This is a genomic window from Nocardia sp. NPDC023852, from assembly GCF_040639505.1.
Taxonomy (GTDB): Bacteria; Actinomycetota; Actinomycetes; order Mycobacteriales; family Mycobacteriaceae; genus Nocardia.
Genome location: NZ_JBFAAB010000033.1, coordinates 1 through 56452 on the forward strand (window position 1 = coordinate 1; position 56452 = coordinate 56452).

The window sequence follows — 56452 nt, forward strand, 5'->3', positions numbered from 1 at the left end:
ATCCAACCCGGCCACCCACGCAGCCAGATCCTCATCCACCGACACAACGAAAAAGGCTACCCCGCAACATCACGAAGTGCAGCTGGAGTACTAAGATCACACTCCGATGTGGCTGTCAAGCTTCCCCTCGACGGTACGGTCGCGAAAGTGGAGTCGCAGAGGCTGAACGAGTGTCCGCTGCACGGGACGGGTGTGCGCCCTGAGTATCTGGTCGGTCGGCGTCTGGAACGTGTGATGGCGTCGTGGCACTCGCAGGGCGCGAAAGATCCCTCCGGGCCGCTGGATGTGTGGCTGATCGACAGCGACGGAGACTCGACTCGCGTCACAACTGGTTCGGACTGGTGCCTGGTTGTCGAGGCGTCGGCTCCCTTTGAGGGCTACGACATGGCGGAGTGCGGCCGAGTCGAGGTCGCGTCGGTCGTCAGTGAGACACCATTTGCTGAGCATATCGGCGAGACTGTGACCGCGGTGCGGGAGGAAGAGGAGACGGCCACCGGACGGATCGCGCTGGAGGTCACGTTCGATTCCGGTGGTGTCCGATGCGAGAGCTGGTCGGGAGAACTCCGCCTGTCTGCTACCTGATCAGGCTCGACACGAGCAGGTAGGCCCCCTATGCCAGTGCCACCCGCAGTCCTCAGACCCATCTCGGCGTAGCTACGTGTGATGTCGCGGATCGTGAATGTGGTTGTGAATGGGCCGTTTCGGGCTGCCGCCTGCACAGAAGATGATCGATTGCACGACGGTGCCGATGTGTGGGCGGAATGTGTCGCGGGGTGCGACGACCCATCGTCGGTATCCGGTGTTCTCGTCGCCGGGGGAGGGCAGGACTACTTCGCCGCCGTCGGGCACGATCGTCGCGGCTGCGCGTAGTAATGCGGTGAAGGTGTCGCAGTCGGCGGCGAGTGTGTCGGTGTCGTCGGGGTGGGCGAGGATGGTCCAGCGGTGAGACCCGTGTGCGACGACGGGACCGAGTAAGAACTGCTCGGCGAGGTGGTCGTGGATCATTCGGCCGAGCCACTCGGGAACGGTGACCGCCGCGAGGTCACCGGCGCGCATGGTGATGCGTCGGGTATCGGCGTGCACGAAGCACGGCAGTCCGCAAACCCGTCGATAGTGCAAGCAACGGATAAGTGTGGGGTCGGCGTCATGAGTATTCACGGGCGGCCCGTGGCGGTGGATGGGCAGGGCCCGGCAGCGAGTCGATGTCGAAAGGCGAGGTCAGGTTGTGGTTCAGCCGGCATAGGTGTTGTGACCGTTCGGGATCGGTGATGTGAGGGGTGGACGCCGGATCGCGGGCGGTGCGCGGCGGATCGCGGGCGGATGGCGGGCGGATCGCGGGCGGATCGCGATTGAGGCGGCATGGGCGCTGGATACCGCTGCCCGGCATCGTGGTGGTCGAGGGGCGTGTCAGTCCCACAGCCGTGCGCAGGGCAGAAGCGGGAACTCGTCGCGGATGTCGTCGTCGACGGTCACGATGAGTTTCGGGAAGCATTGGGCCAGTCGGTATGCCACGCTCGCGACTTGCTCGGCGCCGGCCTGGTAGTCCAGGCGCAGTTCGCCGGATTCGATGCGGATGTGGTGCAGACGGCGCGGATTCGGTGGTTCGAGCCGGGACATCGAGCTTCACTGTGGCTTGCTCGTACTCGGCACCATCCGTCCGCTGTCGATCAAGACCTGCCGTGCTGCCGCCTTGCGGGGACAGTGTTTCGCACCGCAAGCCACATGGATCCGCATCACCTCGTGGGCTTGATCGACGGTGAACGGGAGGGTCGGCGCCTGGTGGGCGGCGGCGTCGCACAGGGCGATGAGTTGGTACACGGCGAGGGAATTCATGGGTACGTGCGCCTGTCTGTTTCGAGCACCGGTTGGTTGGCGGTGCCCGGCACCGGGGGCTGTCGCCACCGGCTCGCCACTCTGGCGGGCCGGTGCGCCGCAGAGGGGTTGCGGCGTCGGCCCGGTGCCGGGCACCCGCGACCGAACGTAAATCCCGCAAAAGGCTCGGTGAGCGCACAGATTTCGGATTCCGTTTTCGCTATACGAAAGGACGTATATTCTGCCGAGGCAATCGTTTTCGGGTGGATGCTCAGGGGAATCAGCCAACAATCGGGGGGCGCTGCACATGTCCATGACGACCGGCGAGGTCATTCGGCGGCTCAGGAAATCCATCGGAATGACCCAGACCGAGCTGGGCGCGCTCCTCAACTTCTCTCAGCCGGCGGTCTCGGGCCTGGAGCGCGGCGGCCCCGCGTCCCATGATGTTCGCGTCCTGCGGCTCGTAGCGCGTGCACTTCAGGTTCCGCTTGCCATACTGGTAGTGGAGTCGGACCAGGAGGCAGATGTGGACCGTCGCAACTTCTTCAGAGCAGGGGCATTAGGGAGTGCGGGGGCCGCCATGATGTCGCCGACCGTATCGGCTCGAGCCGCGTCGGCATCCAGCGTGAAAGTCGGCGCGAGCGATGTGGCCGCCATCAGCGAGAGCGTGAACCAAATCCACGAACTCGACTTGGTGGTCGGCGGCGACCGATTGTGTCGGGTGGCCGCTAACCAAGTCCGCTATGTCGAGCAGCTCCTCGACCACGGGACTTACACCGAGGAAGTCGGACGGGCGCTCACCAGCGCTGCTGCCGAGATGATGACTGCCGCAGGGTGGGTCCACTACGACGCGGGCCGTCTCGACGATGCTCGGCGGTTTTACGCGGACGCAGCAAACGCCGCCAACGCGGCAGGTGACGGACTTGCGGCGGCTCATGCCTTGGGAAATGCCAGCTGCCTCATGGTCAGCGGTCCCGGCGAAGACAAAACCGGGAATCCTCTGGCCGTGCAATATGCGCAGGCCGCATCGCGCGCATCGCTTCGTGGCGGCGGCCCGAAGCTGCGCGCATTGATGGCGATCCGCGAAGCTGAAGCCCACGGAGCGCGTGGCGACAAGACGGCGATGACGGCTGCGATCAGCCGGGCATATCGCGCATATGAATCCACTCGGGGACATGATCCGGACTGGGTGTACCTGACCGAGGCTGAATTCGTCGGTGGTATTGGCTGGGCACAGCTGCAGCTCGGCGAGCACACCGCAGCGACCATCCACTTGCAAACCGCAATCGACAGCTCGTCGGCATGGCCCCGGGAGCGTGCCGCGTTCCAAATCTGTCTTGCTCATAACCTCGTCAATGCCGGTGACATCGCCCGCGGGTGCTCGCTGCTCGCCGACAACTTCGACACCATGTCCAGCCTCGCCTCCACGCGTCTGCACCAGCGAATTGACGCGATTGCCAACTCCGTTCGTACGCATGCCGCGGTACCTGAGGTGCGTGAGTTCTTGGGGAGGCGTGCCGCGCGGGTGTAGTGCCGTGTGCAGCACACCGGCTCGACGGACTCCGGTCCGGCCGATCGCGTACGCCCAGCGGACGCCTTGCGGTCGATCAGTAGCTGCCATCCGCGTTCCGACAGCGGAACGGACAAGAATCTGCGGCGAGGGAAAGCGGGCCATAGCTGCGCTTCCACAGAGTCGGTAGCGCAGCAGCTGCGCAGCCCCGCGACGCGACACTATCGACGATCGAGCCTCGATCAACCCTACGCCGAGGTGATTGCCAGCCCCGACATGGCATCCTCACCAAAGGTTCAATCAGCTCGAGAACCTTCGAATCTTCCACCGGAACAGGGATGTTCCGAACGGTCGTGGCCGAGCACATTGATAAGCGTCGCCGATCACAGCCACGCACGAACGAGGTCTTCTGGACCCCAATGCCTTGCGAGTGGAAGACTTTCGGCAATACCGGATCGAGAAACGGCTACCAGGGGGGTGCTGTGATCGGCGCCGGGCACCGCGAGTAGGGACCGGGCCAGTGCGTCGTAGTCGTGGCGGTCGAAGGGTCGGTCTTCGAGCCACTTGACGGAACCGACGAAATGTATCGCGCTGGCCACGGGTTCGCGGTCGACACCGATCAGGTCGATTTCGGGATTGTTCTGCCGGTTCCACCATCCGCCGACCGCTTCGATTTCGGGCCATCGATCGTTGGACAGCAGGCGAAGTAGGGATTCCCGGACCAACGGTTCGATAGCACGTCCGCGCCAGCTGTGCCACGACCGTTCGATGCGGGCCAGCGCGAGATCGCCGCGACCGCGTTCGATGAGCGGAATGCCGCGCTGCAGGAAGGCCAGCCAGAACCGGAGATAGGAGTCGGCGATTCGGTAGCGCTTGTTCTTGGTGTCGGGTTTCGTGGAAAGCGGTAGATCGCTGGCGATGATTCGCTTGTCTCGCAACATGTTCAGCAGCGGATTGAGGGTCCCCGCGGGGAGCGCGTTCGCGCCACCGGCTTGTGCGGCGATGGTGCTGAAGGTCCGTTCTCCGCTGCCGACGGCTTCGAGGACGGCGCGCGCTCGCATGCCCGCCGGAAACTCGCCGAGGAGCGATAGTTCGCCTGCGACCAGCAGTGAAGCGAGCGGGTTCTCCGCTGCGTCGCGAAGGAAGTCCGTCCGGCTCATTCCCGGGCGCCACGACTGGACGATCTCCGGGAAACCACCAGTGATCAGCAGCGCATCGATGCTGGCGGCGGCGCTGAGGCCGGTCATGGATTGCACATCGGCCAGATGCAGCGGTTCGACGGTCATTTTCGTAGCGCGCCCGTAGAACGGTCGATCGCGCGATCCGAGGGCCTCCATGACCGAGATATCGCTGCCGACCAGCAATAGAAGGACCGGTTTGGCCGAGAGGTAGCGATCCCATACCGTCTGCAACGCGCCTTCGAACTCCGGATCCTGTTCGACCAGCCACGGCACCTCGTCGATGACCGCGATGCATGGCTTGTCATCCGGCACGGCGATCGCGAGAGATCGCAGGGCTTGATTCCAGTCGCCGGCCTGAAACCCACTGATCAGGTCTCCGCCTCCGAGGCTGGACTGAGCGATCGTGGCGGTGAATTCCTCCCGCTCAGCGATTGGATTGCGGCCGCGGGTCGCCTGGAAGACGACATAGCCGCGGTCCGACCGATCGCAGAACTCCTGGACGAGCCGCGATTTTCCGACGCGTCGGCGACCGGTCACGATGACCGCACGCCCGCAGGTGCTGCCGGTGGCGTCGATCACCGAGCTCAGCTGACGACCGAGCAGGTCCAGGTCGGTGGCTCGTCCGGTGAATTCCATGCGGACTCCTAAGGTAAGGCATTAACTTACTAAGTTGCAATCTTAGTTCGCTAGAAGCTGTGCGAGCTGAATCGGAAGAGGTGGCGCCAGAGAGAGGTGTGGCCGGCGCGACCCCTCTGCAATCGCGTCGCCCCCTGCGGTTCCCACGAATATCGCATTCATGGGAACCGATCCGGACGCTGTCGCGTCAGTGATGGGTAGGTCGATGACTGCAAGCGGTGACGCGGATCGGGTCTGCGCAGCGGCGTGCTCATCGGCTCGGTCGGCCTAGGAGAGTCACGAACGAAGGAGTGTTGATGGCGGGATTCGATCCGAGCCGTGCGGTGGAGGACTTCGCGCAGATGGCAGCTGATTTCGAGCGTCAGGCGAACCGGTTTCAGGACTTGCAGGGCCGGATGACGGCGCTCGCGGCCACCGAGTCGAGCAGCGGTGGGCGGGTCAGTGTCACCGTCGACGGCAATGGCGTACCCACCGCCATCAACCTGTCGGCGAGCACGCGGGGAATGGATCCTGGGGTGGTCTCCGCGGAGATCATGTCCTGTCTGCGGAGGGCGCAGGCCAAGCTGCGCGCGCAGGTGACCGAGATGGTGCAGGACACGGTGGGCGACGATGCGGCAGGCGCGGCGATCATCGAGCGATTCGCCAAGCAGTTTCCGGATCCCGAGCCGACCGAGACCACGCCGCAGGAGTACTCTGCGCCGCCGCCCTCGTATGCTCCGCCGCCGGTGCCGCCCGCGCAATCCTCGCCGCAGCCTGGCCCCGCCTCGTCTGCGTCGGGTGGGTCGACCCCGACGGCGCGCAGCCGTAAACCCAACCGCGATCAGATCGTCACCCCGGATGAGCCGGATCCCGACGAGGAGTACTACCGGAAGTCGTGGCTGGTGTAATCGTGACCAATCCTGAAGCGTTCTCGGTGGATCCCGAGGAAGTGCGCGATCATGCCGCGAAAGTGCAAGAGCTTATGAAGAGTTTGACCTTGTCGCTCGAGGCGGCCACCTACCTGGGTGCCGCGGACGACGGTTACGGGGAGATACCGCGTCCGTGGGTGAAGCTGGTATTGGACGACAATCACCGCAACACCATCGACGTGATCCGCAAGCTGGCCGAGGACGTGGCGGTGTTGCCGGACAAACTGCGCACTGTCGCAACGACATTCGAAGACAAGGACGGCTCCTTCGGTAAGTCGCTGACCGAGCTGCTGCAGACCATCGGCGACGCACAGAAAGGTCCGAAGTGAGCACGGGGATCGGTAACTGGCTCAACGAGAACACTCCTGGTTTCGACGACCGGCCCAAGCCGAAGAACAACCCGCTGATTGCCGAGCACACCGACTACCGCGAAGAGTACTTCCAGGAGGACGTCTTCTTCCTGTCGAACGTCGGTCTCGCAAAGGACAACGAGACAGGTGTCCCCGGGGTTGTCAAAGGCACCATTGCTGGTGATGCCTGGGAGACATACTCGAACCTGCGGAAGGGCGACACGCTCAATGCGATTACCGGTGGCATCGCCCTCGGTGTGACCTTGAAGGATGTGCCCGGGGACCCGTTCGGATTCGTGGGAGATCAGATCGCAGGGTGGATGCTCACCCACGCCGAGTACTACCGCAAGATACTCGACGGACTCGCCGGAAACGGCGAGATGGTCAAGGGTTACTCCGATACCTGGATGAATATCTCCAAAGCCCTGACCGACATGAGCGGCACGTGGAAAACGGGGCTCGAGCGAGACATAGCGACATGGACCGGTAGCGCGGGAGACTCCTACCGGAATCGGGCTGCGGAGCTGACCGACAAGGTTCTCGCAGCGGGCGGTGTGGCCGCTAGCCTCGGCGCCACCATGAAGACCGCATCGGAGATCGTCGCGGTCTACCGCAAGCTTGTGCAGGACATCCTGACCAGCCTCGCCGGTGCGCTGATCGGATACACCTTCGAATTGACAGTGACAGCTCTTGCCGCGACTCCGCATGTCATCTATTCGGTGCTGGCGAGATTTGCCCGTGACGGCTTGAAAATCTCGATGCTGCTGCGCGATATGGCAGACGCCTTCACGGACTTGAACACGCTCACCGGGGCGGTTACCGCCGTTATTTCCGCCCTGCTCGGCCCGGAAGAACAACAGCCCGCGTAGCGCGTGCTTCGGCGTATGACTGTTCGCGGCCATGTCTCGCGAACAGTCATCGCAGACTCGCGCAAACAGCCTTCACAGACTCGAAGGGAAAACCGATCGTGGATAAACAGCATGTGCCGGGGCAATATCCCGGGGCGCCCGGAGGCATCCCTTTCGCGCTGTCGCAGCCCGGCCCGGGAGGCGTCGGCGCTCCAACCCCGCAGCCTTATGTGCCGCCTGGTGGCCTGACGCCCAACACCTTTCAGCCGAACCTGTACGGATCGTCGGCGTCCCCTTCGGGCGAAGCGGCCGCCTCCTATGTAACGCCGCAGCCGAATACCGTAGGCCCACACGGGTTTTTGCTGAAATATGGCACCGCAAACGACCCAGTGGACGCCTACCATCCGGAGCCGGGGGAGACGGGGATCGTCATCGACGCCTCGTACTACCGATGGTGGATGGCTGTGTACTTGTACGCGACAACTAAGCCGCGAATCTTCGTAGACGGCATCGAAGTACCAGATGTCTCCTGGGGCACGACCCAGGTCCCTGTAGCCCCCGGCTTACACCACATAGAGGTCTGCACGGGGAAGACCCGCTGGTTCTTCCGGAACTTCATGAGTGGCTGGGCGTTCGACATCGGATTCGCCGACACTGTTGTTCCGGTAACTGACGGGCGCCGAACACCCGTCTATTATCGGCCCCCTGCGCTGCGCATGTGGCCAGGTGCGATCGGCCCGAAACCACCGCGATGGCCAGGCTTGAACTGGATGCGGTTCACCTGGCTCATCAGCGCCGCGCTTGTCGGCTTCTTCGGGCTGATGGCGTTCACTGCGGTGCAGAAGATCCTCAACTGATCAGCGGCACTCGACTCGGCGGCGTCAGCTGCCGAAACGGGCGAGGACGGAGCTGGCTTCTTGCGACGCCGTTCCCTCCTCCGCCAAATGCGCCATTTCTGGGGCGATTTCGCGGCCGTGGTGGGCCATCGCCTGGGCGTACAACCGGCCCGCACGGTAGGAGGAGCGGACCAGCGGCCCGGCCATCACCCCCGCGAAACCGATCTCCTCGGCCATCTTCGAGTGCTCCACGAACTCCTCCGGCTTCACCCAGCGGTCGACCGGATGGTGGCGGGGAGAGGGCCGCAGGTATTGGGTGATGGTGAGGATGTCGCAGCCTGCTTCGTGCAGGTCGCGCATGGCCTGGGTGACTTCCTCCGGAGTCTCGCCCATGCCGAGGATCAGGTTGGACTTGGTCACCAACCCGCCCTCGCGAGCCGCGCTCAGAACCGCCAGAGAGCGCTCGTACCGGAACGCGGGCCGGATGCGCTTGAAGATGCGAGGCACGGTCTCGAGGTTGTGGGCCAGCACTTCTGGGCGCGTGGAGAACACCTCGGCCAGCTGGTCGGGGTCGGCGTTGAAGTCTGGGATGAGGAGTTCGACACCTGTATTCGGGTTCAAAGCCTTGATGGCACGGACGGTTTCGGCGTAGAGCCAGGCGCCGCCATCTTCCAGATCGTCGCGGGCCACGCCGGTGATGGTGGAGTAGCGCAAGCCCATGGCCTGGACGCTCTCGGCGACTCGGCGCGGTTCGTCGCGGTCGAGTGCGGCGGGTTTGCCGGTGTCGATCTGGCAGAAGTCGCATCGGCGGGTGCATTGTTCGCCGCCGATGAGAAAGGTGGCCTCGCGGTCTTCCCAGCATTCGAAGATGTTGGGGCAGCCTGCTTCTTCGCACACCGTGTGCAGGCCTTCGCGTTTCACCAGGCCCTTGAGTTCGGAGTACTCGGGACCCATGGTGGCGCGGGTACGAATCCACTTGGGCTTCCGCTCGATCGGGGTCTCCGCGTTGCGGACTTCGATGCGCAGAAGTTTGCGGCCGTTCGCTGCACGAGCCTCGGGCCCGGAGGCGGTAGCTTCCATAGCCGCGGAGGGCCGCGAGGGTGTCGCAGCAGGTTCGGCCGCAGCGGCGTTGTGTGGTGTCGGGGTGTCGACTGAGGTCACTTCAGCGACCTTACGCCGTCGTGGTCGGCTGCTGCGGGGCAGTCTTCCCCGGTGTGACACGGGCGATAGTGCGATCGGTTACCGGGAGTTCGCCGTCGAGGGCGCGGATGACCGCGTCGATCACCAACGGCTTCATCTCGGCGACGGTCACCTCGCAGTCGAGTTCGCGGGTCAGTGTGGTGACGCCCGCGTCGCGGATACCGCAGGGGACGATGGCCTGGAAGCCGTCCATCGCCGAGTTGCAGTTGAACGAGAGGCCGTGCAGGGCTACGCCGCGCTGTACACGCACACCGATGGCGGCGATCTTGCGTTCGGCGTACAGCTCGGTCGCGGGCAACCAGACGCCGGAGCGGCCCTCGACCCGGCCGCAGGTGAGGCCGAGGCCGGTGCAGACGGTGATCAGCGCCTCCTCGAGGCGGCGCACGTAGTTCACTACATCGACCGGCTCGGCCAGACGCACGATCGGGTAGCCGACGAGCTGGCCGGGGCCGTGCCAAGTGATCTTGCCGCCGCGGTCGACCTCGACAACGGGGCTGCCGTCGATCGGCAGATCGTCGGCCTCGGTCCGGCGGCCCGCCGTGTACACCGAGGGGTGTTCGAGGAGCAGCAGATGATCGGATCCGTTGCCCTCGGCCCGCTCCGTGGCGATGGTGCGCTGCAGGTCCCAGGCGGTGTGGTAGTCGATGAGTCCGAGATCCTCGACCACGATCGGGGTCGAATCGAATCGGGCGGACCGGGTGGTGCGCGTGTCGTTCACAGCCATGACGGTACGCCCAGGAGGATGTCCGATTCCAGCACCTCGATGTGGGAAGCGCCACAAGGTGATCAGATTTGCCGGAGAAGAGCTGGGTTGATTCGGAGGTTGGTCACCCGCTCGGCGCGATGAACAATATGAACGCGGCGACGGTGCTGCCATGGGGAGGGCGGCGGCATCGTCATCGCGGTCGCATCGGGTTGTGAAATGCGCTCGAAGGGTGCGGTCGCGGAGCGGTGCGGCGCAATTCGTCGCACTCGTGTCGAGGGATGCCGGACAGCTCAGTCGACGTCGACCGGCCGCATGAGCGTCAATTCCGCCCCCCGCCCAGACCCCGGCAGACTCCGAAGCTGTCCTGCGACAGGATGGACCCGGGATTGCTCGATTCGATGGCCTCACCATGGTGTGCACAGTGCCTGTGTGACGAGCGGCGAGCAGTGCGACGCCCCCTCATCGGGGTCGCATCAAGAGGGATGACCGGCAGCGGCTCGGTCGACGTCCACCGGCAGCGTCAGCTGCATGAGCGTCAAATCCATCCACCGCCCGAACTTGCGGCCGACCTGGGGCAGCACACCGACGGTGCGGAATCCGAAGCGCTCGTGCAACAGGATCGACCCGGCATTGCTGGATTCGATCGCGGCGATCATCGCGTGCACGGTCCCGCCGCGCCGCGCGCGCTCGACGAGCTCGGTGAGCAGGGCGCTGGCGATACCTCGGCGGTGGAACCGCTCATCGACGTAAACCGAATTCTCCACGGTGAAGCGGTACCCCGACTTGGTGCGCCACGGGCCATAGCTCGCGTAACCCGCCAGCTCGCCGTCGACCTCGGCGACCAGCACGGGCAGCCCCGCCCCGGTGCGAGCACGGAACCACGTGGCGCGCTCGTCCAGGCCGACCTGCTCGGTGTCCCAGATCGCGGTGGAGGCGGCGATGTTCGCGTTGTGGATGATGAGGATCGCAGGCAGGTCGGTGGGACTCGCATCGCGGATGACGGTGGCGGGTCTGGTGTCGAGTCGGTCGGTCATCGGGCTGCTCCGGGGCCGGGGCGCCCCACCGCGGCCGCGAGCGCTGCGCCGATGGTGGGGTGCCGGAACTGGTAGCCAGCCTCCTCGAGGGCCGTGGGAATCGCTCTCGGGCCGTGCAGGATTGCCTCCTGCGCGAACTCGCCGATCAGCGTACGCAGCACGAACGCGGGCACCGCGAACGGAGTGGGACGGTGCAGTGCCCGCCCGAGCGCGCGGTTGAACTCGGCGTTGGTGACCGGTGCGGGGCCGACCACGTTGACCGGCCCGGACATCGCGTCATCGCCGAGCGCGAAGACGATCGCGCCGATCTCGTCGGCCATCGAGATCCACGGTGTGTACTGGCGACCGCTGCCGATCCGCCCGCCGAGACCGAGCGCGTACAGCGGTCGCAGCATGCTGAGCAGACCGCCGGTGCGGGACAGCACGACGGCGCTGCGCAGCAGGACGGTGCGAACACCTGCGCTGGTGGCGGGCTCGGTCGCGGCTTCCCAATCCCGGCACAGGGTGGCGAGGAAGCCCGTACCAGCGGAGGCGGTTTCGTCTACCACGCGATGTCCGGTGTCGCCGCCGTAGTAGTGCACGCCGCTGGCGTTCAGCAGTACCGGAACACCGGCGGCGACGACCGCGTTCGCCAGCACGTCGGTGGGGGTGATCCTGCTGTCGCGCAGTTCTTGTTTGAAACTGCCGGTCCAGCGGCGGCTTCCTACGTTCGCGCCGCACAGGTTGACCACCGCGTCGGCGCCGCGCAGCGCTCGCTCGTTCAGGTCGGCGCGGGCCGGGTCCCAGGCGAATTCGTCCGGGCCCGCGGCCTTTCTGCGCACCAGTCGGGCGACGTCGTGCCCGTCGCGGCGCAGAGCCGCGACGAGCGCTGTCCCGATCAGCCCGGACGAGCCGGCGATCACGACCTTCATACGTGCCGGAGCTTCCTTACAGGCCGAGGTCGGCCTCGAACGCCGCTTCCTCGAGCCGATGCCGGATCGTGGTCAGGAAGCGACCGGCGTCGGCGCCGTCGATCAGGCGGTGGTCGTAGGTGAGCGGCAGGTAGCACATCGAGCGGACGCCGATGGACTCGTTGCCGGTCTCGTCGGTCACGACGACCGGCCGCTTGACGATCGCACCTGTGCCGAGCATGGCCGCCTGCGGCGGAACCAGGATCGGGGTGTCGAACAGCGCGCCCTGGCTGCCGATGTTGGTGATGGTGAAGGTGCCGCCGGCCAGCTCATCGGGCTTGAGTCCGCCGGTGCGGGCACGGTTCGCGATATCGGCGATGGCGCGCGCCAGGCCCGCCAGCGACAGGTCGCTCGCGTTGTGGATCACCGGGGACAGCAGGCCCTGGTCGGTGTCGACGGCGATGCCGAGGTGCACCGACGCGTGGTAGGTGATCTCCTTGCTGGACTCGTCGTAGCTGGCGTTGACGTTCGGGTGCACGCCGAGCGCCTCGACAACGGCCTTGGCGAAGAACGGCAGGAACGTCAGGTTGACGCCCTCGCGGTTCTTGAACGACGCCTTGGCCTGGCTACGCAGCGCGGCGACCTTGGTGACATCGGCCTCGTGCACCTGGGTCAGCTGCGCGGTGGTCTGCAGCGACTCACGTGTCTTGGTCGCGGTGATCTGGCGAATGCGGTTCGCCTTCTGCACGGTGCCGCGCAGGTGAGCCAGCTGCGGGCGCGCCGCGGCGGGGGCCGATGGAGTCTTGGCCGCAGCCGGGGCGGGCGCGGCCGGAGCCGGTGCCTTCTTGGCCTCCGCGGCGGCGAGCACATCCTGCTTGCGGATCCGGCCGCCGACACCGGAACCGGTGATCGTGGCCAGGTCGACGTTGTTCTCCTCGGCCAACTTGCGGACCAGCGGGGTGACGTACGGGGTTGCGCCGTTGTCGGACGCTGGGGCAGGTGCCGGAGCCGGAGCAGGTGCCGGAGCGGCGGCAGCCGGGGCGGGCGCCGGCGCCGGAGCCGGAGTGGGCGCCGGAGCCGGAGCGGGCGCCGGAGCCGGAGCGGGCGCAGGAGCCGGAGCGGGCGCAGGTGCGGCGGCCGCGGGAGCACCGCTGCCGATCACACCGAGCTGGGCACCGACCGGGACGACATCGTCTTCCTGCGCGGTGATCTCCAGCAGGGTGCCCGCGACGGGGGAGGGGATCTCGGTGTCGACCTTGTCGGTCGACACCTCGAGCAGCGGCTCGTCGATGGCGATTTCATCACCGACCGCCTTCAGCCAGCGGGTGACGGTGCCCTCGGTGACCGACTCGCCGAGTTCCGGCATCTTGACCGGGGTGCCATCACCGGACGACGCGGGTGCGGCCTGGGCGGCGGGGGCCGGCTCCTGGGCGGCAGGGGCGGGCTGGGGTTCCGGGGCAGGCGCCTCCTGCGCGGGGGCGGGGGCCGCGGCCTCCGGAGCGGGAGCGGACGAAGCCGCCTCACCGGGCTCACTGATGACGCCGAGTTCACCGCCGACCTCGACCACATCGTCTTCCTGGGCGACGATCTTCGACAGCACGCCCGCCGTGGGGGACGGGATTTCGGTGTCGACCTTGTCGGTGGAGACCTCGAGCAGCGGCTCGTCGACCTCGACCGTGTCTCCTTCCTGCTTCAGCCACCTGGTCACCGTTCCCTCGGTGACGCTCTCACCAAGAGCGGGCATCTGGACGGAGAAGGCCATGTCCGTTGACTCCTCTGACTGCTCGACGGGTTCTACAACAGCTTGATCTCACTGCGGACGCCCGTCGCGGGTCGCGTCGTGCATCCGACAGCCACCGATCATTGTGGCGGCACCGGAGATCTGTGTGGTTCTTGTACCGCGGTCCATCCTTGCATTCGTCCGCGAGCTGCGTAGCGGAGGGCAGCCAACTGTACGGAGCTGGCACTATGGGATGACCGGCGGTGAACATTCTCCGGTGCTGGAAAGGAGGTCGGCGGCGTTGGGTTTGCTGGATCGTTTCCGACGCGGCGCGGCCAGGGGCGGCGCCGCTCTACGTGCGGGTTCGGTAAGCGGCGAGGACGCTCGCTATCTGGCCGAGTGGGTGCGCACCCACGTGGGGGTCGAAGGCTACGTCGAGCCGAAGACCACGGTGACCGATGTCACAGTTGTGCTTGTTGCCGCTGATGGTGAATGGACGCGCCGGATCGTCGGCGAACGCGGAGCCCGTCGGCTTGCCGGAGATTTGCGTATCCCCGTTTATGACGTGCGCAAGACCGGGTATCCGCAGCGGATGCGCGACTACGACGCCCGCAAGCGCGTGCAGCGGCGGCGGGCGTTGGAAGAGGAATTGCGCGAAATGTAGGGGCGTCGTCCGAGGGACGACGCCCCTGGCGCTCACTCGGCGGCGATGCTCTCGATCACCGTGATGAGGGTGCGGACCGGCACGCCCGTGCCGCCCTTGCCGATGTAGCCGAACGGGCCGCCGGTGTTGTAGGCCGGACCCGCGACGTCGAGGTGGGCCCACTGCACGCCCTCCGGGACGAATTCCTTGAGGAACAAGGCCGCCGAGAGCATGCCGCCCCAGCGGTGTGGCGCGACGTTGGCCAGGTCGGCGATCTTGGAGTTCAGATCGGCGCGTAGCTCGCTGGGAAGCGGCATCGCCCACCCGTTCTCGCCGACGTCGCGAGAGATGCGGGCGACCCGGTCACGGAAATTGTCGGTGCCCATCACGCCGGGGGTGCGGGTGCCGAGTGCGACCATCTGCGCGCCGGTCAGCGTGGCCACGTCGATGAGATAGTCGGGGTCGTCCTCGCTCGCGCGGACGATCGCGTCGGCCAGGATCAGGCGGCCCTCGGCGTCGGTGTTGAGTACCTCGACGGTGGTGCCGCCGTATTGGGTAAGCACGTCCCCGGGGCGCTGCGCGGTGGCCGAGGGCATGTTCTCGGCCATCGGAACCGTCGCGGTGACGGTGACCGGCAGGCTCAGTCGCGCGGCGAGCAGTGTGGTGGCGATCACGGCGGCCGCACCGGCCATGTCGGAGGTCATGTTCTCCATGTTCGCCGCGGGCTTGATGGAGATGCCGCCGGTGTCGAAGGTGATGCCCTTGCCGACCAACGCGACCTTCTTCGGCCCGCCCACATAGCTGATCCGGATCAGGCGCGGCGGGCGCGAGGAACCCTTGCCGACGCCGAGCACACCGCCGTAACCGCGTGCTTCCAGGGCCTTTTCGTCGAGCACCTCGACGGTGAGACCCGCGGCCTCGGCGAGTTTCTCCGCTTGGGATGCGAACTCGGCGGGGAACAGGTGGCTCGGCGGTGTGTTCACGAAATCGCGCGCGGTGGCGACGGCTTCGGCCGTCAGCTGAGCGCGGAAGAACACCTCCTCGCCGAAGCCAGGCTCGGGCACGAGGAACTCGACGCGGGCCACCGGGCGTTCGTCCGGTTTGGGCGCGGACTTGTCCGACCTGAACGGCGTGAACGAGTAGCCGCCCAGGTAGAAGCCCTCCGTGGCGGCGCCGAGATCCAGGCCCGACAGCGTGGTCACCACCAGTTCGGTACCCGACAGTGCGCGGGCGGCTACCCCTGCCGAGCGGCGGATCTGCTCGGCGTCGGCCTTGTCGGCGGCGCCGAGCCCCACGGCGAGCACGCTGGATACCCCGTCCAGTCCGGCCGGGGCCGGAACCCGGGTCAGCTCTTCGGCCTTGCCCTTCGCGCCGACCGCGCCGAGCTGGTCGAGCAACTCCGCGCGAACCTCGGCGGTGAGCACGTCGCCGAACAGGTCCTCGGGCACGATGGCGGGACCGTCCTCCGACGATGTCAACCCGATGACGAGCACATCGGTGTCCGCGCCGATGGTCTCGGTGCGTGCCAGTTCCGGTCCGAGCGAGCGATCTGCAACAGCGGTCATGGGCACAGGCTATTCGGTCGGTTCGAGGTGCCGCACCGCGACGCCGTCCAGCAAGAGTTCCACGCCGGCGTCGAGGAGGCCATCGAAGTCGAGTTCGAGGCCGGTCGGGTCGGCGGTGAAGAAACGGTGCAGGGCCGGGCGGGTCGCCGGGTCGAGCAGCTCGGTCAGATCGTGGCGCAGCGCGTCCGAGTCCGCGGGGGATTGCGGATTGCCGAGGCGGTCGGTGCCTTCAGAACTCCACAGCAGCGCGAGACCCTGGACCAGGCCGGATAGCGACAGGTAGATCGCGAACGCGTTCTGCCTGGTGAGGTGGGGGTGGTCCAGGGCGGAGAAGTTGCGTTCGAGGATGTCCAGCAACGCGGGGCCGAGGGGAGGGCGAGTACGGGCCAAGAGCGGCAACATCCACGGGTGCCTGCGGTAGAGACGCCACTCCTCGCCTGCCTCGTGTCTCAGCCGCGCCCGCCAGCCGGAGCAGTGGGGCGGCGGCGGTGGAATTTCGTCGAGCACCAGCTCGGCCATGCTCGCCAGCAATGCTTCCCGGTCGGGGAAGTGGCGGTAGAGGCCGGCCGTCGCGACGCCGAGCACGCTGGCGAGGCGGCGCATGGTCAGGCCATCGATGCCATCGCGGTCGACCAGATCGACGGCGGCGCGGGTGATGGCGACTCTGGTGAGCCGCGTCGGCCGCGTGGTGCGGCGAGTCGATGGTGCGTCGTCGCGGCGGGCGCGGTAGGCGCGCGCTTGGCAGGACCGCGAGCAGTACTTGCGTTTGCGGCCGCGTGTGGGTTGGGCGAGCTCGTTCCGGCACATCTCGCACGTCATCGGACACTCCTATTTCGACACACGAATAGGTGTGACGAAATACTAGCAAGTATGTTGTGGCATCCCTAGATTGACAATCACACACGCTGTTCACATCGAAAGGGTTTGCGGATGCAGCTCACTGCTCGGCAGGCGAGTGCTCAGGACCGTGACGCACTCATCGAGGCGTTCTGCGCGGCCAGCGTGGACGAGGTCGTGACGGCGTGGGTGCTGGAGGGGCAACCCGACGCGGGCTTCCGGACCGCGTTCGTGCCGGGCCTGGTCGACCGCGCACTGCGGGACGACGAGATCTGGGTCGCGGGGGCGGATGAGGGCCTGTGGTCCGTGTCGATCTGGCAACGCGTCACCTCGGTGGAGCGGTTCGTCGCGGAGGCCGTCGAGGCCCGGACACTGGCCGAGAAGGCGCCCGCCGTGCGCCCGCTGCGCCGCGCGGCGTTCGTCACCGAACTGCTCGCCCGCGAACACCCGCGTGAATTCCCGCACCATTATCTGCAAGTGATCGTCACGATGCCGGAGCATCGCGGCAAAGGCGCAGGTGCCGCGATCCTCACACACCGGCTGCGAGACGCCTCCGAAACGGGTATCCCGGTCTTCCTCGAAGCGAGCACCGAACGATCCGCCCGCCTGTACGCCCGCTCAGGCTTCACCCGGACCGGAGCAACCCACACACTCCCGGAAAAAGGCCCGACCCTCATCCCCATGTGGTTCCACCCCGCCGAGTGGCACCAGGACCAAGACGACGGCCGCGTGGTCCCGGATAGGCTCGGCGGGTGACCGATCTACTGCGAGGACCAATTCACGCCGTGCATGTCGAGTTGGGCGCGACGTTCGCGCCCTTCGGGGGGTGGGAGATGCCCGTGTCCTACGCGGGAACGGTGGCCGAGCACCAAGCGGTTCGCTCCACGGTCGGGTTGTTCGACGTCAGCCACCTCGGGAAGGCGACAGTGCGTGGGACGGGGGCGGCGGCGTTCGTGAACTCCGCGCTCACCAACGATCTCGGCCGGATCAGGCCCGGCAAGGCGCAGTACACGCTGTGCTGCGCGCCGGATGGGGGAGTGATCGACGACCTGATCGCCTACTACGTGAGCGACGAGGAGATCTTTCTCGTGCCGAACGCTGCCAACACCGCGGCGGTCATCGCGGAGTTGGGCAAGGTCGCGCCCGAGGGTGTCACTGTGACGGATGAGCACCGCGACTACGCCGTATTCGCGGTGCAGGGTGCCCGCTCCATTGAGGTGCTGACCGCACTCGGCCTGCCCACCGAACTGGAATACATGGCATACGCCGACGCTGAATGGGACGGCCACCCGGTCCGGGTGTGCCGCACCGGCTACACCGGCGAACACGGCTACGAACTGCTGCCACCCTGGGACGACGCCGAACCGCTGTTCCGCGCCTTGGTCGAGCAGGTGCGCGCGGCCGATGGCCAGGTCGCCGGTCTGGGCGCCCGTGACACGCTGCGCACCGAAATGGGGTACCCGTTGCACGGGCACGAACTGTCGCTGGAGATTTCGCCGGTGCAGGCCCGCTGCGGTTGGGCGGTCGGCTGGAAGAAGCCGGAGTTCTGGGGCAAAGCGGCACTCGAACAGGAGAAGTCGGCCGGTCCGCGCCGCCTCCTGCTGGGACTCGAAGCCCTCGATCGTGGCGTACTCCGCCAGGGACAGACGGTACTGCGCGACGGCAAGCCGGTCGGTGAAACCACCTCTGGCACGTTCTCGCCCACACTGAAAGCCGGTATCGCGCTGGCCTTGCTCGATACCGAGGCGGACATCGAGCCCGGAGTCGAGGTAGAGGTCGACGTGCGCGGGCGCCGTTTGCGTTGCAAGGTGATCCGCCCGCCGTTCGTGCAGACGAGCACCAAATAGCCGCGGGGCAGTGCCGTGTGGTGCGCGGGAGGCCACCGGCGACGGGGTCGGACCACGGGCGTAACCGGAAAATCGCTCCCGGATAGGATCATCGGCATGACCATTGCCGCACAGTTCACCCGCGTCCCGCATCCCGCGCCCGTTCCGGCGCAGCGGCGACAAGAGGTACTGACGGCGCCCGGGTTCGGACGGTTCTTCACCGACCATATGGTGTCGATCGACTACACCGACGGTGCGTGGACCAACGCGCGGGTGGAGCCGTACGGCCCGCTGCCCCTGGACCCGGCGACGATGGTGTTCCATTACGGCCAGGCGATTTTCGAGGGTCTGAAGGCCTACCGCCAGAGTGATGGCAGCGTCTCCTGCTTCCGCATCGACGCGAACGCCGCGCGTTTCCGCAAGTCGGCCCGCCGTATGGCGATGGCGGAGCTGCCGGAGGAACTGTTCATCGAGTCGGTGCGCCAACTGCTCGACGTGGACCGGGGCTGGGTGCCCGCGGCGGGCGGCGAGGAATCGCTGTACCTGCGGCCGTTCATGTTCGCGACCGAGGCCGGGTTGGGTGTGAAGCCCGCCGCGTCGTACAAGTACCTGCTGCTGGGTTCCCCGGCGGGTGCGTACTTCCCCCGTGGCGTGAAGCCGGTGCGGGTCTGGCTGTCCACCGACTACGTGCGGGCGGCGCCCGGAGGCACCGGCGAGGCCAAGGTCGCGGGTAACTACGCTGCGTCTTTGCTCGCCCAGGCCGAAGCCTCGGCGCAGGGATGCGATCAGGTCGTGTGGCTGGACGCGTGCGAGCGCCGCTACGTCGAGGAGATGGGCACCAACAACCTGTTCTTCGTCTTCGGCTCCGGCTCCGAGGCACGGCTGGTGACCCCGGAGCTGTCCGGCTCCTTGCTGCCGGGAATCACGCGGGACTCGTTGCTGACCCTTGCCGCCGATTCCGGCTTCCCCGTCGAGCAGCGCAAGCTCTCGGTGGAGGAGTGGCGTAAGAGCGCCGAGTCCGGTGAACTCACCGAGGTTTTCGCGTGTGGCACCGCCGCGGTGATCACGCCGGTCGGCTGGGTCCGTTCCGCCGAGAGCGAGTTCACGATCGGCGGCGGCGAGCCCGGTGAGGTCACGATGGCCCTGCGCGACACGCTTACCGGCATCCAGCGCGGCACCTTCGCCGATATCCACGGGTGGATGCGCGGGATGTGACTCAGCCCGGCATGAGCATGTGCCACTGGTCGAGGGTCTGCGGGCGCATGACGTAGTTGTCGGCCCGGACAGTGGACAGCGCGGCGTTCGGTTCCTCCGAGTACCAGTGACCCGGGTAGACCACCAGGTCGTCGGCGAGTCCCGCGAGGTAGCGCAAGCTGCGGAACATTTCGTCCGAGTCGCCTCCGGGGAAATCGGTGCGCCCGCAACCGTCGACGAACAGGGTGTCGCCCGCGAGCAGACGGTTGTCGAACAGGAAGCATTGGCTACCTGGAGTGTGTCCTGGTGTGTGTAACAGCTCGATGTCGAAAGCGCCGACGGTGACCTTGTCACCGTGCTCGTGACCGGTCAGCTCGCTCTCGGCGATGCCGGTGACGTTGGCGACCCACGGTAGCTCCGTGGCGTTGACATGCACTGGAACACTTGTCTTTTCGAGTAACTCGCGCACGCCCCGGAGGGTGAAGCCGAGCATGGTGCCGCCCACATGGTCGGGGTGGTGGTGGGTCGCGAGGACCCCGGCCAGCCGCAGACCGTCTCCTTCGGCGATATCCACCAGGTCGCCCGCCGCGTACGCCGGATCGACCACCACACACTCGCCCGTCTCCCGATCGCCGATGAGGTACGCGAAGTTGCGCATCTGCGTCGCGATCGGATCGCCCACGGCGTAGTCGCGTCCCGACAGCAGTTGGCGAAAATACAGACGCTCAGAAGACATAGTGCTCACCATATTGCCCGCCCCAGCCGATTCGCGCGGTACGGCCGGAAAATTTCCGGTGCGTCGGCTAGACGGCGAGGGACAGCACTGCCGCGGCGACGGCCACCGACGTTTCCAGGGCGGCACCGAGGAGGTCGCCGGAGAGTCCGCCCAAGCGGCGGACGCAGTGATGCACGAGGATCATCGAGGCGGCGAGGGCGAGAAGGATGGCGAGGGGGCCCAGCCAGGGGCGGCCGGGGACGGCCAGCACTGCCAGGGCGACGGAGGCGACGAACCAGAACGCGGCTGTGAGTGTCGATTGGGTGCCCGCGACGAGGACACCGAAGCTGGTGCCGGGCGCGGCGGCGATGCCCCGGCAGGCGATGACTACGACCACACGGCCGGTCGTTACCGCGAGGGCCACCGCGAACCACCGGCCCGAGTCGGCGAGAGCCGAGAACGAGAATGCTTGTATCCCCACGGCGAACACGATCCCCGCGACGCCGAACGGCCCCGCGCCGCCGCTCTTCATGATCTGCCTGGCCCGCTCGGGTGGCCCGTAGCTGCCGAGTCCGTCCATGGTGTCGGCGAGACCGTCCAGATGCATGCCCCGTGTGGTCAACGCCAGCGCGCCGACCACCAGCAGACCGGCTAGCGGAGCAGTCGCACCGTCCCAGGTCAGCAGCCACAGCAGCCCCGCGGCCCCCGCCCCGAGCAGCACACCGACGACCGGCGCCGCCGCGATCGCCCGCCCCACCATCGCCCGATCGACGTCATCCGGCCCAGGCACGGGCAGCACGGTCAGCCACGAGATCGCCAGTAATACTCCGGTCATGCCGAACAACCTCCTCTGAAGCCCGCGGCCTCGCGCCTGCCACGGAAGACCCGCTTCCGGATCGGCGATTGTGCGTCAGGGCGCGGGGATGCCGCGTTGGTCTGGCTGAGTGGCCAGCAGGTCGAGTGAGTGGTGACCCGGCGCGACCAGGTGTGGAGGCGGTCAGGCGTGGTTGCCGAGGAAGCGTGGCCGGCGGTGACGGTGTCCCGCGACGGTGTTCCAGCGGGCCGAGAACGGTTCACTTGCGCAGGTCCAGGGTGGTGCTTGCCGGTTCGGTGGCGGCGTCGGCGGTGCTGACACGGGCGTCGGCGAAGGTGGACATCTCGGCGAGGATCGCGACTGCCGAACGCAGGACGGGGAGGGCGGTGAGGGCGCCGGAACCTTCGCCGAGGCGCAGGTTCAAATCGAGTACGGGGTCGAGCCGCAGATGTTTCAGTGCGAGGGCGTGGGCCGGTTCGGTCGAGCGGTGACCCGCCAGCCACCAGGCGCTGGCGCCTGCTGCGAGGTCTTCGGCGACCATCGCCGCGGCCGTGACGACCACGCCGTCGAGAATGACCGGGGTGCGCCGGGCAGCGGCCTGGGCGAGGAAGGCGGCCATCGCGGCGAAATCGGCGCCCGCGGCGATACGGAGGAGTTCGACCGGGTCCTTCACGACCGGACGGGCACGGCGCATCGCGTCGCGGACAGCGGCGACCTTACGAGCCCAGCCCGCGTCGTCGACGCCCGTGCCGCGCCCGACGGCGGCGACGGGTTCGGTGTCGGTGAGGGTAGCGACGAGCACGGTGGCGGGGGTGGTGTTGCCGATGCCCATGTCACCCGCGATCAGAAGGTCGGCACCCGCGTCGATCTCCTCGTCGGCGATGGCACGGCCCGCGGCGAGCGCCGCTTGGATCTCCTCGGCGGTGAGCGCGTCCTCGCGGTCGATCGCGCCGCTGGAACGGCGTACCTTGTGCTTCGACACCTGCGGGTCGGTGTCGGCGTCAACGGAGATGTCCGCGACCCGGACCGTCGCTCCTGCCACCGCCGCGAGGGTATTCACCGCGGCGCCGCCACCGAGAAAGTTCGCGACCATCTGCGCGGTCACCTCGGTCGGATACGCCGAAACCCCGTGCCGTGCGACGCCGTGGTCGCCGGCGAACACCACGACCCGGGCGCGCTCGAACTGCTTCGGGGGGCAGGCGGCCTGGCACGCCGCCACCCAGTTGCCGAGTTCCTCCAACCGGCCGAGCGCCCCACCGGGTTTGGTCAGCTGCGCTTGCCGCTGCTCGGCCGCCACCCGAAACTGTGTGTCCGGGGGCGCTACCGGTCCAAATCCGTGAGTCACTGTCGAGCCTTTCGGTCGTGGCGGTTCCCGCCGACTACGCCGCCCAATCTTGCCATTCTTCGACTCCCCGTTGGCCCTTCACCGGTGCGTCCACACACCTGCCGCGGGAGCGGCGCTACTTCAAGCGCAGGGGTATGCCCGCGACGACGAAGTACGCCTCGTCGCAGACTTGGGCCAGGCGCTGGTTGAGAGCGCCGATCTCGTCGCGGAACAGACGGCCCGAGCGGGTCGCCGGGATAACGCCCATGCCGACCTCCGGGGTCACGATCACGAGGTGGTAGGGGTAGGCGGCGACGGCCGCGACCAGGGCGTCGGTGTCGGCGGAGATCGTGCCGCGCGGGGCGTCCCACGCCTCGCGTGCATCGATGCGGGTGGTGAGCCACGTGCCGATGTCGTCGATGAGCGTGCTGCCCGGCGGGTTCGATGGCAACGTCGGTTCGGTGAGAACCGTTGCCGGGTCGGCGCTTTCGACGGTCGACCAGCTTTCGGGTCGGCGGCTGCGGTGCTTGGCTATCCGCTCCGCGAAATCCAGGTCCGCCGGATCGGGCACCGCGGTGGCGAGATAGCGGACCGGACCGCCCGCCTTGGCGGCGAGCTCCTCCGCAAATGCCGACTTGCCGGATCGCGCGCCGCCAAGAACAAGTGTGCGATGCGCGGATGCGGACGAGGAACTGTGCGGCACGGGTGCACCGTATCAATCGGCGCAGCCGAGCCATCCGTCCCCGATTCGTCGACCGTCGCTCGCGCCGCCTACGACCCAACGGCCATCCCGCACCGCAACGACTACACCGACGTCTCCTGGCCCACGTTCGGGTTACCGCCGAAGCGGCGGCGATATTCGGTGGGGGCGATGCCGACGAGGCGTTGGAAGTGGTGGCGTAGGAGGGCCCCGGAGCCGAAGCCGGAGCGGGTGGCGATGCGTTCCAGGCCGAGATCGGTTTCCTCGAGGAGTTGCTTTGCCAGCAGTACGCGCTGATTGGTGAGCCACTTCACCGGGGTGGTTCCGGTTTCGGCCGTGAAGCGGCGGGCGAAGGTCCGGGTGGACATGGTGGAACGGGTGGCAAGTTCCTCGATGGTGTGTGGCAGATCGAGGTGTTCGTTCATCCACGCCAGGGTCGGGATGAGGCTGTCGGAGGTACAGGTGGCGACCGGGCGTTCGATGAACTGACGCTGCCCGCCGTCGCGCTGGGGCGGCACCACCATGCGCCGCGCGATCGCGTTGGCGACGCTACTGCCGAGTTCCCGCCGCACCAGATGCAGGCAGGCGTCGATGCCCGCGGCGGTGCCCGCGCTGGTGATCAGGTTGCCTTCGTCGACGAACAGGACGTCGGGATCGACCGTGGCCTCGGGGTACTCGGCGGCGAGTTTCTCGACGTAACGCCAATGCGTGGTGCATTTTCGCCCGTTGAGCAGCCCGGCCGCACCGGCCAGGAAGGCTCCGGAGCAGACGGTGAGCACGGTCGCGCCGGCCGCTGCCGCGTCACGGACCGCGCCGACAACCCGTGGATCGAATCCTGTGCCAGTCGCGGCAGCCGGGATCGCGACCAGGTCGGCCGCCGCCAGCTCCACGAGCCCGTATTCCGGTGTGACGGTGATCCCGGGACTGGTCGAGTGAAGCGGGGTGCCCGGCTCTGCTCCGCAGACCCGGAAGTCGAAGCCGGGCAGTCCGTCGGCGGTCCGGTCGAGGCCGAAAACCTCACAGATGACCCCGAACTCGAACATGGCCATTCGTTCGGACAGCACCACGGCGACCTTCGACAGCATGCGGGCAGTCTACTGGCTGAATTTTTGCGAACAATGTCAGCACAGCCACTATCGGCGGCAAATGACCGGGCGCAAAATTACTGCCATGGTTATTTTTCTTGTTTCCCTTGCCGCCATCGTGGCCTTCGCGACGCTGGTCGGGTACGGCACCGGCCGGGCAGGCTCATCCGATGTCGTCGACCGCGACGCCCAACGTCTGCAGGCGGAACTGGTCGCCATGCTCGGTCGTGACGCCCACCACCGCTGACAGCGAGACCGAACGACAACGGCAGCCGCACCCGCGGGCCACCGACACGCAGCGCCGCAGGCGCTGTGAATCAGACGCTGTCGCCGGGCCCGACCCGCGGTTTCGGGGCGCGCATCTTGCGGATCTGGGAGGCGCGGACGAAGGCGTACCAGCCGAGCCGGTATCCGGTATCGGTGCTGTCCGGGAAACGCTCCCTGACCCGGTTGTTCACGATCCGGCCGAGCAGAACGCCCTCCGCGATCATGAACGCCATCATCACCAGCATGGCCAGCGTCACGATGGTCTGCAGCGCGGGCGCGACGAACATCGACAGGATCAGCACCAGCGCCATCGGCATGAACAGGCCGACCAGGTTGCGACGGGCGTCCACGATGTCGCGGACGAACGCTCGCACCGGCCCCTGGTCGCGCGGCAGCAGGTATTTGTCTTCGCCCGCGAGCATGCGCGCCCGCCGATCCTGGGCGGCCGCGCGCCGTTCGGCCGACGCCGCCTTGCGGTCCTGTCTGCTGCCGCGGGTGGCCTTGCGACGGGCGCGGGCCTCTTTCGCGGTGAGTGGAGCGGGGGCTACGGGGCCGCGGCGCTTGCCCTGTGCATCACGGCGTTTGGGGGTGGGGCGGCCCTTGCCCGCGGTGGCTGGGACCGCCGCCCGGGTGGAACCCGCGGCCGAGCCGCCATCCACGACCGCCGTCGATTCGGCGGTGGTGTCGGTGGTGCTGGACTCGCCACGACGGAACAATTTCACAGCGACCAGGCTATTCGATCGACAATGCGACAGGAAACGCGGTCCGATTCGCCGGGAGTGCGCGCAGTCACGGAGGTCGCCTGCCGCGGCGAGCCGGGTGGTGGCAAGATGGGGGAATAGCAGCCTACCGAGTGGTGTTGACCGACACGACCCGTGCGCTGCCACGGGTTGACCAAGGGTTCCTCGAGGAGAGTTCATGACTGTGCAGAACGAGACCGCCACCACCCATGGTGTGACTCTGACCGACGCCGCTGCCGCGAAGGCGAAGGCGCTGCTGGATCAGGAGGGTCGCGACGACTTGGCGCTGCGGATCGCGGTGCAGCCGGGCGGTTGTGCCGGCCTGCGCTACCAGCTGTTCTTCGACGACCGCTCGCTGGACGGAGACCTGATCGTCGATTTCGGTGGCGTGACGCTGGCCGTCGACCGGATGAGCGCTCCGTACGTGCAGGGCGCCTCGATCGACTTCGTCGACACCATCGAGAAGCAGGGTTTCACCATCGACAACCCGAACGCCACCGGCTCCTGCGCCTGCGGCGACTCCTTCAACTGAGCTCCTCGCCCAGCCGTGCGATGAGCAAGTCCGAACGAAACGACTTTCGAACGGAACGCTGATTTCGCGACGACGGATCTCGCAAGGGCATGGGTAACTCGCCGCGAACGCCCAGAGCCGAAGCGGCAACCAAACGCAGGACCTGAACGCAAAATCCTGTGTCACCCGACTAGTACGGCCTGAAGACCCGGAGAGGCGGAATCGGCTACGGTGAGACCGGGACTCGCGTCCCGGTCCAGACCGCCTGCCGCCTACTTTTGAAGGGCTCAGCCACGTGTCCATCGCCGTTTCCGCGTCCATTGCGACCGACCATCTCATGCGTTTTCCCGGACGGTTCGCCGACGTACTGCTGGCAGATCAGCTCGACCACGTGTCGCTGAGCTTCCTTGTCGATGATCTGCAGATCCGCCGCGGAGGCGTCGGTGGAAACATCGTCTACGCCATGGGCTTGCTGAATCGCACACCCCTGCTGGTGGGCGCCGTCGGCGCCGATTTCGCCGAATACCGCGCCTGGCTGGAATCGCACGGTGTCGACTGCTCCGGCGTCCTGGTCTCCGAGCGGGCGCACACCGCCCGTTTCGTCTGCACCACCGACGACGACATGGCTCAGCTCGCGTCGTTCTACCCCGGTGCGATGAGTGAGGCGCGCGACGTTTCCATCGCTCAGCTCGCCGAGACGCGGGAGCTCGGCCTCGTCCTGATCGGCGCGAACGATCCCGAGGCGATGCTGCGGCACACCGCCGAGTGCCGCGAACTCGGCATCCCGTTCGCCGCCGACCCCTCCCAGCAGCTGGCCCGCCTCGATGGCGACCAGTCCGTGCAGCTGATCGACGGTGCCGCGTACCTTTTCACGAACAAGTACGAGTGGGCGCTGCTGTTGCAGAAGACCGGCCTGAGCGAGGAAGAGGTCGCGAAGAAGGTCGGTATTCGCGTCACCACGCTCGGCGCGGACGGTGTGCGGATCGTCGACCGCGACGGCACAGAGGTGACCGTCGGCGTGGTTCCCGAGACCGAGAAGGTGGAACCGACCGGTGTCGGTGACGCGTTCCGCGCGGGCTTCCTCACCGGCCACACGGCCGGGCTGAGCTTGGAGCGTTCCGCCCAGCTCGGCTCGCTGATCGCGGTGCTCGTGCTGGAGACCATGGGCACTCAGGAGTGGAAGCTGAACAAGGAAATCGCGCTCGAGCGCCTGACCGCCGCCTACGGCCCCGACGCCGCAGCGGACATCAAACCCCTGCTCTGATCCCTCTCTCCGGGCTTTCAGGCCGTACTGGTCGGGTGGCGGGGGATTCGCGTTCAGGTCCTGCGTCTGGTGCCGCTCCGGTTTTGGGCGTGCCCGGTGAGTTACCCATGTGCTCACGAAATCACTTGCGCTGGGAGTCCTGGGGTTACCCGCTGATGGCGGCGGGTCGCCCCAGGGCTCGAGCGCGCAGCATGACCTGACGTGATTCAGGTCACCTGACTGCTACGGTCTCGCCACGCAACTACTGATTTCGCATGAACATCCGCGCCTCCTGAATTCGCATGAAGACACGCGGACAACTGATTTCACACGAACATGGGTAACTCCCCGGGCACGCCCAAAGCTGAAGCGGCACCCACCGCAGGACCTGAACACAACTTCCCCGCCCCCCGACCAGTTCGGCCTGAAGACCCGGAGAGGCGGAACAGGCAGCTAGAGCGAAACCGGGTACATCGGCTCCTGGATCTCCGGCTTGATCCGGTCCTCGACGAAGATGCCGTGCCACACCATGAAGACCAGCAGCGTCCACAGCCTGCGGCTGTGATCGGAGAGCCCGGCCCGGTGCGCGACGAGCATGTCGCTGATCGCGCTCTTGTGCAACAGGTGGTCGGTCTGCGACTCGGCGACCTGCTGCTGCGCCCAGTCGTAGAGCTCGGTGCCACGCAGCCAGTGCCGTAGCGGTACCGGGAACCCGAGCTTTGCGCGATGCAGCACGTGCGGGGGCACGATCCCCTCCAGCGCCCGGCGCAGCGCGTACTTGGTGGTTTCCCTGGTGATCTTCTGGTCGAACGGCAGCCCCTCGGCTACCTTCAGCACCTCGGCGTCCAGGAAAGGCACGCGCAGTTCGAGCGAGTTGGCCATGGTCATCTTGTCCGCTTTGACGAGGATGTCGCCGCGCAGCCAGGTGAACAGGTCCAGGTGTTGCATGCGCGTCACCGGATCCCAGCCGCGCGACTGGGCGTACAGCGGAGCGGTGACGTCCTGGTGGGTCCACTCGGGCCGGAATTCGCGCAGCACCGCACGCAATTGGGCGTCGTTGAAGCTGCGTGCGTTGCCGTAGTAGCGCTCCTCCAGGGTGAGCGAGCCGCGGTGTAGCAGGCTTTTGCCTCTGGTGCCCTCCGGAATGCGGTCGGAGAGCTTGCCCGCCAGCTTGCGCAGCCCGCCGGGGAGCATCTCGAACGGCTTCAGCGACAACGGTTCCCGGTAGATGGTGTACCCGCCGAACAGCTCGTCCGCGCCTTCGCCGGAGAGCACTACCTTGACGTGCTTGCGGGCCTCCTTGGCCACGAAGTACAGCGGGACCAGCGCTGGGTCGGCCACCGGATCGTCGAGGTACCAGACAATTTCGGGAATCGCCGCCGCGAACTCGGCGGGGGAGACCACCTTGACGACGTGGCGGGCGCCGATCGCCGCCGCGCTTTCGGCTGCCACGTCGACCTCGGAGTAGCCCTCGCGCTCGAATCCTGTGGTGAAGGTGATCAGCTTCGGGTTGTGCCGCATGGCCAGCGCGGCGACCGCTGTGGAGTCGATGCCGCCGGACAGGAACGAGCCGACCGTGACGTCCGCGCGCATGTGCTTGGCCACGGAATCCTCGAGCGCCTCGGCGATCTCGCGGTAGCGCGCCTCGGCCGAGCCGGGGGCGAAGGGGCGCACCCGGAACTCGGGGCTGAAGTACCGGGTGATCGTCGGCGCCTGTCCCAGCCGCACGGTGGCATAGCTGCCCGATTCGAGTCTGCGCACGTCCTTGTGCAGCGTCTCGGGCTCCGGCACATACTGCAGCACCGTGTAGTGCTCCAGCGCCCGCGGGTCGAGCGCGTCGCTCAGCTGCAGCGCGGGCAGCAGTTGCAGCAGGCTCTTCTTCTCGCTGCCGAACGCGGTGCCGCCCGGCCCACTGGCCAGGAATAGCGGTTTGATGCCGAACGGGTCGCGGGCGAGGAACAGTTCCTCGGTCTCGGTGTCCCAGATCGCGAACGCGAACATGCCGCGCAGCCGCCGCACGGCCTCGGGACCCCAGTAGTGGAACGCCGCGACGATCGCCTCGCTGTCGCCTTCGGTCTGGAAGATCTTGCCGTCCGGAAACTCGTCGGCGTGCGCGGCGGCGATCTCCGTGCGCAGCTCCAGGTAGTTGTAGATCTCGCCGTTGAAGGTCAGCGCGTAGCGCTCAGGATTCTCCGGCGGGCCCCAGCGTAGCGGCTGGTGTGAGTGTTCGATATCGATGATCGACAGGCGGTTGAAGCCGACGATCAGGTGATCGTCGTGCCAGGTGCCGCGCTCGTCCGGGCCCCGGTGGCGCACGCAGTGCAAGGCTTCGTAGACCTGCTCCACCGTGCCAGGTGCTGCCTCGTCAGATGTCAGGAATCCGAGCAGTCCACACACGGCGTCGGCAACCTCGTTTCTCGCAGTCGGTGTACGCGCTCACGGAGCGGAGCGCGGGGACGAAATCTCGTGTCCGAGTATGCCGCACACACCGGATCCGCGCGTCGCGCACACGGCGTCCCGGGCGGATGCGCTGCTGACGGATATCCCGGCGTGATCGGCGAGGTGTCGAATCCGACCCGACGACGAGGTACCCGTTCGTTTGGTCTACGCTGCGTAGTACTCAGGTCTCTCTCAGGCGACCCGTGCGCGGACGTGCCGGCCCCGAGGGCGTCCTGAAGCATGCTTAGGACGCATCGTCAGGGCCGATCGCAGCCCTGACGATGCACTGTCGAAATGTGTGGCGACCAGGAAGGCGTGAGCGTGGCGCACAAGGCGAGCGAAGAGATCGGGGCACGACCCGCCCGGGGTCGGCAGGGCCGCATCCTTCGGCGGGCCGGGCTGGCGGTGTCCTTGGGGGTCACCGCGTTGCTCGTCTCGGGCTGCTCGATCGACAATGTCTGGCTGCGGTTCGGCTGGCCCTCGGGCGTCACGCCCCAGGCCGCCCGGATGCGGGAGCTGTGGACCTGGTCGGTCATCGCGGCGCTGGTGATGGGCGTGCTGGTCTGGGGCCTGACCTTCTGGACCGTCACCTTTCACCGCAAGAAGGCGGACTCGCCGGAATTCCCGCGGCAGACCGGCTACAACGTGCCGCTGGAGCTGACATACACGGCGATCCCGTTCGTCATCATCGCGGTGCTGTTCTACTTCACCGTGGTCGTGCAGAACTACGTGCACGAGAAGGTGGCCGATCCCGACGTCACCGTTGACGTGACCGCTTTCCAGTGGAACTGGAAGTTCGGGTACCGGGAGGTCGACTTCAAGGACGGCTACAAGTTCGACGGCATCGACACCACGCGCGAGACGTCGAACCAGGAGCAGCTCGAGGAGTACAAGGAGCGGACCGAGGACGGTCACCCGCAGCCGGGCCCGGTGCACGGCAAGCCGGCGAACGATATCCTGTCCTACCTGCACTACGACAAGGTCGAGACGATCGGCTCCAGTTCCGAGATTCCGGTCCTGGTGCTGCCGACCAACAAGGTCATCGAGTTCCAGCTCGCCGCGGCGGACGTGGTCCACGCCTTCTGGGTGCCGGAGTTCCTGTTCAAGCGCGATGTGATGCCGAATCCGAAGGAAAACCACTCCGACAACGTCTTCCAGATCACCAAGATCGAGAAGGAGGGCGCGTTCGTCGGCCGCTGTGCCGAGATGTGCGGCACCTTCCACTCGATGATGAACTTCGAGGTTCGGGCGGTCTCGCCGGAGAAGTTCACCAAATACCTGGACGCGCGCAAGGCGGGTAAGACCAACGCAGAGGCGCTCGAGTCCATCGGTGAGTCTCCCGTCGCCACCACTACCACGCCGTTCAACACCAAGCGGGACACCAAGAGCGCGGCCGCGGCCGAGGGCAAGTGAGGAACTGATCTGACATGAAGATCGAAGCGCGGATTTTCGAACTGCTCACGGTGTTCTTCATCATCGTGGCGGTGGTCTACGGGTTCTTCACCGGCCAGTCGCGCACCGGCGTCGAGTGGGCGGGCACCACCGCAACCGTCCTCACCGCGGGTCTGTCGCTGATCATCGGCACCTACTTCCGCTTCGTCGCACGGCGTCTCGACCTGCGCCCGGAGGACTACGAGGACGCCGAGATCGTGGACGGCGCGGGCGACCTCGGCTTCTTCTCGCCCGGCAGCTTCTGGCCCATCACCCTGGCAGGCGCCGGTGCGGTGACCGCCCTCGGCCTGGCGTTCTTCCAGTTCTGGTTGATCGGCATCGGTGTTGTCTGCATCCTGGCCGCCGCCGGGGGCCTGGTCTTCGAGTACTACCTCGGCCCAGAGAAGCACTGAGCTGTTCCGCCTCTCCGGGTATTGAGGCCGTACCAGTTGGGTTCGTGACGACGGGCCCCGAGTCGAACGACTCGGGGCCCGTTTCAGTTTCCAGAATGTTGTCGATTGCGCATCGCCACGTAGAGGTGGCGAGTCTTTCCAACACCCCTTTGCGGCTGGCGGCCGCGCGGTCGATGCGTCAGTGACGATGTCGCTGCTGGCGCGGTCGTCAGTACTGGTCGGTGTGAACGCCGACGGTGGGTTACCGCTCTGACGGGACCACGTCGGCATCACTGCTGTTTTCGAGCGATGCGAGATCGAGCGTTGCCGGTTCGCGGCGCGGCTGGCGTCGCGTCGCGACGATGCTTTTCGATGCCGGTTCCGATCGTCGGCTATTGGTCGGTGGTGAACGGCTAGTGCCGCGGCTGGACATGCCGACGCAACCACTCCAGCCCAACTCCCGGTTCCGAGCGAAGCGAGACCGAGCATTGTCCGCCGCAAATTTAATCAGCCTCGTAGCGCAGCGCGTTCTCCGAGCGGCAGATATCGTCGATGCTGGAAACGATGTCGCGCAGCAGTTCCGAGGGCACCGCGGCAGGCCGCAACCGGCAGGTGAACGTGATCAGTCCGTGTTCTTCGCAGGAGAGGCCGCGCGCGGCCGATTCCGAGCGCAAGTAGTGTGAGCGCACGCCGTAGGTCATCGCCGAGATCACGGTGAAGCAGCCGGTGCGCTCACGGTGTCCCGCGAACAGATCGTGTAGGCGGTAGAACACCGACGTATAGCTCGACAGCGGCGCGAAAACGCCCACCCGGTAGGCCGGTCCACGCTCCGACGAGCTGAGCGCTGTATCGGCCAAATATTCGGCGTCGCGCAGGGTCTGCACCTTCGGCGCGAACAGCACCGCGCCCGCGGCGGCGTTGCGGACCGGCATGCCCGCCTTGCCGCCCGCGGCGGAGGCGATGACGCCCAGCGATTTCCGGGCCCGGGACCCGACCTCACGCCGGGCTCGCAGTGATCTGGTGGGCGCGGTGGGGTGCAAGCTCGACCATTGGCCGAAGCGGACGGTGCCCAGCTGTACGTGGCCGGTGCCGACCGGGCGCGCCACCTTCAGCGGGGCGGTGTCGACCCAGCGGCCGACCTGCAGCGCGGCTGTGCCCGGCCGCGCGATCGCGGCGTAGGCGTGCTCGACGAACGAGTCGAAGTCGAGGAATCGGTCGGCGTTGGTGGTCAGCCAGGTGTGGTCCTTGTCGATGTCGATCGCGTCCAGGGTGAGCGCGGTGATGATGCCCGCGCGCCCTCCCGCGCCGAGGATGCGCTGGAACCGCTCGGTGTGGTGACTGCGGCCGCAGGTGCCGATGCGGCCGTCGTTGTCCACGTACTCCAGATCGACGATCTGGTCGATGAACAGGCCGTATCTGTGCGAGGCCGCGCTGACTCCGCCGACCGAGGCGAAACCGCCCGCGGTGATGTCGCGGTGGTCGCCGACGATCGGCAGGCCGAGCCCGTGCGCGCCCAGCCTCCGGTCGATGTCCGACAGTTTGGCGCCCGCCTGCACCCGCACAGTGCGTCGGCCCAGGTTGATATCCAGCACCTGGTCCATCCGGCGCAGCGAGACCACGGTCGGCTGGGCGGGCAGCGTGAGGCCCTCGTCGATCAGCTCGCCGCCGCGCACCATCAATTGTTCCGCTCGCCCGCGTGAATCCCGAACCGTGCGAACGACATCGGCGGTATCACGGGGAAGGAATTCCTCGGCGTTGGAGACAATCTGCGGCGTGCTCATGGCACGAAAGCTAACCACAGCGCGGCCCGCGACGCTCACCCGAATCCCGGTGCTACCGGGACGCGGGCGCAAGGCGCTTGCTGAACAGCACGGATCCGCTCGCGTCGCACAGGTCGACGGTCAGTTCCCTTGACTTCCCGTCGATCCGTACCTCGCCGAAATGTTGGAAGGCATCCAGCGGCGAGCTGTTCTGCATCGGCGGCGCGTGCACGTACACCGCTTCTGGGCCGAATGTGCCGTCCAGCGGATTCGGGCCGAACGCGCCCGCGTTCAGCGGACCGGAGACGAACTCCCAGAACTCGTCGAAGTCGGTGAACGCCGCTCGGTCCGGCGAATAGCGGTGGGCCGCCGTGTAGTGCACGTCCGCGGTGAGCCACACCACATTGGCGACCTTGTGCGCCGCGAGCGACGAGAGCACTTGGGCGATCTCGCTTTCGCGGCCCGAGGGTGCGCCGGGGTCGCCGTTGGCGGGGCCTTCGTACGCGACGGTGTTCGGCTGTTCACCGTCCTGGACGACCAGGCCGAGCGGCAGGTCGTTGGCGATGATCTTCCAGGTGGCTCGGGACTCGCGCAGGCCGTCGATCAGCCATTTCGTCTGCGCCGCACCCAAAATGCGACCGTTCGGTCCTTTGTCGGTGTTGTTGGTGTCCTTGTAAGTGCGCATGTCCAGCACGAAGATGTCCAGCAGCGGACCGTAGGAGATCTTGCGGTGCAGACGACCGTCCATCGCTTCCGCGGGATCCAGCGGCATCCACTCGTGGAATGCCTGCCAGGACCGGGCGGCCAGGGTATCCATGCTGCGCTCGGCATAGCCCTTGGACTCGGGGACCAAGCCGCCGGGGTACCAGTTGTTCACGGTCTCGTGGTCGTCCCACTGCACGACCTGAGCGACCGCGCTGTTGAAGCGGCGGTAGTGCTCGTCGGTCAGGTTGTAGGCGTAGTTGCCGCGGAACTGGTCCAGGGTCTGCGCGACAGCGCTTTTCGCCTCACTCACGACATTGCGCCAGATCCGGCCGTCGGGCAGGGTGACCGACTCCTTCAGTGGGCCATCGGCGTAAATCGAGTCGCCGGAGTGCAGGAACAGGTGCGGGTCGCGGGCGGCCATGGTGGCGAAGATCCGCATGCCGCCCAGGTCCGGGTTGATGCCGTAGCCCTGGCCGACGACATCGCCGGACCACTGCAGCATGAGGTCCGAGGTGGCGGTCGGCACGGTGCGAAAGACGCCGGTGACGGGTTCGGAGATGGCGCCGTCGTCGCCCTCCAGCGTCACCCGGTAGTGCACCTGCTTTCCGGCGGGCAGGCCATTGACCCGCACCCGGCCTGTGCCGTCGGAATCCGGGGTGAGCAGCGGCCCGGTGAAACGCTCGGCGTTGGTGAACGATTCCGTGGCGGCGGTCTCCACGATCAGCTTCGCCGGACGGTCGGCGCGCGCCCAGATCAGGGCGCCGTCGCTGCGCGGGTCGCCTACCGCGACGCCGTGCGTGAGCACTGGGCGCTGCCGAATGAGGCCCGGACTGTGGCCGGACGAGCAGGCGGACAGTGCCGGAGCCGTCACGAGGCCGAGGGCGGAGGCCCGTAGCAGGGTGCGCCGGGCGATGTCGAAGTCCCAACCAGTCATGTGACAACTTTGAACGAGCTACTTCAACGCAATATGAACAGGTCCGGTCCGCCCGGCCGATGTCCCGCAGCCCGAGGTCGAGTGGTGCACCATCGTGCGGCTTTTCGTGGTCTGCCGCAGCCAGGTGTCATTCGCTGGGAGGTCGACTTGGAACCGGACGTCATAATGGGAAACGCCGCCCGAGAGGTGGAATCGAGATCAGCTCGCGGCGGTGTCCGGGATACGCGCGGCCTCGGGGCGGCTGCCGCTCGGCACGCCCTTCTTCAGGCTTGCGGCATAGACGTCGACGTACTCTTGACCGCCGAGCTGCATCAGCTCGTACATGACTTCGTCGGTGACAGCGCGTTCCACGAAGCGGTTGCCGCCCATGCCCTCGTAGCGGGAGAAGTCTATGGGCGCACCGAACTTGACGGTCACCTTGCGACGGCGCCAGCGGAACGGTCCGGGCGGGCTGACCTCGTCGGTGCCGATGACAGCGACCGGGATCACCGGGACACCCGTCTCCAGAGCGAGGCGAGCCATCCCGGTCTTGCCTTTGTACAGGCGACCGTCGGGAGACCGGGTGCCCTCCGGGTAGAGACCGACCAGGCGGCCCTCGTCGAGCAGCTTGCGGGCCGCGTTGAGCGCGTCCTCGGCGGCATCGGCGCAGCTACGGTCGATCGGGTACTGGCCAGAGGCGCTGAAGAAGAACTTCTGGAGCCGGCCTTTGATGCCCGGCGTGCGGAAGTACTCGGCCTTTGCCAGGTAGTTGATCCGCCGTGGGCTCACCAGCGGTGCGAACAGCCAGTCGGCGAAGGAGAGGTGATTGCCCGCCATGATTGCCGGCCCGTCCGCCGGAATGTTCTCTACACCCTCGACCGTAGGTCGGTTGTAGAGATGAATGAATGGTCCCAGCAGCACGAACTTCAGCAGCCAGTAGAACATGACGTCCTTCCCCCGGGACCGGGATAGTAGCGGGCACCTATGTCGAGTGCCGACTTTACCGCTGGTGTCAGATCACATCCAACCGCTGCGGCGAATCTCACCACACTTCCGCGGAGACGCCGAGGAATAGCTATGGCCGGCGTGTCGCCGCAGGCGATCAAGGCCTGTCAATGACTGGTTCGCGCCACCCGCGAGGATTTCCGGCTGCCCGCGGGCAACGCCGCCCTGGCCAGGTCGGCGGCGCCGATCATGCTTGCCGCCTCGCCCAGCTGCGTGGTCCGGATCCGGGCCAGCGGCCGATGTCCCGCGCCGGTGACCGCACGCGCGTACTCCTCTCGCGCCTCGTCCAGGAACAGCGGCGCCGAACTGCCGACACCGCCGGCGATGACCACGAGATCCGGATCGAAGATGTCGCTGACGAAGGCGAGCCCCAGCCCGAGCCATCGCGCGAAGTCGGCCATCACCCGCAGCGCGAGCGGGTCGCCGTCCTGCGCGGCACCCGCGACCCGCCGTCCGGTCAACGAGCCAGGATCGCGCATCACGTCCCTGGCCAGCACCGAGCGCACTTGATCGGTGGCCAGCATCTCGATCGCGGTGTCGGCCAGAGCCGTTCCGCTGCAGTATCGCTCCCAGCATCCGCGTTTGCCGCATGGGCAGGCCCGGCCCTGGGGGACGACCTGCAGATGGCCGAGCTCCGGTGCGACGCCGTGCGTGCCCCGGTACAGCTGACCGTCGATGAGCAGGGCGGCGCCGATGCCGGTGCCGATCGCGATGAGCACCACATTCTGCCCACCCGCCGCGGCGCCGAACCGGTACTCGGCCCACATGGCGGCGTTGGCATCGTGCTCCAAGATCACGGGCAGCTCGAGACGCTCGGTGAGTTGCTGCGCGACCGGGGCGTCCTGCCAGGGCAGGTGCGGAGCGAATCGGACGGACGAGCGTTCGCCGTTGATGAACCCGGCGACGGCCAGCCCCACCGCGCCGATCGGGTGTTTTCGGCCCAGTTCGCGGACGGCGCGGTCGAGCGCATCCTCCAGCGCCCGCGCGGAATGCGGCGTCGGCGCCTGGACAGTGTCGAGCACCTCGCCGCCACCATCGATCACGGAGGCGCGAATGTTGGTGCCTCCTACGTCGATTCCGACGGTCAGCGATCGCGCACCGGTCATATGGCGTGTCATGCCTTGGTCGTCACGGGGATGTCGACGTAACGGGAACGGGCGGGGCCGTCCGCGTCCGCGCGCGTGCCGTGCCGGTGCTGCGCACCGGTTTCCGGGTCGGCGTCGGTTGGCATCACCGGTTCGACCGGTACTCCGGCCAGCGCCTCGCGCAGCACGGTGACGATCGCGGTGCCGTGCTCGGCGACCGCCGCGAGCACCTCGTGATGCTCGCCGCGCACCAGCGCGGCGGCCGCGCACACCGGGCACCAACTGCAACTCGACCATTCGACCTGTCCGTCGGCGGCGCGCCGCAGCACCGGCTCGACCCGCTCCAGCAACGCCTCGGCCAGCAGCTTCAGTTCCTCCACGAATTCGGCGATGCCTTCCGGCGAGGTCGCGTCGCCCTCCGGCGAGTGTGCGTCACCGGTCATGTCCGTGACCTTCGGAAGCGTGCGACCAGACCTGAGGGTCTGGCCGGAACCGGACCACCAGATATCCGCCGTCCAGCTCCGCGCCGTCGACCGCGCACCGCCGCAACACCGGCGCCAGGCGCATCCGACGGCGGACACCGTCCGCTCCCACGATCAAATCGTCCTCCACTCGGCCAAGGCGCAGTGTCGCGGCGTCGACCACCGGCAGGTGCATGCGCAGGGCGTATACCGACTGCAACCCGGCGCCCGATTCCCAACGAACCACCGGTTCGCCGGCACCCACGTCGACCTCCGTTTGATTGTCGCTCAGCATAAGCGCTGGGTCGCCGAGGTTTCTCATCGAGTCCACCCCGTACGACAGCGCGGCCAGCGAACTCAGCCCGATCGGCTCCGGCCCGGTGTGCTGTGCGATCACTACCGGGATACCCAGCATCTTGCGCCGCAATTCGGCGATCACGTCCAGTTGTTCGCGGCATCGGTTCAGGTACCAGTGCACCGCAGGATTTTCGGCCTCGACCGGACCCGCGGGTGGCGCGACGTCGGGGAGCACCTTGTTCACCACCACGGCGTCCAGCCGCAGGCCGAGCAGCGCCGCGGCCGAACGCACCCGCTCGGACTCGGCCACCGCGACCCGCTCGGCGACCGTGATCAGCCGCGCCCCGGTGCGCCGATGGTCGGCAATCAGATCGCGAACCTCCTTGACCGCCTTGACAATTCGTTCGACCGTGGCCACGAGCACGGCGCGGCGCAAATCGGTGCTGATCGCGCTCATCGCCCGCGCGTGTGGCGGCCAGATCCGCTCGACATAGCCCAATAGGGTGTCCGGCGCGGTGATGATGCGCAGCATGTCCGCCGACGGCGGGCAGTCGACGACGATCAGATCCCAGTCGCGCTCCGCGGCGAACTCGGCGATCTCGACCAGCATCAGCAGTTCCTGCACACCAGGCAGCCCGGTGAGCTCAGCTGGGTCCAGCGCGGCGATATCGATGCCGTGATCGTGCCCGTGACCGGTCGAGATCAACCGCACCACCTCGCGGAACCGGTCCTCGAGCAACGCGAGTGAATCCACCTCGATTACGTCCAGACCGGGCAGCACGGTCGCGACGCCGGCCACCGTGCCCGGATCGTGCGGGAAGCGGAATCCGAGCGCGTCGCCCAGCGAATGCGCCTGATCGAGCGAGGCGACCAGCACGCGGCGGCCCGACCTGGCCTCGGACATGGCGGTGGCACACGCCAACGTGGTCTTGCCGACCCCACCCTTGCCGATGAACAGCTCGACGCGGGTCTCCCGCGCGGTCAGCCTTCGACCCGTTTCTTCAGTTCCTTCAGCGCGGTGTCGGTGATCACCTTCTCGGCCTTGCGCTTGAACATGCCGATCATCGGGATGTTCAGATCGACGGTCAGCGTGTAGACGACTTCCGTGCCGCCGTCAGGCTGATCGATCAGCTCGTAGGTGCCGTTCTGTGCTTTCTGCAGCTCACCGCTGAGCAATGTCCAGCTGACCGCCTTCTGGTCGGCCCGCCAGACATAGGACAGGACATAACTGTCCTTGACCACCCCGGCGTCCAGCACGAACCGCGCGGTCTTGGCCCGGCCGTCCGGCCCCTTCTCCAGCACCTCGACGGATTTCGCCGCCGATACCCACTCGGGGTAGGACTCCAGGTCGGCGATGACGGACATCACCTGCTGCGACGGGGCCTCGATGATGATCGACCTCTGGGTCCTGTCGGCCATGCGGACAGCGATTCCTTTCAGCGTCGGTGCTAGGGGCATCAAGAGACCTGCGCGGGTGGGACACCCACCGGACGGCCTGCCTCCAGCCGGGACTTCAGTTCGAACGACATCGTCTTGCCCGCGACCCGCCGCGCCCGGTTGGCCGCGGCGAGCTTGCCCGCGGGCAGTGCGGGCTCCGGCTCGGCGTGCAGGAAGTAATGCAGGATCACCCCGTCCAGCGAGGGCTCCAGCCACACCTCCATGGTTCCGGTCAGCGCGCCGGTCAGCGCCCAGCGGATTCCCTTGTCGCCCCGGTCTTCCCGGACCTCCAAGGTCAGATCCGGCCACCAGCGGCGCCAATTGTTCGGCCCCGCCAGCAGCTCGGCGACGGCGGCTCCCGGCGCCGCGACGAAAGTCTGATCTGCGACCTGGATACTGCTCACTCCGCTGAGCGTAATGGATCCGACGCGGATCACCGCAGCAGCTGTCGCAGGCGCGCGCCCAGGCTGTCCCAGCGCCACTGCTGCTCGACGAACGCGCGACCCGCGACGCCCATCCGGGCAGCGGCATCCCGATCGGAGAGGATTTCCACCAGCGCGTCGGCGATCTGCTGCACCGAGCGGCCGTCCACCACACGACCGGTCTTACCCTCGATGACGGTTTCCGGCGCACCGCCGGAATTGCCCGCCACCACCGGAACACCAGATGCGGACGCCTCCAGGTAGACGATGCCCAGACCCTCGACGTCCAGACCCGCGCCCCTGGTCCGGCACGGCATCGCGAACACATCGGCCACTGTGTGATGCGCGGCCAATTCGCCGGACGGAACTCGGCCGGTGAACACCACGTCGTCGGTGACGCCCGCTGCGACCGCCAGCGTGCGCAGCTTCTCCTCGAAGGGACCACCGCCCGCGATCACCAGCACCGCGCCCTTCACCCGCTCACGGATATCGCGCATCGCGAGAATCAGCGCGTCCTGCCCCTTACGGGGAACCAGCCGGGACAGGCACAGGATCGTCGGGCGGTCGTCCAGGCCGTAACGGTCGCGCAGTTCCGCGCGCGCCGCCGGGTCCGGACGGAACACCTCGGAGTCCACGCCGGGCGGCAGATACTCCAGCGCCGCATTCGGCCCGAACGCGGAGGCGAACCGTCTACGGGTGTAGCGACTGATGTAAGTGACAACGTCGGTGTGCTCACCGATAGCTCGCAAGGCCTGCCTCGCACCGGGCAGCATCGACCAGCCGACCTCATGGCCATGTGTGCTGGCGACGATGCGCTCGGCCCCTGCGCGGCGCAGCGCAGGCGACATCAGCGCGAGCGGCGCCGCAGCGCCGAACCACACCGTGTCGCACTGCTCGCTGCGTAGTAGACGCGCGGCGCGGCGAAGCACGAGCGGAGTCGGCAGCATCAGCGTGGTGGGGTGGCGGACCACCTGGAACTTTTGCTTGGCATCGAACTTCAGATGACTGTCGCCGCGCCAGCGCGGGGCGTAGACCACCAGGTCGTCGGGCGGCAACTCCCCGGCCAACGCCTGCAGGTAGGACTGGATACCGCCCGGCCGTGGCGGGAAATCATTGGTAACCAGGAGAGTTCGGGCCATGCGCAACAAAATACTGTGTTTGTTTTGCCGCGCCTGCGGCGCGGCGTGTTCGCGGCCCCCTGATGGCTCGCGTCCGACAGGCAATGCCCGGTCTCGCTGCGCTCGGAATCGGGGGTTGGGCCGATGTGACCGCGTTGGGTGGGGACAGCAGCACCGGGTGTTTGCGGCTGCTGCAGCGGATAGTGGACGAGCGGCCGCTGCTGGCGACTTCGTCGCGGACGCGGTGGCCGCTCGGACGCGAGCCGGGCCGCGAACGGGGGAATGCCAGGTCTCGCAATCACCCACTCAACCGCCACACGCAGCGAATTTTCCTCACCCACGGCGCAGCAGAGCTCCTGGCGGCTGTGTCGCGCTTCGGCCGCTTGGACGCAAGGCCTCAGGTCGGCGGGTCAGTTGTTCCGGCGTGAAGCCAGGAGCGCCAGTCGGTGATGAAGTCGGCGCGGGTGGTGCCGAGAACTTCGCGCAGGATGCGGTCTTCGGCGGTGGTGTCCTGCTTGGCCGCGGCGATTCGGTGGTAGAGCTGTACCAGGTGGGGCTGATCGTACTTTTCGGCGACGAAGGCGCAGACGGACCAGGCCTTTTCATAGGCGAAGGCGGCGTAGGGGCCGGAGAATTCGGCGTCGGCCGGGAGGTCCTGCGGAAGATCGCCGGCGCTGGCGTGCGCGGTGAGGGTGGGAGCGACCTCGGCGAAGCGATGACCCCGGCCGTGGTAGGCGGTGTAGTCGGCGAATCCCTCCAGCATCCACAGAGGTGCGCCGTCGACGGTCTGAGCGCGGGCCGCGACGTGGGTGAGTTCATGGCGCAACAGGGTCGTGAGACCTTCAGAATCCAGGCGTCGGCCCGTGTCGGGGCCGAAGACGACCCGTTGGCCGGTGGGTCGGGTACCCGGCGTGACCGGGTCGGCGACCGACACAGCGGCGACCTCAGAGGACAAGAGGCTGCCCGCGCGAACCAGGGCGGCGAATTCCGAGGGGGAGGATGCGACAACCACCAGCGCGGATTGTGCCCAGTCCGGGCCCCATACGTCGGTAACCGCGGTGGTGGCGCCGGCGAGTTCGCGCTCCAGGATGTCGATTTCGATCCGCTGGGCAGGATGGCCGACAACCAGGGACTGCTGTCCGTCGCCGGTCGGCACCGGGAGGGCGACAACCGGTCCGAACGGTTCGACGATGCGGCGCACTTCGGCCAGCCGCGGATCAGCGGCCGCGACCTGCCCCACGGTGTCGGTCGTGGCCGGATGCGCCGCCCGCAGCTTCGGCAGCGACGAGTTCGGCAGCATGAGCAGCGCGACGCAGACCACGGTCAGCAGCACCACCATCCCGACGGTGAGACAGAATTCGAATCGCCGCCGCGCCGACCACCAGTCGCGCAGCCGCCGCATGCCACTCACGACTCGCTGTGTGGTGCGTCGCGTCGACTGCCCGGCTCAATGAGAACTGCGCCTCGCTGACGCTCGGCTCCGTCGTGACCGAGCGATGCTCGGCTGTGCCCACGGTTCACTCGCTGACGCTCGCTCACGACTGCGCCTCGCTGACGCTCGGCTCCGTCGTGACCGAGCGATGCTCGGCTGTGCCCACGGTTCACTCGCTGACGCTCGCTCACGGCATCTAGTATCGCCGAGCCGAATGGAATGGTGTCGAGCTCATTGGCGCTACGGCGACCGGGACGCCGAAGGTGGAGGCGTGCAGCATGAGGCCGTTGCCCGCGTAGATGCCGACGTGCGAGATGTCGGAGTAGAAGAATACGACGTCGCCGGGCTGCAGATCCTTCTCGGCGACAGGTGTGCCAAAGGCAGCCTGCTGGGAGCTGGTGCGCGGCACGTTCTTTCCGACTTGTTTGAACGCCCATTGGACGAGGCCGGAGCAGTCGAACTGGCTCGGGCCGGTGGCGCCCCAGACATAGGGGTCGCCGACACGGGTGAGCCCGGCGGCCAGCGCGCTGGTGCCACTGCCGGGGACGAGGCCCTGCAACAACGTGTCGCGGTCGAAACCGGGGGGGAACGGCGAGCCGGCCAGTGCCGACTTGTCCTTGGTGGACAGCGCGCCCCACGCCTGCACCACCTGGGCGATGGCGCCGCCCAGGTCGCTGCGCTTGCGTTCCAGATCGACGCGCACCGCGTCGGCCTTCTCGGCGGCCGCGTGGGCGGCGTCGGCGGCGGAACGGGCGGTCGTTTCGGCCGCGTGGGCGGCGTCGGTGGCTTTCTTGTAATGGTCGAGCTGCTCGGAGGTTTGCGCGGACAGCACGTCCAGCGTGGACATCTGGTCGAGCAGCTGCTGGGGGGAGTCACTGACCAGCACCGCGAACAGCCGGTTGGTGCGTGCGCCCTGATAGGCGGCGATCGCGGTGCGGTCGACGACAGGCTGATACCTGCGTACCTCGTCGCGGGCGCGGTTGACCATGTCGGTGCTGGCGTCGAGCTTGGCGTCGGCGTCGCGCTGGACGGCGAGCTTCGCGTCGAGGTCGGCCTGCGCGCCGAGGGCCTGCTGGTTGAGCTGCTCGGATTGGTGAGACAGGTCGATCATCTGCTGGACGGCGTCGGTGGCCGTCGCGGGTAGTGCGACCGGATCCGCTCCGGCAGGACCGCCACCGCAGAGGGCGGTGGCCAGGGCCCCTGCCGCAAGGGTGGCTGCCGCCAGACGTTTCGTGCGATGTCCCCGGTGATGTCCAGCCACAGCCCGCGGTGCCCCGTTCTCTCGTGAAGCGATCTCTCGTGAAACCGACGCAGAGCCTTTCGTCGATGCCGGAGGTTTGCGATGCTCGACCCCGGGGTAATCGAGGGAAGGTCTCGGTTAGATTACGGAACGGCGCAGGTCGATGTCCAGTAGAGAACGAAACGATCACACGCCCGTCCTGGCTCCCGGGGCGCTACGCAAGGCCCGATCAGCGGTTTCTCAGTAACGACGGGCGCCGGCTACGGGCATCGAGGAGATCGGCGCGACCTGCACAGGCGTTCCGGAGGTGGACGCGTGCACGATGTTGCCGTCACCGGCGTACAGGCCGGAGTGACCGCCGCCGTAGAACGAGACCACGTCACCTCGCTGCAGGTCGTCGAGCGACACCGGGGCACCTGAGGCGAGCTGCGCGCCGCTGGTGCGCGGCAGCTCCATGCCCGCCTGTCGGTAGGACCACTGCACCAGGCCGGAGCAGTCGAATGCGTCGGGGCCCGCGGCGCCGTAGACGTACGGGGCGCCGACCTTGCTCATGGCGGCGTCGAGGGCGACCTCACCGGCCGACGTCTTGGGGGCGAAGAACGGGAGCGGAGCCGGAGCCGGCAGCTGAAGGCCCGGGATCCCCTGAGGAATCTGGATCTCGTTCGGGACCTCGATGGTTCCCACGCCGGGGATGGTCACCGGCTGGGCCGACGCGGGGGTGGCGGGCAAAAGAAACGCGCCGATGGTGGCAGCGCCGACGGCCCCGGCGGCAACGGCACGCTGAGCCTGTCGCTTGACGGTGTTGGTCGTCATGATGCGGTACTCCCAATCTGCCTCACGACGCCGCACCCGGTGGTGCCGCGGACTTCGTCGGGGCCGCACCGACTCGGTGCGACGGACTCCGTGAGGTCTCGAAAAGATTACGAACGCATCACGGTGGTTTGTAAAGCCATCGGAATCCGAAACGCGGACGATCGCCTTATTTCGCGGCTAATTGGTGTGAGATATGTCCCAGCAATCACGGAAAGATAACGACAGTGCGATATCGGAAAGTGGTCGTGTCGCCACTTTGGTGGCGACCCGGCGGGAGCGGCTGCCGTTCGGTGTCGCGCCATTTACTATTTCCGCAGTTCAATGCCGCATATTCGATGGCAACTGCGGGGTGGTCGCCCGCTCGGGCGCCGGTGCGCCGCAACCGCCTTCTGCAGTAGGGGGAGGCTGCACGTGCGCAGCTGTACACGCCCGGGCATCTGATACATATTTATCTACAATGTGATCTGTATCACTTTGCAGCATCTCTAGATCATTTAGCGGGTAACTGGGTGAAATCACCATGGAGTAATTCGACATTTCACGGTGTCCATCGTGTGCCTGTTCCTGTCGTACCGGGGCTCTACGCTGCACGCCGTGTCCGACCCCGCGCCGCGCAAGGCCACCGCACAGCAGTTGGCGTTCGACGATCTCGACACACCGCTCTACAGCACCACCTTCGTGGTCGTGGACCTGGAGACCACCGGGACCAGCCCCGGCGCCGATGGCATCACCGAGATCGGAGCGGTGAAGGTGCGCGGTGGCGAGGTGCTAGGCGAGTTCGCGACGTTGGTCAACCCGGGACGCGAGATTCCGCCCGCGGTCGTACACGTCACAGGTATCACCACCGCGATGGTCTACGCCGCGCCCCGGATCGAGGCAATCCTGCCCGGCTTCCTGGAGTTCGCCGCGGGGGCCGTACTCGTCGCGCACAACGCGCGGTTCGATATGGCGTTCTTGCGCGCCGCCGCGGCTCAGTGCGACACTCCCTGGCCCGTCGCGCAGGTGTTGTGCACGGTGAAGCTGGCCCGGCGGGTGCTCGGCCGCGACGAGGCGCCCTCGGTACGGCTGAGTTCGTTGGCCCGGTTGCTCGGCGCCACCACTCAGCCGACCCACCGTGCCTTGGACGACGCCCGCGCGACTGTCGACGTGCTGCACGCGCTGATCGGCCGCGTCGGCAACCAGGGTGTGCACAGCCTCACCGAGTTGCTCGACTATCTCCCCGGCGTCACCCCCCAGCAGCGCTCCAAGCGCTTCCTCGCCGGTGGTCTACCCGCGGCCCCTGGTGTGTACCTGTTTCGCGGCCCTTCCGACGAAGTCCTCTATATAGGGACGGCGGTGAACCTGCGCCGTCGCGTCCGCAACTATTTCACCGGTTCGGAGACCAGGGGGCGGATGAAAGAGATGGTGTCGCTGGCGGTTCGGGTCGACCACGTCGTATGCGCGCACGCGCTCGAGGCGGGGGTGCGGGAGCTGCGACTGCTGATCGCGCACACCCCGCCGTACAACCGGAAGTCGAAGTTCCCGAAGCGGGCGTGGTGGCTCACCTTGACCGACGAGCCATTTCCCCGGTTTTCGGTGGTCCGGGATCCGAACCGGGATGCGCTGGGGCCGTTCACCTCTCGTAACGAGGCCACGGAGCTCGGGGTGACCGTCGCCGAGTTCACCGGTCTGCGCACCTGCACAACGCGGCTGTCTCGGCGCGGGGTCCACGACTGCCCGCCCGCGCTCGTCGGTGGGTGCCCGGCGGGCTCGGAGGGGAGGTGGCTCGATGCGGCGGAATACGCTCCCGCCGCCGCGGCGGTGCGCGCGTTGTTCGCCGGGCGTTCCGACGCACCGCTGCGGTCTGTCCTCGATCGCCTCGATCGCCATTCGGACGCGGAGCTTTTCGAGGCGGCTGCGCGCTTGCGGGACCGCGTCGTCACGGTGGTGCGCGCGCTGCACCGCACCCAGCGGCTCGCAGTGGTGGCGCGCGTCGCCGAGCTGATCGCGGCGCATCCGGACGGCAACGGCGGTTGGGAGTTCGCCGTCATCCGCTACGGACGCCTTGCGGGTTCCGGTACCGCACCGCGTGGCGTTCCGCCGATGCCGCTTGTGGAGCAGATTGTTGCCACCGCTGAAACAGTTGTTCCCACGGGGGATTTCGTCAATGTCGAGCTCGACGAGGCGTCTGCTCGCCGCGCCACGCAGCCTTCCGCGGGGATCACCGGACTCGGGCAGGTCTCGGCGCCCAGCTCGCCCGCGAATGCTCCTCCGCTGCGCGGCGCCGCACCGGAAGAAGTGGCCTTGATCGTGCGCTGGCTGGCGCGGCCGGGGGTGCGGATCGTGCGCACCACCGAGGGGTACCACGAGGAGATGTACAGCGCGGCGCGGTGGCTGGGCTGGGCCGCACTTGCCGACGCGGCGCGTGCCCAACCCAGCGAGCAGGCCTACCTCGACCGCTTAGGCTGAGCACCATGATTACCGCGATCGTCTTGATTCACGCCGATAACGGCCGCATCCCCGAGACCGCGCAGGCGGTCGCGGACACCGAGGGCGTCACCGAGGTCTACTCATGCGCGGGTGACGTGGACCTGATCGCGCTCGTGCGGGTGCGCGACCACGAGCAGATCGCCGAGGTGGTGACCGATCGGATCGACAAGACCCCTGGCGTTTTGCGTACCACGACCCACATCGCGTTCAAGTCCTACTCGCGTGCCGAGGTGGAGGCGGGCTTCTCGCTCGGGGAATAGTCCCACCGGCGGATCAGTTGTCGAGCCGCACGCTCTCGGCCGGAAAGAAGGTGTGCTCGTCCGATGCGGTACGGCGGCCACATTGCCAGAGCGTTCGGGGCGAGTCGTAGTGACGAGGCTGGCTGGACACCGATGCGAGAGGAGGGCGAGGTCTCAGCTATCGCCGAGCGTCTGTGTCAGCTTCACCCAGCGATCGAGCAGGGCGGCCGACTTGCCGGTGTCGATCGCCTCGGCGGCGCGTTCCATCCCTGCGGCGAGCGCGGCGTGCAGGTCCGCCTCGTAGGTGCCTGCGCCACGGGACCAGTCGTAGGCCACGATCGCGGCAGCCGAGTTCAGCAGCACGGCATCGCGGACCGCGCCGCTGCGGCCCGCGAGCACGTCGCGGGCGACGCCCGCGTTCACCTCGGCATCGCCGCCGCGCAGCGCGTCCAGCTCGACGCGGGGGATACCGATGCGGGCAGGGTCGATAGTCGTCTCGCGGATCTGTCCGCCGGAGACCACCCAAGCGGTGGTGGTGTCGGAGGTGGTGATCTCGTCCAGCCCGTCGTTACCCCGGACCACCAGCGCGCTCGCGCCGCGTTCGGCGAACACGCCCGCGATCACCGGGAGCAGCTCGGCGAACGCGCAGCCGACCAGCCCGGCCCGCGGCTGCGCCGGGTTGGTGAGTGGGCCGAGCACGTTGAACACGGTGGGGATGCCGATCTGGCTGCGCGCCGCGCCCGCGAATCGCAGGGCGGGATGGAACACCGGCGCGAAACAGAACCCGATGCCGACCTCCCGCACGCAGCGCGCTACCGCCTCCGGTCCGAGCGCGAGTCGCACACCCAGGGCCTCCAGCACGTCGGCGCCGCCGCTCTTCGACGATGCAGCCCGGTTGCCGTGCTTGACCACGGGAATCCCGGCCGAGGCGACGACGATCGAGGACATCGTGGAGATGTTCACCGAGCCGGAGCGGTCGCCCCCGGTCCCGACGATGTCGACCGCGTCGCCCTCGATGTGCACCAGGCGGGCGTGCTCGAGCATGCCCGTGGCCAGGCCGGTCAGCTCCGTGGGCGTCGGGCCCTTGATCTTCATGGCGACGCCGAACGCGGCGATCTGTGCGGTGGTGGCGTTGTCGGACATGATCTCGTTCATCGCCCATGCCGTGTCGTCCGCGGCCAGGTCGCCACCGTCGGCGAGGGTTCCGAGCACCTGGGGCCAGCTGCGCACGCTCATTCCACATCTCCCGTCACACTGGTTCGCGCACCAGTTTGTCGGGAAGCAGCCTAGTCCGCGACCGGTTATGGGCGGGGGTTCGGTTGCAGAGCGTCCCAGCCGTCGGTGGTCCCGTCGTAACGTTGGGCGAGACCGGCCATGCGCGAGCGCTCCTGCGCGCAGTGCAGCGCGTCGAGCAGTTGGACTCGCTGCAGGATCAGCGTCTCGAGTTCGTCGGTGCCCGGCCCGCCGACCTGCGGCGCGGGCGCGTATCCGTCTTGGGCGGCGATCACGCAGACGGTCTCGACGTGCCGGGGTGGGATGCGCAGATGGTGCCGCAACACCGCAGGTGCGTCCGACGCCAGCGCGGTCGCTCGCTCCAGCGCTGCCGAACACGCCTCCGCGTCGTCGAAACTGGACGCCACCACCACCAGATCGGCCTGGTTCGGGTCCAGTGTCGCTGGCTTGCCTCGCCCGAAGATCCGCCGCCACGGTCGTGGTCCCACAGGTGCCTCCATCTCAGCTTTTCCTTACTCTCACCTGCCATGCTGGCGATGCGTCCGTCCGGCCGCGACCCGGCGATGTACGCCGATGCCTGGTCGAGAGCCTGTCTGTCCGTGCGTTTTCCGACAAGGAGCGGCCAGTTTCGCACCCGGCTACTCCTGTCGTACTACGACGAGTCATACTTACCCCCGTGACGACCGCAGTAGGGACCCCAGGATCGGCCATTACCCAGCGTGTGCACTCGCTGAACCGGCCCAACATGGTCAGCGTCGGTACCATCATCTGGCTGTCGAGCGAGCTGATGTTCTTCGCAGGCCTGTTCGCGATGTATTTTGTCGCGCGCGCGCAGGCGAACGGAAACTGGCCGCCGGAACCGACCGAGCTGAACCTGAAGCTCGCCGTGCCGGTCACAGCCGTGCTGGTCGCGTCGTCCTTCACCTGCCAGATGGGCGTGTTCGCCGCGGAGCGGGGCGACGTGTTCGGCCTGCGTCGCTGGTATGTCATCACGCTGATCATGGGCGCGTTCTTCGTCGGTGGCCAAGGCTACGAGTACATGAACCTGGTCCACGAGGGCACCTCGATCGCCGGCAGCGCCTACGGGTCGGTGTTCTACATCACCACCGGCTTCCACGGTCTCCACGTCATCGGTGGTCTGATCGCATTCGTGTTCCTGCTGCTCCGCACCAAGGTCAGTAAGTTCACTCCCGCGCAGGCCACCGCGGCGATCGTCGTCTCGTACTACTGGCACTTCGTCGACATCGTGTGGATCGGGCTGTTCGCCACGATCTACTTCGTCCGCTGAGCCGGGCGAGACCCAGCAAGCTTCTGCACAAGTCGGTTCCGTCTACTCCAAAGGGACACAGATGAGTTCATCTCCCCCGTCAGCGCCAGAGCCCGCGAGCCCCGGGAACGGCGAGGCCAGCAAGACGCGCAGGCAGCGCCGCGTTCGCCGTCGCATCGCGGGCGGGCTTGCGTTGCTGGTGGGCCTCGTCGGAGCCGGCTTTCTGGCATCGGCGCTGACGCCGGACCCACAGCGCGCGACCGCGAAGGAGGACCAGTCCGCGCTGATCCGCGAGGGCCAGCAGCTCTACGACACCTCCTGCATCACCTGCCACGGCGCGAACCTGCAGGGTGTGACGGACCGCGGTCCCAGCCTGATCGGCGTCGGCGAGGCGGCCGTCTACTTCCAGGTGTCCTCCGGACGCATGCCGATGGCCCGTAACGAGGCCCAGGCGCAGCGCAAGCCACCGAAGTTCGACGCGCACCAGACCGACGCACTGAGCGCGTACGTGGCGGCCAACGGCGGCGGCCCGACCGTCATCCGCGACGCGAACGGTGAAATCGCGCAGGAATCGCTGCGTGGCCCGGACGTCGCCCGTGGCTCCGAGCTGTTCCGGATGAACTGCGCGTCCTGCCACAACTTCACCGGACGCGGCGGTGCGCTGTCCTCCGGTAAATTCGCGCCGCCGCTGGAGCCCGCCAGCGAGCAGCAGATCTACGCCGCGATGCTCACCGGTCCACAGAACATGCCGAAGTTCTCCGACCGTCAGCTGAGCCCGGAGGAGAAGCGCGACATCGTTGCCTACGTAAAAAACGCGACCGAGGAGCACAGCCCAGGCGGTTGGGATCTGGGCGGTTTCGGTCCCGCGACCGAGGGTCTGGCCATCTGGGTGGTCGGCATCACCCTCGTCGTCGGCGCCGCGATGTGGATCGGATCGAGGTCATGAGCGAGCGCAGCGAGCGAATCGTCGGCACAGCGCGCTTCGCGCATGCTGGAGCCGAGCGCAGCGAGGTGGAGGCATGAGCGAGCGAACAATGAACACAGCCGAGTTCTCGGTCATGGCGGAGCCGAGCGTTAGCGAGGTGGAGGCATGAGCGAAAAGGAGCGAGACGACATGGGTCGGCCGGATGAGGGCCACGACGCTGAGCCGTCGAACGAGCAGTCGGCGCACGCCACTCCGGCGGAGCCGACCGAGGCGGAACTGGACGCGATGTCGCGCGACGAGCTGGTCGCGCTCGGTACCGCGCGCGACGGTGTAGATGTCGCCTACCGGCGAGAGCGCTTCCCGATCCCGGGCACCCGTGCGGAGAAGCGCGCCGAGCGTGCGGTGACCTTCTGGTTCGCCGTCTCCGGCATCGCGGCGGCCGTGCTGGTCGGCGTGTTCCTCTTCTGGCCGTGGGAGTTCAAGGGCAAGGAAGAAGAGGGCCACGGGCTCTACTCCCTGTTCACCCCGCTGGTCGGGCTCAGCTTCGGTATCTCGGTGCTGGTCATCGGCGTCGCGGTGGTGCTGATCCGCAAGCTGTTCATCCCGGCGGAGCTGTCCATCCAGGACCGGCATGACGGTCCATCGCCCGAGGTCGAGCGGCGGACCCTGGTCGCTGAGCTGCAAGACGCACTGGACACCTCGACCCTTGGTCGCCGCAAGATGATCACCCGCACCGCGGGCGCCGGCGTGGGCGTGCTGGGCATCGGCGCGCTGCTGGTATTCGTCGGTGGCATGATCAAGAACCCGTGGGCCAAGGGCGATAAGTCGCCGCTGTGGGTCTCGGGCTGGACGCCGGACTACCCGGGCGAGACCGTCTTCATCCGCCGCGACACCGGTCGCCCGGAGGATATCGTTCTGGTGCGTCCCGAGGATCTGGACGCGGGCGCCATGGAAACGGTGTTCCCTTGGAAGGAGAAGTGGCGTGGCGACGAGCACGCGACTCTGCAGTCGCTGCGCGGTATCCGCAACGCCGTCATGCTGATCCGCCTGCGTACCGAAGACGCGCAGAAGGCGATCAAGCGCAAGGGTCAGGAGAGCTTCAACTACGGCGACTACTTCGCCTACTCGAAGATCTGCACCCACCTCGGCTGCCCGACCTCGCTGTTCGAACAGCAGACCAACAAGATCCTCTGCCCCTGCCACCAGTCGCAGTTCTCGGCGACCGAATGGGGTAAGCCGGTCTTCGGTCCCGCCGCTCGCGCACTTCCGCAGCTGCCGATCACCGTCAACGCTGAGGGCTTCCTGGTCGCCAACGGCGACTTCATCGAGCCGCTCGGCCCGGCCTACTGGGAGCGTCGCTCATGAGTCCTTCTGTGGCAGCCCAAGCCAACGAGGCGGACGAACGGTATGTCGCCGCCGCGTTTCTGAAGCGGTCGATCAACAAGGTCTTCCCGACCCATTGGTCGTTCCTGCTGGGTGAGATCGCGCTCTACAGCTTCATCATCTTGTTGCTGTCGGGTGTGTATCTCACCTTGTTCTTCGATCCGTCGATGAGCGAGGTGGTCTACAACGGGGCCTACCAGCCGCTGCGTGGCGTGACCATGTCGCGCGCATACGAGACCGCGTTGGACATCACCTTCGAGGTGCGTGGTGGTCTGTTCGTCCGCCAGGTCCACCATTGGGCCGCGCTGCTGTTCGCGGCGTCGATCATCATCCATCTGTTCCGCATCTTCTTCACCGGCGCGTTCCGCAAGCCGCGGGAGGCGAACTGGGTGATCGGATCGCTGTTGTTGATCTTGGCGATGTTCGAGGGGTTCTTCGGCTACTCGCTGCCGGATGATCTGCTGTCCGGCACCGGTCTGCGTGCGGCGTTCGGCGGTATCACGATGAGTATTCCGATCATCGGCACATGGATGCATTGGCTGATCTTCGGCGGTGACTTCCCGGGCGAGATCATCATCCCGCGCCTCTACATCGCGCATGTGCTGCTGTTCCCTGGCATCATCCTGGCGTTGATCGCCGCGCATGTGGCGCTGGTCTGGTACCAGAAGCACACCCAGTTCCCCGGGCCTGGACGCACCGAGAACAATGTGGTCGGCGCCCGTATCGTGCCGGTGTTCGCCGCGGATCAGGGTGCGTTCTTCGCCTTCACCCTCGGAATCGTCGGCATCATGGGCGGGGTGTTGCAGATCAATCCGATCTGGAACCTCGGCCCGTACAACCCGTCGCAGGTGTCGGCGGGATCGCAGCCGGACTTCTACATGATGTGGACCGACGGTCTGGCGCGTCTGATGCCGCCATGGGAGCTGTATCTGGGTCGCTACACGGTGCCCGCCGTGTTCTGGGTCGCGTTGATCATGGGGTTGGTGTTCACCGTGTTGATCGCCTACCCATGGATCGAGAAACGGCTCACCGGCGACACCAGCGCGCACCACAACCTGCTGCAGCGTCCCCGCGACGTGCCGGTGCGCACCGCCATCGGCGCCATGTCCATCGCGTTCTACGTGGTACTCACGCTCTCGTGCGTCAACGACATTGTCGCGCTGAAGTTCGACATCTCGCTGAACGCGACAACCTGGATCGGCCGCATCGGCCTGCTGATCGCGCCGCCGATCGCATACTTCCTTACCTACCGGTTCTGCATCGGCCTGCAGCGCAGTGATCGTGCGGTGCTCGAGCACGGCATCGAGACCGGCGTGATCAAGCGTCTTCCGCACGGCGAGTACATCGAGGTGCACCAGCCGCTCGGCCCGGTCGACGAGCACGGCCATCCGATTCCGCTGGAGTATCAGGGTGCCCCGGTGCCGAAGAAGATGAGCAAGTTGGGTGCGGCGGGCAAGCCGGGCACGGGTAGCTTCCTGCGCGCGGACCCGTGGCAGGAGAGCGAGAAGCACTTCGAGATCGAACACGAGGAAGAGCACAGGCAGCTGAAGGTGCTGCAGAAGGCTCAGGAGAAGGCGAACGGCAACGGCCACTGACTCGCCTGCGCACGACGGCCCCGAGTCGAAACCGACTCGGGGCCGTCGCGTATCACGATGTGGGTGTCACAGGCGTGGCGCCGAGCGGCGGGCCGCCTCGATGGCCTCGAACTTGGCCAGATTGTGCCGGGCGTCAGCCAGCGCGTCGTGCGCGTCCGGGGGGACCGGCGGGAGTTCGGGACGGCCGTGCGCCTCCCAGTGCTGACGCAGCTCGTTGGTATAGCGCGGCAGCGCGGTGGGAAGGTCGACCATGGAACCCCACAGCTGGCACAGCGCCACGTGGTCGTAGGCCGCGACCCAGGCCCACAGCTCCGGCTGGATGCTCGGTCGTGGCAGCAGGAACTCGTACAGGTCGTCGCGGATCTGCTGCCTGCTGCGCCAGAGCGGCGACGACGGCGGAGGTAGCTGCGGCAGAACGTATTTGCGTACCCATGGGCCAGCGCGACCCGGATCGAATGCGGTGGACACGGCGTAGTACTCCCGGCCGTCCTCGCAGACGAAGCCGATGGAGATCAGATCGATGGTCCTACCATCCTCGATGAATTCGCAGTCATAGAAATACCTCAAGCAAGCTGCCTCTCTGATATTTTGCCGGCAAGAATTCGGCGGCACGCGGACGGCATGGCGACCGACGGTCGCTCTCCAGATCGGTGCACGGCACGATGCGTCACCTTACGTCGGGTCCATCGGTGGTTACCACACATGGGTACGGAATCACTCCACCCTCGGGTGGGGTGATTCCAGCCCTGGTACTGGGTACCTCTCCGATCCGGACGGTCCGTATTCTGGGACCTGTGAACTGGACCGTCGACGTACCCATCGATCGCCTACCGGAACTGCCGCCGCTGCCCGCTGAGCTGCGCAGGCGGTTGGACGACACGCTGGCACGCACCGCGCTGCAGCAGCCGTCCTGGGATCCGGAGCAGGCGGCCCAGATGCGGACCGTGCTGGAGAGCGTGCCGCCGATCTGCGTGCCCGCCGAGGTGGAGGAGCTGCGCGAGCAGCTGGCCCAGGTCGCCCGTGGCGAGGCATTCCTCATGCAGGGCGGTGACTGCGCGGAGACGTTCGCCGACAACACCGAGCCGCACATCCGCGGCAACATCCGCACCCTGCTGCAGATGGCAGTCGTGCTCACCTACGGCGCGAGCCTGCCGGTGGTGAAAGTGGCCCGCATCGCAGGGCAGTACGCCAAGCCGCGTTCCTCGGACATCGACGCCCTCGGCCTCAGGTCCTACCGCGGCGACATGGTGAACTCGCTGGCCGCCGACGCGGCGATGCGCGAGCACGACCCGTCGCGCCTGGTCCGCGCCTACGCCAACGCGAGCGCCGCGATGAATCTGGTTCGCGCGCTCACCGGCGCCGGCATGGCCGACCTGCACAAGGTCCACGACTGGAACCGCGACTTCGTAGCCAAGTCGCCCGCGGGCGCGCGCTACGAGGCGCTGGCCGCGGAGATCGACCGCGGCCTGGCCTTTATGACCGCCTGCCGGGTGACCGATCCGAGTCTGAAGTCGGCCCGCATTTACGCAAGCCACGAGGCACTCGTGCTCGACTACGAGCGCGCGATGCTGCGCCTGAGCGAGAACGCGATCGGTGAGCCGGTGCTCTACGACCTGTCCGCGCACTTCCTGTGGATCGGTGAGCGCACCCGCCAACTAGACGGTGCGCACATCGCGTTCGCGGAGCTGATAGCCAACCCGATCGGTCTGAAGATCGGCCCGACCACCACGCCGGAGCAGGCGGTGGAGTACGTCGAGCGGCTGGACCCGAACAACGAGCCGGGCAGGCTGACCATCGTGTCCCGGATGGGCAACACCAAGGTGCGCGACGTGCTGCCGCCCATCATCGAGAAGGTGCAGGCCACCGGCCACCAGGTGATCTGGCAGTGCGACCCGATGCACGGCAACACCCACGAGGCCTCCACCGGCTTCAAGACCCGTCACTTCGACCGCATCGTCGACGAGGTGCAGGGCTTCTTCGAGGTGCACCACGCGCTGGGCACGCATCCCGGCGGCATGCACATCGAGCTCACCGGCGAAGACGTCACCGAATGCCTCGGAGGCGCCCAGGACATCTCCGACCTGGATCTCTCCGGCCGCTACGAGACCGCCTGCGACCCACGCCTGAACACCCAGCAGTCCCTGGAGCTGGCCTTCCTCGTCGCGGAGATGCTGCGCTGAGCCGTGGTCGGCGCACCGGTCGCATCCGATGAACAGAGGTTCGCGCCCTGTATCGGCAGGTCCCTTTCGTGGCCGCGGCGTCCGCCGGTCTGCGGGGCGACGTGCGTCCCGCGTCAGCGGCCATGCCGTTCCGGCTGTCCGACCTTGGTTGTGCCCGGTATCGACGGATCAGGGGAGCGCGACCAGAGAGACGGTGCTGCCCGCCTCGAGGTTGGCGCCGATAGCGGGTGCCTGCGAGATCACCACCGACGAATCCGACCGCGCGAGCTGGCTGACCTGCACCTGCAATCCCATACCTTCCAGACGGGAACGAGCATCGCCGACGCTCGTGCCGAGCACACTTGGCATCTTCAGCGCGTTGGAGACGAGCAGGGCGACGCCGTCGCCCGACTGCACCGTCGTCCCCGCCGCGGGATCGGTGCCGATAACGTGATCGGCCTCGACCGTGCGATCGAACTGACTCCGGTTCTCGCGCACGGTGATTCCGGACGCCGTGAGCATCTTCACCGCTTCCGCGGTGGGGCGGCCACGCACGTCGGGCACGCGCACCGGCTTCGACCCTTTGCTGCGGAACACCTTCACCTGCGCGCCGAGCGGGAGCACGGTCCCCGGCTTCGGATCGAGTCTGGCGAGGGTGCCTTTGGGGGCGGTGTTGGATTCCTCACCGGCGTCGATCGGCTGTAGCCCGGCATCTCGGATCAACTGGTTGACCTTCGACACCTCGTCACCCGGTTGGATATCCGGAACCCTGGGTTTGCCGTTGGAGACCAGGACCGCGACCGTCGACCCCTTGGTGACTTTCGACCCCGCCGACGGATCACTGCCGACCACGCCGCCGACGGGGATCGTGTCCGACGCCTTCTGCCGTATCTCGGTGTCGAAACCGGCGTCCCGGAGTGCGGCAACCGCCTTGTCGGTGTCCAGCCCGGCGACCGGCGGGACCGCCGAGTAACGGCCGATGCCGAGCCACCACCCGCCGATACCTACCAGCAGCGTGAGGATCGTGACGATCGCCACCCACAGCCACACCATGCGGCGCGACTTGCCGAGTTCGTTGCCGTAAGCCGAATACGGCGGCACGGGATGTGCTTGGCGCACCGGCTGCGGCTGGTCGTA

General features: G+C 67.2%; 56 protein-coding genes (1 of these 56 cut by a window edge). 22 read left to right on the forward strand and 34 right to left on the reverse strand.

What is annotated here, in order from left to right:
* On the forward strand, positions 1–582 hold a 582-nt coding region (locus AB0H00_RS28565; RefSeq protein ID WP_357272322.1), incomplete at its 5' end, for a hypothetical protein.
* A gap of 72 nt (positions 583–654) precedes the next feature.
* Here the strand turns inward: AB0H00_RS28565 and AB0H00_RS28570 are convergent.
* From AB0H00_RS28570 to AB0H00_RS28580, 3 genes are all read right to left on the reverse strand, one after another.
* On the reverse strand, positions 655–1083 hold the full coding sequence (locus tag AB0H00_RS28570; protein ID WP_357272324.1) for a DNA-directed RNA polymerase subunit beta: 429 nt from the start codon (positions 1081–1083) through the stop codon (positions 655–657).
* Between the two features lie 324 nt (positions 1084–1407).
* Positions 1408–1617, reverse strand: a complete 210-nt coding sequence (locus AB0H00_RS28575) for a hypothetical protein (RefSeq protein WP_357272326.1) — start codon at positions 1615–1617, stop codon at positions 1408–1410.
* Between the two features lie 6 nt (positions 1618–1623).
* The gene (locus AB0H00_RS28580) at positions 1624–1833 is read right to left on the reverse strand and encodes a hypothetical protein (RefSeq protein WP_357272328.1); all 210 of its coding nucleotides are present in this window, start codon (positions 1831–1833) and stop codon (positions 1624–1626) included.
* 286 nt (positions 1834–2119) lie between these two features.
* Between AB0H00_RS28580 and AB0H00_RS28585 the strand changes: the two genes are divergently transcribed.
* Entirely contained in the window at positions 2120–3343 is a 1224-nt protein-coding gene (locus AB0H00_RS28585) for a helix-turn-helix transcriptional regulator (RefSeq protein ID WP_357272331.1), read from the forward strand.
* A gap of 362 nt (positions 3344–3705) precedes the next feature.
* On the opposite strand, the gene AB0H00_RS28590 is transcribed toward AB0H00_RS28585, so the two are convergent.
* On the reverse strand, positions 3706–5139 hold the full coding sequence (locus AB0H00_RS28590; RefSeq protein ID WP_357272333.1) for a DUF234 domain-containing protein: 1434 nt from the start codon (positions 5137–5139) through the stop codon (positions 3706–3708).
* Between the two features lie 296 nt (positions 5140–5435).
* On the opposite strand from AB0H00_RS28590, the gene AB0H00_RS28595 reads away from it, so the two are divergent.
* From AB0H00_RS28595 to AB0H00_RS28610, 4 genes are all read left to right on the forward strand, one after another.
* Positions 5436–6026 carry a YbaB/EbfC family nucleoid-associated protein gene (locus AB0H00_RS28595; protein WP_357272335.1) on the forward strand — a complete coding sequence of 197 codons (591 nt, stop codon included), beginning with the start codon at positions 5436–5438 and terminating at the stop codon, positions 6024–6026.
* A 2-nt stretch (positions 6027–6028) separates the two neighbouring features.
* Complete coding sequence (locus AB0H00_RS28600; protein ID WP_357272337.1) at positions 6029–6376, forward strand: hypothetical protein; 348 nt, start codon at positions 6029–6031, stop codon at positions 6374–6376.
* The gene (locus tag AB0H00_RS28605) at positions 6373–7266 is read left to right on the forward strand and encodes a hypothetical protein (RefSeq protein WP_357272339.1); all 894 of its coding nucleotides are present in this window, start codon (positions 6373–6375) and stop codon (positions 7264–7266) included. Before AB0H00_RS28600 ends, AB0H00_RS28605 begins: the two co-directional genes overlap by 4 nt.
* Before the next feature lie 98 nt (positions 7267–7364).
* A complete protein-coding gene (locus tag AB0H00_RS28610; RefSeq protein ID WP_357272341.1) occupies positions 7365–8102 on the forward strand; it encodes a hypothetical protein in 738 nt (245 codons plus the stop codon).
* A 24-nt stretch (positions 8103–8126) separates the two neighbouring features.
* Here AB0H00_RS28610 and lipA read toward each other — a convergent pair whose 3' ends face one another.
* The 5 genes from lipA to sucB all read right to left on the reverse strand — a co-directional run bounded on the left by lipA (position 8127) and on the right by sucB (position 13673).
* Positions 8127–9161 carry a lipoyl synthase gene (gene lipA / locus AB0H00_RS28615; protein ID WP_357272426.1) on the reverse strand — a complete coding sequence of 345 codons (1035 nt, stop codon included), beginning with the start codon at positions 9159–9161 and terminating at the stop codon, positions 8127–8129.
* A 91-nt stretch (positions 9162–9252) separates the two neighbouring features.
* Complete coding sequence (lipB, locus tag AB0H00_RS28620) at positions 9253–9999, reverse strand: lipoyl(octanoyl) transferase LipB (protein ID WP_357272343.1); 747 nt, start codon at positions 9997–9999, stop codon at positions 9253–9255.
* 461 nt (positions 10000–10460) lie between these two features.
* Positions 10461–11021, reverse strand: a complete 561-nt coding sequence (locus AB0H00_RS28625) for an N-acetyltransferase family protein (protein ID WP_357272345.1) — start codon at positions 11019–11021, stop codon at positions 10461–10463.
* Complete coding sequence (locus AB0H00_RS28630; protein WP_357272347.1) at positions 11018–11932, reverse strand: TIGR01777 family oxidoreductase; 915 nt, start codon at positions 11930–11932, stop codon at positions 11018–11020. The genes AB0H00_RS28625 and AB0H00_RS28630 overlap by 4 nt, the downstream gene beginning before the upstream one ends.
* 16 nt (positions 11933–11948) lie before the next feature.
* Complete coding sequence (gene sucB / locus AB0H00_RS28635; RefSeq protein ID WP_357272349.1) at positions 11949–13673, reverse strand: 2-oxoglutarate dehydrogenase, E2 component, dihydrolipoamide succinyltransferase; 1725 nt, start codon at positions 13671–13673, stop codon at positions 11949–11951.
* A gap of 259 nt (positions 13674–13932) precedes the next feature.
* Here sucB and AB0H00_RS28640 point away from each other — a divergent pair, with 259 nt between their 5' ends.
* Positions 13933–14295: an oxidoreductase gene (locus AB0H00_RS28640; protein ID WP_357272428.1), complete on the forward strand. Its 363-nt coding sequence runs from the start codon at positions 13933–13935 to the stop codon at positions 14293–14295.
* A gap of 32 nt (positions 14296–14327) precedes the next feature.
* On the opposite strand, the gene AB0H00_RS28645 is transcribed toward AB0H00_RS28640, so the two are convergent.
* Complete coding sequence (locus AB0H00_RS28645; protein ID WP_357272351.1) at positions 14328–15839, reverse strand: leucyl aminopeptidase; 1512 nt, start codon at positions 15837–15839, stop codon at positions 14328–14330.
* A 9-nt stretch (positions 15840–15848) separates the two neighbouring features.
* On the reverse strand, positions 15849–16658 hold the full coding sequence (locus AB0H00_RS28650) for a TetR/AcrR family transcriptional regulator (RefSeq protein WP_357272354.1): 810 nt from the start codon (positions 16656–16658) through the stop codon (positions 15849–15851).
* 111 nt (positions 16659–16769) lie between these two features.
* On the opposite strand from AB0H00_RS28650, the gene AB0H00_RS28655 reads away from it, so the two are divergent.
* The 3 genes from AB0H00_RS28655 to AB0H00_RS28665 all read left to right on the forward strand — a co-directional run bounded on the left by AB0H00_RS28655 (position 16770) and on the right by AB0H00_RS28665 (position 19717).
* Positions 16770–17432, forward strand: coding sequence for a GNAT family N-acetyltransferase (locus AB0H00_RS28655; protein WP_357272356.1), 663 nt, complete (start codon positions 16770–16772; stop codon positions 17430–17432).
* Positions 17429–18523, forward strand: coding sequence for a glycine cleavage system aminomethyltransferase GcvT (gene gcvT, locus AB0H00_RS28660; protein ID WP_357272358.1), 1095 nt, complete (start codon positions 17429–17431; stop codon positions 18521–18523). Before AB0H00_RS28655 ends, gcvT begins: the two co-directional genes overlap by 4 nt.
* 96 nt (positions 18524–18619) lie before the next feature.
* Positions 18620–19717, forward strand: coding sequence for a branched-chain amino acid aminotransferase (locus AB0H00_RS28665; RefSeq protein ID WP_357272360.1), 1098 nt, complete (start codon positions 18620–18622; stop codon positions 19715–19717).
* 1 nt (position 19718) lies between these two features.
* Here the strand turns inward: AB0H00_RS28665 and AB0H00_RS28670 are convergent, their stop codons facing one another.
* The 5 genes from AB0H00_RS28670 to AB0H00_RS28690 form a co-directional block, all read right to left on the reverse strand.
* Positions 19719–20432, reverse strand: a complete 714-nt coding sequence (locus AB0H00_RS28670; protein ID WP_357272362.1) for an MBL fold metallo-hydrolase — start codon at positions 20430–20432, stop codon at positions 19719–19721.
* A gap of 67 nt (positions 20433–20499) precedes the next feature.
* Positions 20500–21246, reverse strand: a complete 747-nt coding sequence (locus AB0H00_RS28675) for an adenosylcobinamide-GDP ribazoletransferase (RefSeq protein ID WP_357272364.1) — start codon at positions 21244–21246, stop codon at positions 20500–20502.
* 238 nt (positions 21247–21484) lie between these two features.
* A complete protein-coding gene (gene cobT, locus AB0H00_RS28680) occupies positions 21485–22570 on the reverse strand; it encodes a nicotinate-nucleotide--dimethylbenzimidazole phosphoribosyltransferase (protein WP_357272366.1) in 1086 nt (361 codons plus the stop codon).
* Positions 22571–22685: 115 nt separating this feature from the next.
* Positions 22686–23252 carry a bifunctional adenosylcobinamide kinase/adenosylcobinamide-phosphate guanylyltransferase gene (gene cobU, locus AB0H00_RS28685; RefSeq protein ID WP_357272368.1) on the reverse strand — a complete coding sequence of 189 codons (567 nt, stop codon included), beginning with the start codon at positions 23250–23252 and terminating at the stop codon, positions 22686–22688.
* A gap of 101 nt (positions 23253–23353) precedes the next feature.
* On the reverse strand, positions 23354–24334 hold the full coding sequence (locus AB0H00_RS28690; protein WP_357272370.1) for a helix-turn-helix domain-containing protein: 981 nt from the start codon (positions 24332–24334) through the stop codon (positions 23354–23356).
* 85 nt (positions 24335–24419) lie between these two features.
* On the opposite strand from AB0H00_RS28690, the gene AB0H00_RS28695 reads away from it, so the two are divergent.
* A complete protein-coding gene (locus tag AB0H00_RS28695; protein WP_357272372.1) occupies positions 24420–24581 on the forward strand; it encodes a hypothetical protein in 162 nt (53 codons plus the stop codon).
* A gap of 70 nt (positions 24582–24651) precedes the next feature.
* On the opposite strand, the gene AB0H00_RS28700 is transcribed toward AB0H00_RS28695, so the two are convergent.
* The gene (locus AB0H00_RS28700) at positions 24652–25260 is read right to left on the reverse strand and encodes a DUF3043 domain-containing protein (RefSeq protein WP_357272430.1); all 609 of its coding nucleotides are present in this window, start codon (positions 25258–25260) and stop codon (positions 24652–24654) included.
* A gap of 259 nt (positions 25261–25519) precedes the next feature.
* Here AB0H00_RS28700 and AB0H00_RS28705 point away from each other — a divergent pair, with 259 nt between their 5' ends.
* Positions 25520–25873 (forward strand): iron-sulfur cluster assembly accessory protein, encoded by a 354-nt coding sequence (locus tag AB0H00_RS28705; RefSeq protein ID WP_327114428.1) that lies wholly within the window; start codon positions 25520–25522, stop codon positions 25871–25873.
* A 274-nt stretch (positions 25874–26147) separates the two neighbouring features.
* On the forward strand, positions 26148–27116 hold the full coding sequence (locus AB0H00_RS28710; RefSeq protein ID WP_357272374.1) for a carbohydrate kinase family protein: 969 nt from the start codon (positions 26148–26150) through the stop codon (positions 27114–27116).
* A gap of 432 nt (positions 27117–27548) precedes the next feature.
* On the opposite strand, the gene asnB is transcribed toward AB0H00_RS28710, so the two are convergent.
* Positions 27549–29492: an asparagine synthase (glutamine-hydrolyzing) gene (asnB, locus tag AB0H00_RS28715; RefSeq protein WP_357272376.1), complete on the reverse strand. Its 1944-nt coding sequence runs from the start codon at positions 29490–29492 to the stop codon at positions 27549–27551.
* Positions 29493–29855: 363 nt separating this feature from the next.
* Here asnB and AB0H00_RS28720 point away from each other — a divergent pair, with 363 nt between their 5' ends.
* Both AB0H00_RS28720 and AB0H00_RS28725 read left to right on the forward strand, forming a co-directional pair.
* Positions 29856–30947, forward strand: a complete 1092-nt coding sequence (locus AB0H00_RS28720; RefSeq protein ID WP_357272379.1) for a cytochrome c oxidase subunit II — start codon at positions 29856–29858, stop codon at positions 30945–30947.
* A gap of 14 nt (positions 30948–30961) precedes the next feature.
* Positions 30962–31378 (forward strand): cytochrome c oxidase subunit 4, encoded by a 417-nt coding sequence (locus tag AB0H00_RS28725; RefSeq protein WP_357272381.1) that lies wholly within the window; start codon positions 30962–30964, stop codon positions 31376–31378.
* 482 nt (positions 31379–31860) lie between these two features.
* Here the strand turns inward: AB0H00_RS28725 and AB0H00_RS28730 are convergent, their stop codons facing one another.
* From AB0H00_RS28730 to AB0H00_RS28785, 12 genes are all read right to left on the reverse strand, one after another.
* Positions 31861–33177: an FAD-binding oxidoreductase gene (locus AB0H00_RS28730; protein ID WP_357272383.1), complete on the reverse strand. Its 1317-nt coding sequence runs from the start codon at positions 33175–33177 to the stop codon at positions 31861–31863.
* A gap of 13 nt (positions 33178–33190) precedes the next feature.
* Complete coding sequence (locus tag AB0H00_RS28735; RefSeq protein ID WP_357272385.1) at positions 33191–34756, reverse strand: alkaline phosphatase D family protein; 1566 nt, start codon at positions 34754–34756, stop codon at positions 33191–33193.
* A 198-nt stretch (positions 34757–34954) separates the two neighbouring features.
* Entirely contained in the window at positions 34955–35680 is a 726-nt protein-coding gene (locus AB0H00_RS28740) for a lysophospholipid acyltransferase family protein (protein ID WP_357272387.1), read from the reverse strand.
* Between the two features lie 167 nt (positions 35681–35847).
* Positions 35848–36846 (reverse strand): ROK family protein, encoded by a 999-nt coding sequence (locus AB0H00_RS28745; RefSeq protein WP_357272389.1) that lies wholly within the window; start codon positions 36844–36846, stop codon positions 35848–35850.
* A gap of 8 nt (positions 36847–36854) precedes the next feature.
* Positions 36855–37268 carry a hypothetical protein gene (locus AB0H00_RS28750; protein WP_357272391.1) on the reverse strand — a complete coding sequence of 138 codons (414 nt, stop codon included), beginning with the start codon at positions 37266–37268 and terminating at the stop codon, positions 36855–36857.
* Positions 37258–38568: an ArsA family ATPase gene (locus AB0H00_RS28755; RefSeq protein WP_357272433.1), complete on the reverse strand. Its 1311-nt coding sequence runs from the start codon at positions 38566–38568 to the stop codon at positions 37258–37260. Before AB0H00_RS28755 ends, AB0H00_RS28750 begins: the two co-directional genes overlap by 11 nt.
* A complete protein-coding gene (locus AB0H00_RS28760; protein WP_357272393.1) occupies positions 38565–39002 on the reverse strand; it encodes an SRPBCC family protein in 438 nt (145 codons plus the stop codon). Before AB0H00_RS28760 ends, AB0H00_RS28755 begins: the two co-directional genes overlap by 4 nt.
* A gap of 38 nt (positions 39003–39040) precedes the next feature.
* Positions 39041–39424 (reverse strand): polyketide cyclase / dehydrase and lipid transport, encoded by a 384-nt coding sequence (locus AB0H00_RS28765; protein WP_357272395.1) that lies wholly within the window; start codon positions 39422–39424, stop codon positions 39041–39043.
* A gap of 29 nt (positions 39425–39453) precedes the next feature.
* The gene (locus AB0H00_RS28770; protein ID WP_357272397.1) at positions 39454–40581 is read right to left on the reverse strand and encodes a glycosyltransferase family 4 protein; all 1128 of its coding nucleotides are present in this window, start codon (positions 40579–40581) and stop codon (positions 39454–39456) included.
* A gap of 376 nt (positions 40582–40957) precedes the next feature.
* Entirely contained in the window at positions 40958–41962 is a 1005-nt protein-coding gene (locus AB0H00_RS28775; RefSeq protein ID WP_357272435.1) for a hypothetical protein, read from the reverse strand.
* A gap of 226 nt (positions 41963–42188) precedes the next feature.
* Complete coding sequence (locus tag AB0H00_RS28780) at positions 42189–43253, reverse strand: NlpC/P60 family protein (RefSeq protein ID WP_357272399.1); 1065 nt, start codon at positions 43251–43253, stop codon at positions 42189–42191.
* 219 nt (positions 43254–43472) lie between these two features.
* Entirely contained in the window at positions 43473–44045 is a 573-nt protein-coding gene (locus tag AB0H00_RS28785; RefSeq protein WP_357272401.1) for a C40 family peptidase, read from the reverse strand.
* A gap of 594 nt (positions 44046–44639) precedes the next feature.
* On the opposite strand from AB0H00_RS28785, the gene AB0H00_RS28790 reads away from it, so the two are divergent.
* Entirely contained in the window at positions 44640–46493 is a 1854-nt protein-coding gene (locus AB0H00_RS28790) for a DEDD exonuclease domain-containing protein (RefSeq protein WP_357272403.1), read from the forward strand.
* 5 nt (positions 46494–46498) lie between these two features.
* Positions 46499–46774 (forward strand): Lrp/AsnC ligand binding domain-containing protein, encoded by a 276-nt coding sequence (locus AB0H00_RS28795; RefSeq protein ID WP_357272405.1) that lies wholly within the window; start codon positions 46499–46501, stop codon positions 46772–46774.
* 153 nt (positions 46775–46927) lie between these two features.
* On the opposite strand, the gene trpD is transcribed toward AB0H00_RS28795, so the two are convergent.
* Together trpD and AB0H00_RS28805 are read right to left on the reverse strand one after the other, a co-directional pair.
* Positions 46928–47989: an anthranilate phosphoribosyltransferase gene (trpD, locus tag AB0H00_RS28800; RefSeq protein WP_357272408.1), complete on the reverse strand. Its 1062-nt coding sequence runs from the start codon at positions 47987–47989 to the stop codon at positions 46928–46930.
* A gap of 65 nt (positions 47990–48054) precedes the next feature.
* A complete protein-coding gene (locus AB0H00_RS28805; RefSeq protein ID WP_357272410.1) occupies positions 48055–48486 on the reverse strand; it encodes a hypothetical protein in 432 nt (143 codons plus the stop codon).
* Positions 48487–48662: 176 nt separating this feature from the next.
* Between AB0H00_RS28805 and AB0H00_RS28810 the strand changes: the two genes are divergently transcribed.
* From AB0H00_RS28810 to AB0H00_RS28825, 4 genes are all read left to right on the forward strand, one after another.
* The gene (locus AB0H00_RS28810; RefSeq protein ID WP_357272412.1) at positions 48663–49274 is read left to right on the forward strand and encodes a heme-copper oxidase subunit III; all 612 of its coding nucleotides are present in this window, start codon (positions 48663–48665) and stop codon (positions 49272–49274) included.
* 61 nt (positions 49275–49335) lie between these two features.
* Positions 49336–50199 carry a cytochrome c gene (locus AB0H00_RS28815; protein ID WP_357272413.1) on the forward strand — a complete coding sequence of 288 codons (864 nt, stop codon included), beginning with the start codon at positions 49336–49338 and terminating at the stop codon, positions 50197–50199.
* Positions 50200–50367: 168 nt separating this feature from the next.
* Entirely contained in the window at positions 50368–51543 is a 1176-nt protein-coding gene (locus AB0H00_RS28820; RefSeq protein ID WP_357272437.1) for a ubiquinol-cytochrome c reductase iron-sulfur subunit, read from the forward strand.
* Positions 51540–53156 (forward strand): cytochrome bc complex cytochrome b subunit, encoded by a 1617-nt coding sequence (locus tag AB0H00_RS28825; protein ID WP_357272415.1) that lies wholly within the window; start codon positions 51540–51542, stop codon positions 53154–53156. Before AB0H00_RS28820 ends, AB0H00_RS28825 begins: the two co-directional genes overlap by 4 nt.
* 66 nt (positions 53157–53222) lie before the next feature.
* Here the strand turns inward: AB0H00_RS28825 and AB0H00_RS28830 are convergent, their stop codons facing one another.
* Positions 53223–53723: a polyadenylate-specific 3'-exoribonuclease AS gene (locus AB0H00_RS28830; protein WP_357272418.1), complete on the reverse strand. Its 501-nt coding sequence runs from the start codon at positions 53721–53723 to the stop codon at positions 53223–53225.
* A 227-nt stretch (positions 53724–53950) separates the two neighbouring features.
* Here AB0H00_RS28830 and AB0H00_RS28835 point away from each other — a divergent pair, with 227 nt between their 5' ends.
* Complete coding sequence (locus AB0H00_RS28835; protein ID WP_357272420.1) at positions 53951–55336, forward strand: class II 3-deoxy-7-phosphoheptulonate synthase; 1386 nt, start codon at positions 53951–53953, stop codon at positions 55334–55336.
* A 168-nt stretch (positions 55337–55504) separates the two neighbouring features.
* Here the strand turns inward: AB0H00_RS28835 and pknB are convergent, their stop codons facing one another.
* On the reverse strand, positions 55505–56452 hold the 3' end of the coding sequence (pknB, locus tag AB0H00_RS28840) for a Stk1 family PASTA domain-containing Ser/Thr kinase (protein WP_357272422.1). It continues 1011 nt past the right edge of the window; 948 of the gene's 1959 nt are visible here — the last part of the coding sequence; its start codon lies off the right edge, out of view; the stop codon is at positions 55505–55507.

What these genes read in the sequence shown, in the direction of transcription:
- AB0H00_RS28575 (WP_357272326.1), bottom strand. Translation starts at nt 1,617, where the DNA reads ATGTCCCGGCTCGAACCACCGAATCCGCGCCGTCTGCACCACATCCGC.
- AB0H00_RS28580 (WP_357272328.1), bottom strand. Translation starts at nt 1,833, where the DNA reads ATGAATTCCCTCGCCGTGTACCAACTCATCGCCCTGTGCGACGCCGCC.
- AB0H00_RS28585 (WP_357272331.1), top strand. Translation starts at nt 2,120, where the DNA reads ATGTCCATGACGACCGGCGAGGTCATTCGGCGGCTCAGGAAATCCATC.
- AB0H00_RS28590 (WP_357272333.1), bottom strand. Translation starts at nt 5,139, where the DNA reads ATGGAATTCACCGGACGAGCCACCGACCTGGACCTGCTCGGTCGTCAG.
- AB0H00_RS28595 (WP_357272335.1), top strand. Translation starts at nt 5,436, where the DNA reads ATGGCGGGATTCGATCCGAGCCGTGCGGTGGAGGACTTCGCGCAGATG.
- lipA (WP_357272426.1), bottom strand. Translation starts at nt 9,161, where the DNA reads ATGGAAGCTACCGCCTCCGGGCCCGAGGCTCGTGCAGCGAACGGCCGC.
- AB0H00_RS28625 (WP_357272345.1), bottom strand. Translation starts at nt 11,021, where the DNA reads ATGACCGACCGACTCGACACCAGACCCGCCACCGTCATCCGCGATGCG.
- AB0H00_RS28630 (WP_357272347.1), bottom strand. Translation starts at nt 11,932, where the DNA reads ATGAAGGTCGTGATCGCCGGCTCGTCCGGGCTGATCGGGACAGCGCTC.
- sucB (WP_357272349.1), bottom strand. Translation starts at nt 13,673, where the DNA reads ATGGCCTTCTCCGTCCAGATGCCCGCTCTTGGTGAGAGCGTCACCGAG.
- AB0H00_RS28645 (WP_357272351.1), bottom strand. Translation starts at nt 15,839, where the DNA reads ATGACCGCTGTTGCAGATCGCTCGCTCGGACCGGAACTGGCACGCACC.
- AB0H00_RS28650 (WP_357272354.1), bottom strand. Translation starts at nt 16,658, where the DNA reads ATGACGTGCGAGATGTGCCGGAACGAGCTCGCCCAACCCACACGCGGC.
- AB0H00_RS28655 (WP_357272356.1), top strand. Translation starts at nt 16,770, where the DNA reads ATGCAGCTCACTGCTCGGCAGGCGAGTGCTCAGGACCGTGACGCACTC.
- AB0H00_RS28665 (WP_357272360.1), top strand. Translation starts at nt 18,620, where the DNA reads ATGACCATTGCCGCACAGTTCACCCGCGTCCCGCATCCCGCGCCCGTT.
- AB0H00_RS28670 (WP_357272362.1), bottom strand. Translation starts at nt 20,432, where the DNA reads ATGTCTTCTGAGCGTCTGTATTTTCGCCAACTGCTGTCGGGACGCGAC.
- AB0H00_RS28675 (WP_357272364.1), bottom strand. Translation starts at nt 21,246, where the DNA reads ATGACCGGAGTATTACTGGCGATCTCGTGGCTGACCGTGCTGCCCGTG.
- AB0H00_RS28690 (WP_357272370.1), bottom strand. Translation starts at nt 24,334, where the DNA reads ATGCTGTCGAAGGTCGCCGTGGTGCTGTCCGAACGAATGGCCATGTTC.
- AB0H00_RS28695 (WP_357272372.1), top strand. Translation starts at nt 24,420, where the DNA reads ATGGTTATTTTTCTTGTTTCCCTTGCCGCCATCGTGGCCTTCGCGACG.
- AB0H00_RS28705 (WP_327114428.1), top strand. Translation starts at nt 25,520, where the DNA reads ATGACTGTGCAGAACGAGACCGCCACCACCCATGGTGTGACTCTGACC.
- AB0H00_RS28725 (WP_357272381.1), top strand. Translation starts at nt 30,962, where the DNA reads ATGAAGATCGAAGCGCGGATTTTCGAACTGCTCACGGTGTTCTTCATC.
- AB0H00_RS28735 (WP_357272385.1), bottom strand. Translation starts at nt 34,756, where the DNA reads ATGACTGGTTGGGACTTCGACATCGCCCGGCGCACCCTGCTACGGGCC.
- AB0H00_RS28740 (WP_357272387.1), bottom strand. Translation starts at nt 35,680, where the DNA reads ATGTTCTACTGGCTGCTGAAGTTCGTGCTGCTGGGACCATTCATTCAT.
- AB0H00_RS28745 (WP_357272389.1), bottom strand. Translation starts at nt 36,846, where the DNA reads ATGACCGGTGCGCGATCGCTGACCGTCGGAATCGACGTAGGAGGCACC.
- AB0H00_RS28750 (WP_357272391.1), bottom strand. Translation starts at nt 37,268, where the DNA reads ATGACCGGTGACGCACACTCGCCGGAGGGCGACGCGACCTCGCCGGAA.
- AB0H00_RS28760 (WP_357272393.1), bottom strand. Translation starts at nt 39,002, where the DNA reads ATGGCCGACAGGACCCAGAGGTCGATCATCATCGAGGCCCCGTCGCAG.
- AB0H00_RS28770 (WP_357272397.1), bottom strand. Translation starts at nt 40,581, where the DNA reads ATGGCCCGAACTCTCCTGGTTACCAATGATTTCCCGCCACGGCCGGGC.
- AB0H00_RS28775 (WP_357272435.1), bottom strand. Translation starts at nt 41,962, where the DNA reads ATGCGGCGGCTGCGCGACTGGTGGTCGGCGCGGCGGCGATTCGAATTC.
- AB0H00_RS28785 (WP_357272401.1), bottom strand. Translation starts at nt 44,045, where the DNA reads ATGACGACCAACACCGTCAAGCGACAGGCTCAGCGTGCCGTTGCCGCC.
- AB0H00_RS28795 (WP_357272405.1), top strand. Translation starts at nt 46,499, where the DNA reads ATGATTACCGCGATCGTCTTGATTCACGCCGATAACGGCCGCATCCCC.
- trpD (WP_357272408.1), bottom strand. Translation starts at nt 47,989, where the DNA reads ATGAGCGTGCGCAGCTGGCCCCAGGTGCTCGGAACCCTCGCCGACGGT.
- AB0H00_RS28805 (WP_357272410.1), bottom strand. Translation starts at nt 48,486, where the DNA reads ATGGAGGCACCTGTGGGACCACGACCGTGGCGGCGGATCTTCGGGCGA.
- AB0H00_RS28815 (WP_357272413.1), top strand. Translation starts at nt 49,336, where the DNA reads ATGAGTTCATCTCCCCCGTCAGCGCCAGAGCCCGCGAGCCCCGGGAAC.
- AB0H00_RS28820 (WP_357272437.1), top strand. Translation starts at nt 50,368, where the DNA reads ATGGGTCGGCCGGATGAGGGCCACGACGCTGAGCCGTCGAACGAGCAG.
- AB0H00_RS28825 (WP_357272415.1), top strand. Translation starts at nt 51,540, where the DNA reads ATGAGTCCTTCTGTGGCAGCCCAAGCCAACGAGGCGGACGAACGGTAT.